Consider the following 57,671-nt stretch of genomic DNA (forward strand, 5'->3'; position numbering starts at 1 on the left):
GGTTTGGCACCTCGATGTCGGCTCATCGCATCCTGGGGCTGTAGTAGGTCCCAAGGGTTTGGCTGTTCGCCCATTAAAGCGGTACGTGAGCTGGGTTCAGAACGTCGTGAGACAGTTCGGTCCCTATCCGTCGCAGGCGCAGGAAATTTGAGAGGATCTGTCCCTAGTACGAGAGGACCGGGATGGACGAATCACTGGTGTACCAGTTGTCTCGCCAGAGGCACAGCTGGGTGGCTATATTCGGATCGGATAAGCGCTGAAAGCATCTAAGCGCGAAACCGGCCTCAAGATGAGATTTCCCACGAGTGAAAGCTCGGTAAGACCCCTGAAGGAAGATCAGGTTGATAGGCCGGATGTGGAAGCACCGTGAGGTGTGGAGCTGACCGGTACTAATCGGTCGAGGGCTTGACCTAAAAAGATACAAAGCAAAGGGAACGTGGCTCAAATGGTTCCGAGAAGACGAAGCTAGAAAAAGACTCTATGTAGTTTTGAGAGAACAGAGTTCGAAAAGGACAACTGAATCTCAGAGATCTGGTGATCATGCCGGAGGGGTTCCACCCGTTTCCATACCGAACACGGAAGTTAAGACCTCCAGGGCCGATAATACTTGGGGCGCAGGCTCCTGGGAAAGTAGGTCATCGCCAGGTAAAACAAGCAACAGACTGCCATAATGGTAGTCTGTTTGTGTTTCATGAAAGAAGTGAAAGATATTGGGTCCCACACTGCAGGAGAAGGCGTCACTGGATGCAGTGTGGCGAAAAGCTCGTACTTCGCCACGAAGTGAATCTCTAGGGTTGGTGGCTCGGCGAAACCCTCCACCGGAGGCTTTCGTGCTTTTTGTATACACTGAGAGAAAACCAAAAAACTCTATAATATGAAAGGCGATGATTAGACAGATTATGATGGGCAAAACGCATATCGCCATTGGTTTGGCAGCTGCAACATTCACAGCGCCTATGCTAAGATGGCCAGGGCTTGATAACGGTTTACTAACTTTTGCCGTATCTGCTGGAGCAGTGGTGTTAGGAAGTCTCGCGCCGGACCTCGATCAACCAGGAAGTACTGCGACCAAAGAAATTGCAGGCCCCTTTGGAAAGAGTCGAATTGCGGCAATGCTGGGAGGTGCGGCCGCAATCTATATCAGCGATAAAATCAATCTTAAGTTCAACGGCTATGATTTTCGTCTAGCCATCATGGTAATCGGGATTATTCTATTGATCATGGCTTTTATAAAACATCGTGGCATAACCCATTCACTGATTGGAATAATTGCCGCTTGGTATGCATTTAACACATTGCAAGGGCTAACCATTTACAAGCACTATATAGGCATACCCATAGTTGAGCCTTTTATGGTTGGATACATAGTCCATATTGCAGCAGATTTCTTTTCCGGCGGAATAGCACCTTTGTATCCCTTCGTTAAAAAAAGAATCAAGTTCCCAGTCTCCATTAAAACCGGTGGAATTTTAGACAAGTTGCTGATCCGATATCTGGCGCTTTTCCTGGCGATTGTCAGGATGTTGAATATGTCCAATAAGCTTATGGCTTTCGTTGTTAGAAAGGGGTGATCTGTGGGTCCTTCGTTAACTTCAGGTGGTAGAGTCATCCTTCGCCGCTAAGTATTCCTATTGGGAAAGGCGGCTCGGCAATAATGTCCACTGGACATTATTGTATCTGAAGCCCCGATGTTTAGTTTTAGCTGAAACGAGTTCACTTTAAAAAGCCTTTGTTTCCGAGAAAAAATATGAGATGATATAGACCGAAGGTGGGTGATTTAATGGAAGACATTGAGGGCATTGGGGAACCGGATAAAACTGTCTCCGATCGTTTGGCTATCGACAGTTATTTTGTTACTGTAAATGAGTCTGGAAGGTTAAAAAAGATATGGACGTGGATTGCTATAACTTCCTTTTTGATAGGTACGAGTATGTCAATTATAAGCTTTCTTCAGAAGATAAGATAACTATTAAATAATAGTTTTTGCGATGAGCATAAATATAAAACAGCAGCCTTAAAGAACTGTTCCCAAGGGGAGCGTGTCTTAGAGGCTGCTGTTTTATTGTTCTTAGTAGACAATTTTATTTAAAAAACGAAATAAAAGTAATGTTTTGCCCTACAAAATGAGCCAAATATTTCCAGTTGTTTGGTATATAGTAATACATAGGATGGATATCGCATAAAGATTAAATTGTGTTGATATTTAACAGAGATTTAAATCTTTTATCCTTTAAAAAATACAAATGTTAAGGAAGTCATAAATCATGGTTATAATTGAAAACCCCAAAGGCAGTCGAATTGGTCGAATTATTAAGTATTGCTTATTTGCTCTGTTAACTTTGACCATCATAGTATCAAGTGTTCTTGGAGTCCTATATGTGGTATATAAACCTGCTATAGATTTAGCCAAGGAACAGGCAATTATTAAAGTAAGAAATATAGACCAGCTAACCTTTAAGAGAGCTGGCAGCACCTTAATATTGGATAAGGACAATAAGCCAATTGCCAAGTTAGGCTTAAGCGGTTATAACTATGTAGACCTAACCGATGTATCTAATTATGTACCTCAAGGGTATATCGCGGTTGAAGATAAGAATTTCTTTACGGAAGGAGCTTTAGATTATAAAGAAACGATAAAGGCCGGTATATTGTACTTGCTGAACAGAGGTAAAGCAACAGTAGGTGGTTCGACGATCACTCAGCAAGTTGCCAAAAATGTGTTGCTTACACAAGAAAGAACGGTTTCGCGCAAGTTAACTGAAATATTCATAGCGTTCGACTTGACAAAACGATATACGAAAGAGCAAATCATGGAGTTCTATATTAACAATTGTTACTATGGTGAAGGGTGCTATGGAATAGAAAGTGCTGCTCGGTACTTTTTCTCAAAACCCGCTTCTAAGCTAACTTTGGCAGAAGCAGCAACTCTTTGTGGAATGTCTAATAATCCTTCGCTGTTTAACCCTGTTACTAATCCGAAAAAGGCGACACAACGAAGAAATATAGTCCTCAATGTCATGCTGGAACAAGGAAAAATATCACAAGCTGAGTATGATGAAGCAAAGGATAGTAAGTTAACTCTCACAATTCACAAACCCGTAGCAACACCTGAAAATTATATGACAAGCTACGCTATTGATTGTACAGTGAGGGCGTTGATGGAACAAGATGGCTTCCAATTTAATTATTCATTTAAGACAGACGATGAAAGAAATAATTATGAGTCTGAATATAAAGAAATTTACTCCCGGTATGATAAACGAGTCCGCAGCGGTGGGTACACAATTCACACCTCGCTTGATCCTGCCAAACAATCCCTATTGCAATCATCTCTGGATAATGGCCTGCAGGATTTTACGGATATCAATCCTGCAAATAATAAATTCAGTATGCAAGGGGCAGCGGTTTCAATTGATAATAAAACGGGTTATGTAGCAGCAATTGTAGGAGGGAGAGGCGATCAGGATGTGTATAATCGGGCCTTTCTGAGTTATCGGCAACCGGGTTCATCAATTAAACCGTTACTGGATTATGCTCCTGCCTTCGAATTAGGTTATCATCCTCTGTCTCGGATAACTGATCAATATATTCCTAATGGTCCGTGCAACGAAGAAAACCGATACTATGGGCCTGTAAGTATTCGATTGGCAACGGAAATGTCTCTTAATACCGTTGCTTACCAGGTATTGGCAAAAATAAAACCTCAAACGGGGTTGGCCTATTTAGAGGCGATGAGGTATGCGGGGCTTCTATACTTTAGCGAACGGCGGAAGGTATGTTCAGCCTAGTTGTGTCACAAAGATTGACAATCTGGGGCAAACGATTTATAAAAACAGCCGAGAAGTGAAAACGATTTATTCACCGGAATCTGCCTATATGATGACAGATATTCTTAAAGGAGTTATCAGTTCGAACTATGGCACTGGGCACAATTTAAAAATTGATGGCCAAATAGTTGCCGGGAAAACTGGTACTACGGAAAACAGTAAAGATGGATGGTTCTGCGGTTATTCATCATACTATACAACCGTTGTATGGTGCGGGTATGATATCCCCAAGGAAGTTGACAATTTGTTCGGCTCTACCTATCCTGGACACATTTGGTTGAACTATATGACCAAGATACATGAAGGTCTCCCCAAAGCAGATTTTCTCCAACCACAGGGAATTGTTTTTAAAACTATTGATTGGCGGGGTAATCCTACCGACTTTGACACAGGAACTCAAGATATGTTTTCTAAAACTTGTTTAGAGAAGGGTTTAGGGGGGCAGATCGGCGTGAACGCGTCGCAGTCTGCAAAAGACGGTTCAAATATAACCAATCGAGTAATAACTCCCAAAGAGAATCAAATTCCCCAACCAATGGACCAGGAGACAAAAGCTGAACAAGATGCCGACGCTGCTCTAGCAGTCCTGGAATCATTAACACCTCAAAGCTCAGCAGAGAATAGGGATGCTGTTTTTTTAGATGCTCAAAATAAGATAGGAAAAATAAAGGATAAGGATAGACGTTCTTCCTATCTAGATAGAATAAGTGGTGTGCAGAGAGTATTGGGTATTGAGGGTTCATATTAACCAAAGAGTTGATAATTTACCGCTTAATGTCTTAAAAAGTTTTTTGGTATGACGCTGGATAAGCGTCTTTCTCATTCTCCAAGAGAATATTAACATGATTAGAGTCAGTAATTTGTGCATTTTGCATAAATTTTCGTGCCATAAGGCACTATTTAAAGGTTTTATATCCGAGTATTATATACTTATTTAAGAAGTAAGCAGACCATGCCAATTGTAATTGCTTTTCGGAACTATAATCAACCTAATCCTTTTGCTCAAATTCGGATGTTAAGGAGATTCGTTGCTTATGAGGAGAAGATAGTAAAGACTATGGAAAATTGGAAATTTTCGAGCTTAAGTAAAATTAATGAGGTGATTAGTATGGCAATCGGTTTTAAAATTGACTTTCTGTCCTATCAGGCCAAACATCGCGATTTGTTCCATTCATTTTGCTCTACCATTAGCTACTATCTTGAACCTAGAGGTTGGGGAACAGAATTTCCATATTTACTAATCCACTTCTATAATGGAAAGCTTGATTGGGTTGACGTACCGAAGCTGATAGGTGAGCTTAAAGATATACGTGAAAGATTGAAGTACATAGAAACAACAGATATTATTTTAGATATTGAAGATTTAAGTGAAAGAGGATCGCTGAGGAAAAGAGAATGCAGTAATTACTCCAATTTAGCGAATTGTTTTCTTGTAAATGATGGCCGGAATTTATTTGATGTTTTGTTAAAGACTCTGGAAAATTCATTAATTGAAACTGATAAAGAGATTGCTTAAGAAACCCCTCCTTTGTTATCCAAACTTAAGACCCCCACTTCTTCAAGTGGGGGTGGTTCTCATTTGTTCAATGAAAACAGGAGAATTTTGTTAACGTTTAACCCATAAATCTCTACTTTAGATAAAAAATTGTTTTCGGCTAACATTTTCCGAGAAATGTTTTCAGCTAGTTGTTTGCCTTCTGTATCAGGGTAGATATATGTCAGAATTGTAACAGTTTCTCCGTCGACTTGGATATCTTTAATTAAGGGATACCAAGAAGCTGAGGAATATGTATGTTTAATAGTTTCTTTGGCAGTGGCAGAAGATATCCTACTAGATGACCCTCTTGTGAGAATGGTGTGCGTAGAAAGTAGGCCTAAAAGCAAAATGCCTATTATAAATAGTATTAAAACTACCTTCTGGATACCTATGGGCTTAGAATACCAGGTTTCTATACTCTTCATAAGATCTTACCCCAATTTCTGCCATTTAAAACAAAAAGCTGCTTTATCCTTAGAATAATTGCTTTTTTGTTAGACGACGGTCCGGAAGCTTGGCGACCATCAGCATTACCTGGAAGGTCCATAGCTTTGCGCCCTTAATTTTCACTAAGTTTGCTTTTGTCACAATATAAGGGGCTGAATAGATTTCGAATAATCTCGAAATAAAGCATTTGAAAGAAAATAATGGCGATACTTTTACAATAAGTATAGACAATATACGGGTTAAGTCCTAATGGTAATTGTGATCAATTATAGACGGTATAGGTCATTTAGCCAAATCAATGGGCCTATAGTCCCATTTGCAGATTCTAGCTCAATTTTGTTCGAAATTTGGATGTAATTTTGAGTAATGCTCACCGAAATGGGAAAAGCATAAACGGTGGGGTGGTATTGGAAAGGGGCGTAGACCAAAATGGTTTCTACGCCCTTTCAAATGGTGAAGCACGGGCAAAGACAATGATGAATTGTGAATAGTAATTTCTAATACATTACATATAATATTTATATTTTTGAGCTTCTCAGAATTTGTTAAGCTAAAAAGGATTGATTTGGAATCGCCTAAAACCAAAGTGTAAAATATGAGAAGGCTGAAAGGACAATTGATGCAATAAGCATGGCCAAAACCGGCCGCAAGGCCCGGCTGCGTAAATTGGATAAATGAACATTGAGGCCCAGGCCTACCATGGCGGCAGCTAATAAAAACGGACCAATGTCGTTTGAAATTACGGATAAAATATGTTTAGGGATAGGAAAATAGGTACCGATAATACTTGTAATGAGAAATCCAAGTAAAAACCAGGGAAATGGCGCTTTTTTGGCAGTCTCCTGACCATTTTTACGTGTCCAAAGGGAAAGAATAAGACTTAGAGGAATGAGTAAGAAAACTCGACCCAGCTTGGCTAATAAGCCAATCGTTAAGGCTGTTGGTCCTGCCGTTGCCGCAGCCGCAGCAACATGACCAATCTCGTGTAAACTAATTCCGCTCCAAATGCCAAATTGAACTGCTGTAATTGGGAGTATGGGGCGAATCAAAGTGTAGCCAATCGCGAACAGAGTGCCTACTAAGGCGATAATACCTGCTCCGAGGGCTGTATCCTCATCATCGGCGTTAACAATCGGAGAAACGGCAGCAATAGCAGCAGCACCACATACACCTGTACCGATGCCTAAAAGAAGGGAGAGCATCTTTTCTCCTTTAAAAAGTTTGGCAAAAAGCAATGTCACACTGATTGCAACAATGATGCTTAAGGTGTCATGAATTAGCAGCAGGCCTCCTTGGTTTAAAACAATATCAATGTTGAGCTTAAAACCATAAAGAATAATTGCAAAACGAAGGATCTTATGGGCAGAAAATTGTATTCCGGTGCGGATATCTTCCGGATAACCGAAAACGTTGCGATACAAAACTGCAATCAAGATTGAGGTGAGCATAGCTCCTATCTTGTCAAATAATGGTAAATCAGAGGCGATTGTGCCGATCCCTGCAATAACAAAGGTAAACAAAATACCCCCGTACAATTTGAAAAAATTAGATTTTTGTAAAGTGACCGCTGGAATTTCGATGTTATGAGACATTTTTTCAACCCTTCCATGACATACAAAATTTCCTGAAAGCTTTTTAACCCATTGTTCCGGAACAGGTTCATTGTTAAAGACCTTGATTTCAGGTTTCTGAACTTAAATATAAAGGCTGTATTTAAGACTTACAATCTAGATGTCTAATGTTAAGCATATGGTTATTTAATAGTTAAGGAGGTTAAGAGTCTTGATTACGGAATCTCTAAAAGTATTTGTGACAGTTATCGAGCAAAATAGTTTTTCTCGCGCTGCTGAAGAGCTGTTTTTATCCCAGCCAAGCGTCAGTCTCCACATCCGCAACTTGGAAAATGAGTTCGGTGCCAAACTTCTGCATCGCTCTTCAAGGCGTTTAAGTCTTACTCCGGCCGGAGAAGCCTTATTCCGGCATGCCCGAGAGATTCTCAGTCATTATGATCAGGCAAAAAGTGAAATTAATGATCTTCGCCATGTCGTCACAGGAGCTTTGAAAATTGGCGCAAGTTTTACAATCGGTGAATATGTCTTGCCCCGTTTTTTAGCTGAAGTTTCGGAAAATTACCCAAACGTTGAGGTATCAGTAACAATTGCTAATACAGAGGAAATTGCTCAGTTGCTCCACCAAAACCAACTGGACATTGGGATTGTTGAAGGTCAAGTGAGCCTTCCCGGCATTGAAGAGGAACCATTTATGCATGATGATATGCTTTTGATTGTTCCTAACGGGCATCCTTTAAGCAAGCTTAGCAAAGTTACCCCTGAAGATCTTCAAGATCAGGTTTGGATTTTAAGAGAGTCTGGTTCAGGAACGCGTTCTTTCAGCGATGATCTTTTAAAGTCCTTAGGAGTTAAAATAAATCGTTCTTTTGTCTTCAGCAGCAATGAGGGAGTTAAAGAAGCGGTGATTAATGGTCTTGGGATCACGATTGTATCTCGTCTTGTTGTTCACAAAGAAATAGCGGCTAAGGTAATTAAGACAGTACCGATTAAGACAAAAGAAAAGCTCCAGTTTTCTCGCAAATTAAGCATTTTGCATAGCCAAGAACCGGCAAGTTCTAAAGCAGTTGGGGAATTTCTGGAGAAATTAAGATTATTTGAATTGTAGTTATACCTTATATTATTTGTTTCTTTATATAAATGGCGCTAAAATATTTAGGTATAATAACTTAAACATCTGAAAGGAACAACTAACAACTTATGACGATGTGGAAACGTAACTTAATTATCTGTTGGTTCGGCTCCTTCGCCACGATGGCTGGCATGAACCTTGTAATTCCTTTTCTTCCCGTTTACATCCAACAATTGGGTGTACATAATATTGCCAGCGTTGAACAGTGGTCCGGTGTTGCTTTTGGGGCAACAGCTCTATCCGCCGCTATTGTCTCACCGCTTTGGGGAAAACTGGCCGATATACATGGCCGCAAGATGATGTTGTTAAGAGCAAGTCTGGGGATGGCTGTAATTATGGTTTTAATCGGATTTGTTCATAATGTTTATGAACTTGTGGGCCTTCGCCTTTTAATGGGTGCCATATCTGGTTATGTACCGGCAGCGATAACCCTTGTTTCTTCTCAAACTCCCAAAGAACGTGCTGGTTGGGCCTTGGGTACTCTTACTTCCGGCTCGGTCGGAGGCTCCTTGATCGGTCCTCTTGTCGGTGGTACTTTATCTGAACTCATCGGTTTGCGTCATGTTTTTTATGTCACCGGGGGATTTTTGTTTTTGGCCTTTCTAATCGCTCTGCTGTTTATTCAAGAAGACTTTGTACCGAACAATTCGGCTCGGTTGTCCGGTCAAGAATTTTGGAGGACTATTGACAAGCCTAAAGTACTGATAGCAATGTTTATAACCTCGTTTATGCTTCAATTAGCCAGTATGTCAATTGAACCTATTGTTACCATTTACGTCAAGCTTCTAATGAATAACGCTAATCATATAGCAATTATTTCTGGAGCAGTCGTTTCTGCTGTGGGATTGGCTAATGTGCTGATTGCTCCCCTCCTGGGCAAGTTATCGGACAGGGTAGGGCCATATTCAGTGTTATTTGTCTGCCTCCTTGGGGCAGCTGTAATTATAATTCCTCAAGCATACGTCCGAAATGCCTGGCAGCTTATTATTTTACGTTTCATGATGGGAGTGGCAACCGCTGGTTTTTTGCCATCAATTAATTCACTTCTGAAAAGTAACATTCCGGAGACAATTTCAGGCAGAATATTTGGGTATAATAATGCAGCTCAAAATTTAGGTAACGTAGTTGGCCCTGTATTAGGGGGGCAGATGGCAGCCTTCTGGGGTTTCCATTATGTGTTCTTTTCCACAAGTATATTACTTCTCATCAATGCTTTTTGGGTTTACAGAACGAGTAAAGGGCAATATGAAGCATCTCCGAATTGCTCGGGCTAACAGTATTTCGTTCACAGGAACCTTAGAAAGGAAGGCTTCAAATGTCAGAGAACGTAAAGCTTAATGCCGACAGATTTTTGGGATTTGCTGATATTTATAGCAACTCTCGTCCCAAAAGTCCTGAAAAAGTAAAAGAAATTTTATTAAACTATTTAGGACGCAATCCATTGTTGGTTATTGATTTGGGATGCGGTACAGGTCTCTCTACAGCAATCTGGAGCGATGTAAGTCGCCGGGTCATAGGAATAGAGCCTAGCATGGATATGCAAAGGATAGCTAAAGAGAAACTTGCTGATCTTGGCAATGTTAAATTCATTTCTGCTTTTTCCAACGATACAGGATTGGATAATAATTGTGCAGATATCATTACTTGTTCTCAGTCATTTCACTGGATGAACCCTCAACAAACATTGAAGGAAGTATCGAGGCTGCTGACGAAAGGCGGCGTTTTTGCAGTTTATGATTATGATTGGCCGCCGGTCTGTAACTGGGAAGCTGAGTTGGCATACAGCCTACTCCTTGAAAAGGTCACGGAAATTGAGTCTAACCATCCAAACATTAAAGATAGTTTTGTGAGGTGGAACAAAGACAAACATCTTACAAACATAAAAAATAGTCAAGAATTTCGTTATGTAAGAGAGATCGTATTTTCAAATTACGAAAACTGTAATGCTCATAGATTAATTGAGCTTGCCTTAAGCCAAGGAGGGTTACAAGCTATTCTGAAGAGAGATAAAGATGAGATTAACTCATACTTAATACGGTTTCAGGAGAAAATATTAGAGATCTACGGTAATACTGAGTTTAACATTGACTTCTGTTACCGCTTGCGCATAGGCATCAAATAACAAGACTCATTATTTTAAATCTAAGACCGGTTTGGGAGCTTGAATGATATCCAAAACAATTAAATTCTAATTCGAGGAAGTTATTTAAACTCAAACTATGCTTATCAGTAATTCGTTGAGATGAACACATAACAGAAAATATAAAAGGCACGGTGTATTAATCTGATTTATTAATACGCCGTGCCTTTTATACAAAAACTTTTTCTAGCACAAGATACAAATTGTGACAAATTATACAGTATATCTATGTTATACTACACATAAAGAATTTTTTAATGCAATTATTACGTTTTTAATAATTAAATAGATAATTGGGAAGTTTTGAAGCATGTATTGTATAATTTGGGCGCTTTATACATGTGGAACGAGTAGCGCAACCGGCCTGGTTTTTAAGTAAACCAGGTTTTTTATTTGGGGAGGAATGATTTTGAAAAAAGTCAAGAAACAGGTTAATAGATATATTATTTTGAACTATCTCCACCAAAGCACGGTATGGGAACCACCCCCATTTGAAGAAGTTGGAGTCTTACGATTGGATAAAAATCGAGTCCTTTGATATTGAGGGAGTAATGATGAAAGAAAGAAAATATGTGTTTATAGGATTAAGCATTGGATTCATTCTATTTTTGTTTGATCGATGGCTGGATTCCCATAATCACTCTTTGAGAATTTCTTGGTTATGGATAATATTAGGCTGGATTAGCGGCAGCCTTTTTATACGGATACATAATGAGCGCAGGAAAAAAGAAGAGACTATAAAAGAGGATCATCAACGTATGCTTGATTTGTTAAACAGTCTCCCAGGAATAGTAATTGTTGTGGGAGAAAATTATGAAGTACACTTTGTCAATCGCAATTATCTTTTGGAATTTGGTGATAAAAGAGGCAAGTTTTGCTACGCCATGCTTAAAAGGAATAGCCCATGTGAGAATTGCAGAATAAACGAAGCGTTCTGTACTGGGCGGCCCATAAAGGATGAAGAGATTTTTTATAATAATAAAATTTATGAAGTTAAAATTCAACCGTTTGTTGATGTGAACGGAACACGGCTTGTTATTAAAACTCTTTATGATATAACGGAGCGAAAAAAGGCTGAGCAGGAATTGACACGCTTGCATTTAGAAATGGTCAATCTGGAACGTTTTAATTTAGTTGGTCAAATGGCAGCAGGGATAACCCATGAAATCAGAAATCCAATTACTACGGTACGGGGTTTTCTCCAGCTGCTCGGCTCCAAGCCAGAGTTTCAATTACAAGGAGATACCTTTATGCTCATGATTAATGAACTGGACCGTGCGAACAAAATTATTTCGGATTTCCTATCCCTTTCACGTAATTCTCCCAAAGAACAAGATTACCTAAATATCAATGAGATTTTAAGACGCTTGTATCCTTTACTTGAAGCAGATTCTCTTACTCAGGATAAACAAATAAAGTTCCTAGTCGGGGATACACCTAAGATCTTGCTTAATCCGGATGAAATGTCGCAGCTAGTGCTTAATTTGTGTCGTAACGGGTTAGAGGCTATGCAAGCGGGGGGAACTTTGTGTATTTCTACCTATGTCGAGAATAGTCAGGTGGTATTATGTATAGTGGATGAAGGGGGCGGCATTCCAATAGAATACTTAGACAATATTGGAACACCGTTTTTTACTACTAAACAGAATGGAACGGGATTAGGATTGAGTATTTGTTACGATATTGCCAGTCGTCATAGTGCGACAATCAACTTCAAGAGTAATCCTGGAGGAACAGCGTTTTATGTTCGTTTTCCAATATATAGTGCAAAAATGACTAGTTAAAATAAGGAAAAATTTGCGTAAAGTATAGACTTATACATAACAAAAGTCCAAACATTGTATTGGTTTGAGCTGTATAGCGAACTGCGGGCATCATTTGGGAGGGCCGATTTTTGTCGATAAAACCTTTCGTTGCTTGTACGGCTTTGGGAATGCTTAAGAAGACAATCAGAAGCCAAGGGTTGACCAACCCTCTAATAACTAATCCCATGACCCAAAGATAAGCAGCGGCGAACATAGCTCCGAGTACGAAAACGGCATGCTCATGCCCAAGTAAAATAGCCATTGTTTTTCGTCCTGAATCCTTATCCCCATCAAGATCGCGAATATTGTTGGCCATATTAATTGCACCGACTAAAATACCGGTCGGTATGGAAACGAGGATACTTTTCTCGTTGACATATCCTGTTTGGATGAAGAACGATATAAGAATAAAGAAACTTCCCATTAGTAGGCCGGCAAAAATTTCGCCTAGGGGAGTATAGGCTATAGGTAACGGCCCTCCGGTATATAAATAGCCAATCAGCATTCCCACAAGTCCGATTAAGGCTAACCACCAACTGCTGTGAACACAAATGTAAATGCCAAATAATATTGAAACGCCGTAGCATCCCAAGGCGAGCCGCAGAACAGTTTGGGGGCGGAATCCTTCCCGGACAATTGCTCCGCCGATGCCGATAGAATCTATCGTATCCAGGCCGCGTTTAAAATCATAATATTCATTAAACAAGTTTGTGGCTATTTGGATGAGCAGGCAGCTTATGAGCATGGCCCCAAAAAGGAGTTTATGCCAAGGGGTATAACCTAGGGATAAGGACGTGCCGATAAATACGGGAATAAAGGATGCAGTTAAAGTGTGAGGACGAGTAATTTTCCATAAAACTTTTAGTTTTCCCGGCTTTTCGGGGGTTGAATATGGCATAGTATTAGGCAGAGTATTCATATCTTTTCCTTTCATGTGAAACTTCTGAGATCGTTTCTAAATAATCTTAGTTTAGCGGATGGCGTGGTGATTCCACGAGTTCACTCAATATGATTATAGCACTGGAAAACTAGTTATGAGATATTTAACGGGCAGCATGCTTTGAATTTTTGTTTCTGCGTTCTTATTGACATATGTTCAAAATGAAGTATAATTGACAAAAAAGGCATATGTCAATAACAGGAAGGAGGTAATACGAATACCGGTTAAAAATGCCTCACCTGATAGGCGTGAGTCCATCATTTGGTATGGCCGGCAACTCTATGTATTTGCTGCATACAGACCAGGTTCATGGCTTCCACTACTTCTTGCCTTAGGCCATCCGTAGATACTTTGGCTCTTCTACATATACTTCTTGGAACTCCCCATATTTGTAGTTGCTCAAGATGTTCTTTGCTCCGTGAATATCACGCGTTCTCGATATTCACAAGTACAAATGTAATTACTAGCGGAGGTTTAATAATCTAGGGGCGGCGATTTATCTCACCGCAATAAGATCAATTAGCATTACATTGATTTGGAAGCGAGTCTTGTATTTGGCAAATAAGGGGGAATTCTTAAGTGAAAATTGCAGTTGCCAGTGATAATGGTATGGTTGCTGAGCATTTTGGCCATTGTCATAGTTTCAGTATTTTTTCTGTGGAAAATAATCAAATTGTTAACATCGAATCATTAATAAGCCCTGGACATAAGCCCAGCTTTTTACCCAACTTTTTAAATGACTTAGGGGTAGAAGTTATTGTTTCGGGCGGTATGGGCGGCGGCGCAATAGAAATATTTAATGAAAAGGGAATTCGAGTAATAACAGGCGCCATGGGACATGCCAAAGTCGTTGCTGAACAGTATCTGCAAGGTACTCTCAAAACTAACGGTGCTGTTTGTAATGAACATCTGCTTCATAACGAATGTGGTCATTAAGATTTGAAAAAAAGCGCCAATTCTAATATAGTACTAATTAGTAAATGTTTTTTTCTACTCAAGAGAAAAATTAAGGAGGTTATAGTATGATCGTTGAAGTAAATCAAGAGGACTGTATGGGTTGTGAATCCTGTCCTGCCTTTTGCCCAGAGGTATTTAGGATGACGAATGACGGATTAGCAGAAGTTTATGCAACTCCAGTCCCTAGCGAATGTGAGGAAGCTGCTAGAGAAGCCGTTCAGGGTTGTCCTGCCCACTGTATTTCCATTGAAGAGTAGTATATATGAGTATCTAAGTATATAGGGAAAAAGGAAAGCTGTAGAGAGGGTGTGAATCATCCATCAATACAGCTTTCCTTTTTATTTAGTTTTCAAGACTCCGACTTCTATAAGTGGGAGTGGTTCCTATACCTTGTTTCAGGGGGGTATAGATTTTTGTCCAGAAACAAGTAAAAATTTGGTGAGATCCATAGCGATATTTGTTGTGAAATGTCATATTGAATAGTTTTATAGTATTGACAAGGGAAATAATGAAGAATATTATGTAAATCATAAAAGAGGTAAGAGAGTGATCACTTACCATGATAAATTAACTCTTAGGAGTTAATTCTACTTCGATTATGCACATTCATGAGCGGGATTGCGGGCCGATAATAAGTTCTCTTATGTAAAATACAAGTGATACAGGGAGGTGAATTTAGTGACCAATGAGCGGATTAATGAACCTATGTTAGAATTGTTTATATTTGAGACAACACAATTAGTTGAACAACTTGAACAAATATTAATAACCACAGAGAAAAACGCAAGCTTTACAACTGAACAAATCAATGAGATCTTCCGGATAATGCATACGATTAAAGGCTCGTCTGCCATGATGCTTTTTAATAACATCGCAGCCTTGGCACATGCTCTGGAAGATCTGTTTTTTTTCCTTAGAGAAGAAAAACCTCAAGGGGTAAATTTCTCGGAAATTATTGATCTGGTTTTCAATGGTTTAGACTTTATTAATGTAGAACTTTTGAAGCTTACGAATGGGGATGAGGTGGATGGTGAGGCCTCGCGTCTTATCGAACAACTGCATGGATACTTACTTTCATTAAAAGGCGATCAGCTGGTTCAAGAAAATCTCCAGTCAGAATCGGATTCCTTTATACCTCAACAATTCTATATAAGTAAAAGTAAACAATCTGGAATTGAAGGTCAGTTTGAAAATGCTTTTCAAGCCACGATTTATTTCGAAGAAAACTGTGGCATGGAGAATCTTAGAGCTTTTGGTGTTGTTAATGAGTTAGAGGGACAACTCGAAGAGTTCTATCATTTACCGCAAAACATTGAAGATGATGAATCAATTCCGGAAATTCTAACAGAGGGCTTCAGGCTTTTTATTAAAACAAATCATTCTGATGAGGAAGTCCGAGATTTACTCCAGCAAACTATGTTCCTAAAAGAACTAACTCTCAAAGGAATTGATGATCTGGAAACAGCTTTTTGCCCCTTCAGAAATGAGCTTACACCGACTGAACTTCGGGGGGGGAATTCTTTGAACTCCCTGATGACATTAGACCAAGCGGAGAGAGACCCTACTAAAGGAAAACCAGCAGCAAGTGCTCAAAATCATCAATCCATCATTAATGTAAGTGTAGCAAAATTGGATAAACTCATGGACCTTGTTGGCGAGATGGTTATTGCCGAGGCCATGGTAACCCAAAATCCGGATCTTAAGGGACTTGATTTACAAAACTTCCAAAAGGCCGCGCGACAATTGAACAAAATTACAACTGAGCTTCAGGATATTGTGATGTCTGTTCGCATGGTTCCCCTAGCCGGCACTTTTCAAAAGATGAATCGTACTGTTCGGGATATGTGCAAGAAATTGAATAAGGAAGTCTCTCTTAAATTGATTGGGGAAGAAACCGAGGTTGATAAAAATATTATTGAGCATATTGCTGATCCATTAATGCACCTGATAAGGAATTCCATCGACCATGGTATTGAAGAACCACATATTCGTGAGGCAAAAGGAAAATCGCGGTCGGGAACTATAGTATTGGAAGCTAAAAATGCCGGCAGTGACGTTCTCGTGTCAATACGGGATGATGGACAAGGATTTAATAAAGAAAAGATTCTCGCCAAAGCTTTTAAACATAACTTGTTGCCCCCAAATTTCGAGGAGTTATCAAATAAAGAGATTTATCAATTGATCTTTCTGCCTGGTTTCTCAACCAATGAATCTGTAACAGAATTTTCCGGGCGTGGTGTCGGTATGGATGTTGTTTCCAGCAATATTTCCGCAGTGGGAGGATCGGTTACCGCAGACAGTATCCCTGAAGAGGGCGCGACGATAACTTTGAAAATTCCCCTTACTTTAGCGATTATTGATGGGATGACCGTCAAAGTAGGTAATGCCCGTTATACCATACCCACTATTTCTGTTAAAGAATCTTTCAAGCCTAAGTTATCAGATATCATAGTTGACCCCGACCAGCGAGAGATGCTTATGGTACGCGGCCATTGTTACCCCGTACTCAGGCTCCATCAGTTTTATCGTGTAAAGACGGAGATAATAGAGCTAATAAAAGGCATGATCGTTATGGTGGAGCAGGAAGGAAAGACCTTGTGCCTTTTTGTAGATGAACTTGTAGGTCAACAGCAAGTTGTTGTTAAAGCTTTACCAACCTATATCAAGACCTTGAAGGAGATTCCGGGGCTTGCGGGATGTACATTGTTAGGCGATGGCAGTATCAGTTTAATTTTAGATATTCCGGGACTTATTTCCTATTAAATAAAGGGGGGAAATTACATAAATCAAAGAAACAGAAAGGAGCGTCTATGGTGGCCGAAATAGATCAAGAGTTTCTTGAGGAAGAAGACACCCAAAAGGGGAAATTTCTAACCTTTTTGTTGGGAAACGAATTTTACGGCATTGAAATCAAATTTGTCACTGAAATCATCGGTTTTCAACCGATCACGGAAGTCCCAGACCTTCCGGATTATATCAAAGGTATTATAAATTTAAGGGGTAAGATTATTCCAGTCATGGATGTTCGCTTGCGTTTTAGGAAACCTTTTCGTGAGTATAATGATCGGACCTGTGTTATTGTGGTGGATGTTCTGGAAGTTTCTGTTGGTCTTATTGTCGATAGTGTTTCCGAAGTGATATCAATCTCCAAAGGAGAAATAGTTGATCCTCCTAATCTTGGCAAAGGCGGGAGCGGATACATTAAAGGTATTGGTAAAGTGGGCAGTGAGGTCAAGCTCCTCTTGGATTGTGATAAACTGCTCAATGAGAAAGATCTTGAGAGTTTAGAAAATATGTGACCTTGAGGAGGGACTGTCCCATGAAGTGGTTCTTGAATATGAAGATAAGTGTCAAGCTTCTAGTTTCTTTTATTATAGTTGCCCTGCTATCCGGCGTTGTTGGTCTTGTCGGCATTATCAATTTGAAAAAATCGGATACTCAATATTCCAGTCTCTATACGAATTATGGTGTATCTTTGAGCTATTTATCCAATATTGCAGAGGGTTTTCAACGTATGAGAGTCAATTTGCGAGATCTTATGGTCGATACAAATCAAGGCAATAAGCAAAACTATATTAATAGTATTAAAACTTTAGAAAAAAACGTTCAGGATAATATGAACATTTATGAAAAAAACATTAGTACCTCAGAGGACCGGGCTCTTTTCAGTCAACTTCAGGAGGCCTGGAATAAGTTATTACCGGTTGTTGATAAAGAAATAGCCTTAGCTTCATCTCAACAAGAGCAACAAGCTTATATTATTTCAACCAGTGAGGGGACTCAAGTTACCCAATTGGTTGATGATGCCATAAACAAAGTGATTAATCAAAATATTACAACCGGAAATCGATTATCTAACCAATATGGACAAAACGCTGAAAGCACAATCAATCTTATGATCGGTATTATTGTTTTCTGTATGTTCATGGCTGTAGTTCTTGGAATTGTTCTTTCCCGTATTATTAGTAAGCCTATAAGAAGACTTGCTGAAGGAGCTGAGAAGATTGCTCTTGGGGAGATAGACCTGAAATTTGAAGCGAAGACTAGGGATGAACTTGGGATACTTGAAAAGTCTTTTGGGAAAATGATCGATAGTATCCGCACCCAGGCCGAGACGGCCGATAAAATCGCGGCGGGTGATCTTAATGTACAGGTTCCAGTTCGTTCTGATAAGGATGTGCTCTCGAAAAGTTTAGAGCAAGTTGTGCATACTCTGCGAAACTTTCTTGATGAGATGGGTCATATGTCCAAAGAACATGATCTTGGCGACATTGATATCTTTGTCCCCGCGGAAAACTTTCAAGGTGCCTATAGAACTATGGCACAGGGCGTTAACGATATGGTTAAGGGACATCTTAGCGTCAAGAAGAAAGCAATGGCCTGTATTTCAGAGTTTGCTAAAGGCAACTTTAACGCAGAACTTGAAAAGTTCCCCGGAAAGAAAGCATTCATTAACGAAAACATCGAAGCCCTTCGCCATAATCTAAAGGAAGTTAGTTCGGAAATTGGCATATTAATTGGGGCTTCTAAGGAAGGACGTTTAGCTGAACGGGCAAATGCTAAGCTATTCAAGGGGGATTGGGCTGATCTGGTCCAAGGCCTGAATGGCCTAATCGATGCTATTCTTGAACCGATCCAAGAAGCTGCTGGCGTACTTGATGAAATGGCCAAAGGAAATTTGCGGGTCAACGTTAAAGGAAATTATCAGGGGGATCATGCAAAAATCAAACAGGCCCTGAATGAAACTATAAGTACCTTGGACTCTTATGTTAGTGAGATATCAGATGCTCTTACACAGATGGCTAATGGTAATCTCGATGTGGAAATCAGTAAGGACTACAGGGGAGACTTTTCTGAAATCAAAAAGTCCTTAAATAACATTATTCAATCCCTCAACGACGTTTTTAGTGATATTAATAATGCTTCAACTCAAGTTGCAGCAGGTTCCAGCCAGGTTTCCGACTCTGCTCAATCTCTTTCTCAGGGTTCAACAGAGCAAGCCAGTGCCATTGAAGAATTGACTGCTTCTCTCGAGGAAATTGCCTCGCAGACGAAACTTAATGCTTCAAATGCCGATAAGGCTAACGGACTAGCCTTCGCTGCCAAAGACGATGCAATTGAAGGCAATAATCAGATGAAGGAAATGCTTAAAGCAATGGATGTTATCAATGAAGCTTCCGGCAATATTTCCAAGATTATTAAAGTAATTGATGAAATTGCCTTCCAGACCAATACCTTAGCCCTTAATGCCGCAGTTGAAGCTGCGCGGGCCGGACAGCATGGCAAAGGTTTCGCGGTAGTAGCAGAGGAAGTTCGCAATCTTGCCACTCGCAGCGCAAATGCCGCTAAAGAAACGACACTTCTAATTGAAGGTTCAATTAAGAAGGTTGAAGGCGGAACGAAGATTGCTAATGACACTGCTGCAGCCTTAAGTAAGATTGTAGACGGTGTTGCTGAAGCTGCTGAGCTTGTCGGGGAAATTGCAAATGCATCTAACGAGCAAGCCTTAGGAATTAATCAGATTAACCAGGGAATTCAACAAGTTTCAGCTGTAGTTCAAACGAACTCTGCTACTTCTGAGGAAAGCGCGGCTGCCAGCGAGGAATTGTCGAGTCAAGCAGAGCTTTTGAGAGAACAAGTAAGCCGCTTTAAGCTCAAAAAGACTCGATATGCTTCTATGATCAAAAGTTTTGATGAGCTCAATCCCGAAGTTATTAAGATGCTCGAGAGCATGAAGCAAAGAAAAAGAGGAACTGAGAATTCAATGGATCAAGGCTATGGTGAAGCTGCCGCTGCGAGACATAATCCTAAAATTACTTTAAGCGATAGTGAGTTTGGCAAGTATTAATCAACTAACTTAAATGAGAGAGCCTTCGGGCTCTTCTCAAGTCTTTTGCCCAAACCAGACAGGGGGCTGCATCAGCCGAAGCTTGATCATGAAAGTGGATAATGGAGAAATTAATGTTGTTTCACAGTCCATTATGATTTAATCTTGAGATCGGAATGAGGTATTATTATAATAAGTCATTTTCATGAAGGAGGAAAATTAATTTATGAATATACTTATCGCTGAGGACGATATGCCTAGCCGTAAATTTCTGTCAAAGTTTCTTTCCCAGTACGGCGACGTTGATATGGTTGTGGATGGCTTAGAAGCGTTAGATGCCTACCTAATTTCAATTAAAGAGAATAATTCTTATGATCTTATCTGCCTGGATATCATGATGCCCAAAGTCGATGGGGTAAGGGTACTTAAGGCAATCAGAGATTATGAGGCCAAACGGGGTGTCCCTCAAGATAAAAGGGTTAAGGTAATAATGACAACAGCCTTGGAAGGAACTGATTTCGTTAAAAATTCCTTTGAGCTCGGATGCGAGGCATACGCAGCGAAGCCCATTGATACTCAAAAACTTTTGGAAGTCCTTGAAAAGCTCGGCCTGCTTGAATTCCCTTCGCAATGAGTGTCAATTAATAATATTAATCATAAAGATAGCGATTGGCTATAGACTTTGGGCTTTGAGAATGTTATTCGTTACACAAGATCAAGGGCAGTAAGGTGTTAATAAAGGATAAGTTAGCTAATTAGGGTTAGGAATGTGAATGTAATAACTATCTCATAAGTAATAATTCAATAGGCCGCACTAATCTCCTAGCTATTTAAAAGTTATCTTTAGAGAATTGGTATTTCAAGATCTTGAATTAAAGTTATAAAGGAGGCGTTTTATATGTTCGCTTGGATTTCGATGATAATGTTAGCTATTTTTCTTGGGGCCTGCGCTGTAGTAATTGCTGCTTCTTGTTATCACCTTTCGAAACTGATTCACAAGCGTTTCAGTAAGCGCGATTATTTGATTAAGCCTCATCAATTAAAGCCTAGTCATGGATAAGAACCCTGGGGGAATTTATAAAAGTTAAGTCAAAAGGGACTACCACTATCAAAAGTGGTGGTCCCTTTTAAAATAACCTAAAATCTTCAATTGGTATTTCCTTCGTAAAAGTTTCTGTTGGCGGATCAATTCTATTAACTCCCGATATCATAGCTTTAATGGTTGGAGAGCATTCCTTAATAAAGTTATCTAATCTTGAACTGCTCATTCCATCTTCATAATTCAGTTTGCTATTTAAATCATTGTTCAAATTATATTCTTTGCTTGAAAAGTATTCATCAAATCTCGCTTCGATTTGCGGCGGCCCAAATTTAGCTGCTTCTCGGCAAACATATAAACGGCATAGTGGTGTCGCGGCGTCTTTGGGTAACATACAGCCTGTATTACTTGCAAAGGGACAATGATTAAAACCGGATTTCATTTCGACCATTATTCCGTTATAACCTTCGATTATTTGTCCTTTACTTAAGATTAGGGTATAGATATCAGGATAATTTAGATATAAAAACACTAAATCGAAAAGACAAAATTCTGGTTCATAAGAACAACAACCTAATTTTTTCGGATCATTGGCAGCATTTCGGCAGCAAACTGAACAGAGATTGGTACAGATACTTGGGCGTAAAGGATCATTAATAATTTTAAATTCTGCTAACATTCTAAATCCCTCTCTCAAATCCTTTATTGTTGAGTTCTTAATAACTTGATTAAAACAGATCAATTATACTTTTAACGTGACAGGGCATCTTAATGGTACTATGATTATATAAAAATGGAGTATTTTCTAATATCAAGTCTAAAAAGTGTGACTAGTTTAACAAAATGATTAAGGCTTGTAAAGCAGGAAAATGATAATACTAACATGATAATACGAAATTGTTAGATAGCCAACGTGAGTTAATTTAAGGAAATCGTGCAAAGAAAAGAGGATGGGCAAGTGCATTTTGAAACGAGATATTTTTCTAAATCGGATGAAGATTTGGCAGCTCATTGGTTATTATTTCGGGAGAACAAAATTGTTACCCTTAATGACAAGCTGCAATTTACACCGTCAGAAATTAAGACCTATAAATTTGAAGAAAATTTAATTCGCTGCCAACAAATTGAAGGATTAAATGGGCATTTGCTTAATGTTGCGGAGCTGAGTCAGGAGACAATTGTACCGGGGGAGATGACATGTGTAAATCTAAGGCAGTTACTGGGTAAAGTCCCGGATGAATTATTTTTTTTGGCGGGAAAAGCTTCCCAACTATTGTTCTGGGACAGTACCCATCAATTCTGCAGCCGGTGCGGAGGTCAAACAGAGAATAAGTACGATGAAAGGGCTAAAATTTGTCCTGCATGTGGTCTTGTCAATTATCCACGGATTTCCCCCGCAATTATTGTAGCGATTATCAAAGGGCATGACATTTTACTGGCCAAGGGGAGCCGTTTTCAAGGCGGTTTCTATAGTGTTTTGGCAGGGTTTGTGGAGCCGGGGGAAACCTTTGAGGAGTGTGTGCAACGGGAAGTCGGGGAAGAAGTCGGCATTAAGGTCAAAAATATCAAGTATTTTGGCAGTCAGCCTTGGCCCTTCCCCGATTCATTAATGGTGGGTTTTACTGCTGAATATGCGAGTGGGGATATAAACATTGATAATAAAGAAATCATCGATGCCGGCTGGTTTACTTCGGAAAGCCTGCCTCTAATACCAAAGGCGGGAAGCATAGCCCGGCGATTAATTGATTGGTTTGTTGAAAGTCAAGATAAACTGGAAAAACCAATTGGCGATATTAAAGAACATCTGTAGTTTGGGGGATGACGATGACGGCAAATATAATCCTGATGATAGCAGCTATAGTTATTGGCGTACTTATAGTTGTTAAATTTATACGTTTTATCGTTAGAGGAATAGTATTGCTGGCAGTATTAGCTTCGATCATATTTTTGCTTCTGAATATGACCCAGGGAACGCCAGCGAAAAACCTTACAACAACCAAATTACAAACCACAGTGCAGAGCGGACTGGGTAACATTACTCAAAAACTTAAAACGATTAACTACAAGCAAGCTCAAACAAATTTCCAAAATGCTCTAACTCAAAGCATAGATTATGGCAAACAAGCATTGGCAAAAATTAGTCACTGAGTTATTCACCCTCCTATCGCAAAGAGAAGCAAAGGCAAAATTGCTCAATCACCATCTTTCTGCGTCATTATAAAGCAGGGTCTAGTTCGCATCTGCTGAAAGAATAGGTGAAAAAGAAAAGGCCTAGGCGCTTTGCACCTAGGCCGAACCGCCTAAAAATGGAAAGGTTGGGGTGGAACATGAGGTCTTAATAGTTTGCGTAACACCCATAGTTCCCAGATGATTATTGACAACAGGACAATTATAATAATCAATGCCGTTATAATCATACGGTTCACTCCTTTATTTTGTGCTAATCTTAAGTGCGAGAGGATTCCTAATACATGCTATTCAGCATGTCCAGCAGATGTTCATAACTTTGAAAATTTGCATAAAAAAGCTCGAGAAATTCTGTAAAATTCTTGATGATTTGCGGTTGACAAATACTAACAAAATGAGTATGATACATAGTAATTAAATAACTCACCCTAAACCGTTGAAGTGGAGATAAAAACAAATCGTGCACTTCCAGAGAGCCGGAGTTGCTGTGAACCGGCAGAACGCAGATTGTTAAATGGACCACGGAGGGCGCGACGAAAGGCATTGCCGAGTATTTCGCGACGTGGAGGCATACGTCAGTTGCCAGGAATATGATGGTATTCTGTTAAGCGTGCGGAATTTTTTTCCGTGAAGCAAGGTGGCACCGCGGGTATTGTATTGAATTCAACCCGTCCTTGACTATATAGTCATTGGACGGGTTTTTTGACGTTTAAAGACAAGGTCCTCCCGTCCATGAACGAAGCGCGCATGTTCAAAGGAGGTAATTATGTACAGACCAAGCTTAGATGAAGCCAGAGAAATTGCAGCAGATTACAACCTGATTCCCATTAGCCGTGAAATATACTCGGATCTCAGGACTCCCATCGAAGTGCTGAAAATCCTGAAAGGCGTCAGCAGTCACTGCTTTTTGCTGGAAAGTCTTCAGAGTGCCGAAACGTGGGGACGTTACACCTTTTTAGGTTTTGATCCCAAACTGGAAGTAACTTGTACGAACGGAACGATCACTACCAAATCATTATCGAAAAACAGTTCTCAGACCACGAAACACCCTCGAGACTATATTCAACAGATCCTTGACGACAATAAAAGCCCTCGGTTTGAGTACCTGCCGCCTTTTACCGGCGGCTTGGTAGGGTATTTTTCTTATGATTATATCAAATACAATGAACCTTCTCTCAAACTGGATGCGGAAGATCAGGAAGGCTTTAAAGACGTAGATTTAATGCTCTTTGACAAGGTTATTGCTTTTGATAACTTGAAACAAAAAATTATTCTTATCGCCAATGTAAGAACTGATGAACTTTCTTCCAATTATAGTAAGGCAGTCAAGGAAATTGAAACTATGGCGGATCTCATTAAACACGGGGTTTATCGAGAAACTCAACCCGGTAAAGTCACTTCCGAATTTCGCCCGTTGTTTAAGGAAAACGAATATTGCCAAATGGTAAACAAAGGCAAGCATTATATCCATGAAGGGGATATCTTTCAAGTCGTGCTCTCAAACCGTTTTGAAGCAGATTTTGCAGGCAGTCTTCTTAATGCCTATCGTGTGCTGAGAACCTTAAACCCATCTCCTTATATGTTTTATATCTCCAGCAATGATCTGGAAATCGCCGGCGCTTCTCCGGAAACCTTAGTTAAACTTCAAAATAGGACACTCTTCACGTTTCCTTTGGCAGGAACTAAACCAAGAGGGAAAAACGGCGAGGAGGACTTTCAGAACGAAAGGGATTTGCTCTCCGATCCTAAAGAATTGGCCGAGCATAATATGCTGGTAGATTTGGGCAGAAATGACTTGGGTAGAATCAGCAAATTTGGCACCGTTAGGGTTGAAAAATACCTGTCGATTGAGCGCTTCTCACATGTTATGCACCTCGGATCGACGGTAAAAGGGGAAATAAGAGCGGATAAAAAGGCTTTAGACGCAGTTGATGCCGTACTGCCGGCTGGTACGCTTTCCGGGGCCCCTAAAATAAGAGCTTGTGAGATTATCAATGAACTTGAAAATAACAAGCGCGGCATTTACGGGGGAGCCATTGGCTATATCGATTTTACCGGCAACTTAGATACTTGTATTGCCATTCGTATTGTCTTTAAAAAGAACGGCAAGATCTTTGTCCGTTCTGGAGCAGGTATTGTTGCCGACAGTGTGCCGGAAAAGGAATATCAAGAATGCCTCAACAAAGCTCAAGCTGTCATGAAAGCTCTGAAAATGTCTGAGGAGGTTATCGACTGATGATTCTCTTAATCGATAATTATGATAGTTTTTCCTATAACCTCTATCAACTTATTGGCTCCATCAATCCTGATATTAAAGTCATTCGCAACGATGAACTAAGCGTATCGGAAATCGAGGCTTTGGAACCGGAAGCAATTATTCTCTCTCCTGGGCCGGGTAAACCGGCGGATGCCGGAGTATGTGTTGAGAGTTCCAGATATTTCGCAGGCAAAATCCCTGTCTTTGGGGTTTGCCTGGGCCATCAGTCGATTTGTGAAGCCTTCGGGGCCACAGTGTCCTATGCGCGCGAGCTAATGCACGGCAAACAATCGACAATAAAAATAGATACAGATTGTTCGCTTTTCCAAGGCTTGCCGGAAACGATCGCAGGAGCGCGCTATCATTCGCTAGCCGCTCTGGAAGAAACCATTCCCAAGGAACTAAAGGTTATTGCCCGAACGGATGACGGGGAAATAATGGCCGTTAAACACAAGGATTACAAGGTCTATGGCGTTCAGTTTCATCCGGAATCGATCCTGACACCACAGGGGAAAACCATTATGGAAAATTTTTTGAGGGGGAGTAAGCATGATAACCGAAGCAATATACAAAGTCATTAAAGGTCAAGACCTGGACTTTGAGACGGCCAAGACGGTTATGGGGGAAATGATGGATGGGAGCGCTACCCATGCCCAGATGGGCGCTTTCCTTGCCGCCCTGAGGATGAAGGGCGAAAGTATTGATGAAATTACCGCCAGTGCCCAGGCCATGCGTGAAAAAGCCCTGCACCTTGATCAGGTTCACGATGTTATGGATATTGTAGGCACAGGCGGCGATGAGGTGGGGACCTTTAATATTTCGACAACGACATCCTTTGTTGTGGCTGCTGCGGGAGTCCCTGTAGCTAAACATGGCAACCGCAGTGTGTCCAGTAAAAGCGGAGCAGCCGATGTCTTAGAAAAGTTGGGTATTAATATCGCTATTTCCGCCGAGCAGAGCCGCAAAATTTTAGAAACTATTAATTTGTGTTTTATGTTTGCTCAAACCTACCATAGCTCAATGAAACACTGTGCTCCTGTACGGCGTGAGATGGGTGTCCGCACAATCTTCAATATCCTTGGCCCACTTGCCAACCCTGCCGGGGCAAAGCGGCAGTTAATGGGTGTCTATGACGAGAAACTTATAGAACCATTAGCAAGGGTACTTTCCAATCTCGGGGTTAAGCGCGGCATGGTGGTTCATGGTTGTGATGGTTTGGATGAAGCAACGCTTACAACGAGGACAAAGGTCTGTGAAATAGAAGATGGGGATCTTAAAAGTTATTATCTGGACCCTACGGAATTAGGATTTAATTATTGTAATTTGGAGGAGCTTATTGGGGGGGATGCTGAAGAGAATGCTAAGATAACCCTCAGTATCTTAGACGGTTCCGAGCGGGGAGCCAAACGTGATGTTGTCGTTCTCAATGCCGCTCTTTGTTTGTACTTGGCTGACAAGGCAGCGACGATTCCGGAGGCTGTTCCTCTTGCCCAAGACCTTATCGACAGCGGCGCAGCTCTCAGTAAGCTTAAAGAATTTGCCAGACTTTCCAACGAGGTGCTGGGACATTGATTTTAGAAAAAATAGCGCAGCGAACCGTTGAGCGAGTCGCTGAACTGAAACGAGTAAAAGCGGCAGCACAGGTTGTTTCTGAAGCTAAGGCTCTAGATCCCAATACAGGCTTTCCCTTTGAAGAGGCTCTCAGAGCTGAGGGGCTATCCTTTATCTGTGAGGTAAAAAGGGCATCACCGTCTAAGGGGATTATTGCTCAAGATTTTCCTTATCTACAAATAGCTAAGGACTATGAGTCGGCAGGCGCCGCAGCGATTTCTGTACTCACGGAGCCCGATTGGTTTCAAGGCCAAGACCGCTACCTCACGGAGATCCGCCAAGAAGTAAAGCTTCCCCTTCTGCGCAAGGATTTTATTGTGGACAGCTATCAAATATACGAAGCGAAGATCATTGGGGCCTCTGCTATCCTGCTCATTTGCGCCTTGTTGGCTACGGATACTCTCAAAAACTATCTGGAAATTGCTCATAGTTTGGGTTTAAGTGCCCTTGTAGAAGCCCATACCGCAGAGGAGGTCAGCTCGGCTTTAAAGGCTGGGGCCAGAGTGATCGGAGTCAATAACCGTAACCTGAAAACCTTTGAGGTTGATCTTACTACCAGCATCAGACTGCGCGCCTTAGTCCCCAAGAACATCCTCTTTGTCTCGGAAAGCGGCATTAAATCGCCGGAGGATGTGGCTGTCTTAAAGGCCAATAAGACCGACGCTGTTCTGATCGGAGAAACCTTGATGCGCAGCCGGCATAAAAGAGAAGAGCTTGCCTTGCTGCGGGGGGATAATTAAGCTATGAAAATTAAAATCTGCGGACTCTTTCAAAATTGTGACATTGACTTTGTCAATGAGGCTAAGCCTGATTTTATCGGTTTTGTTTTTGCCAAGAGCCGCCGCCAGGTATCTATGGAATGGGCAAAGGCCATGCGGTCGAACTTAAGTCCGGAAATCACGCCTGTGGGTGTCTTTGTTAACGAATCGTTAACCAAGATCGCTAATCTTTTGAATGATAATATTATTGAAATGGCTCAGCTCCATGGGAACGAAGGTGAAACCTATATCCGAGAACTAAAAACTTTGACTGCTAAACCGATAATTAAGGCGGTTCAGGTGAAAGTACACGCCGATATTGAGGCGATGCAGGACAGCGAGGCCGACTTTTTACTCCTTGATCAGGGAGCGGGCGGGACCGGTCAGACCTTTGATTGGAGTTTGGTCGGAGAAGTGAAAAAACCCTTTTTTCTGGCCGGGGGCCTGAAGGCAGATAATATTGAGCAGGCAATTAGGGCAGCAAAGCCCTTTGCCGTTGATCTCAGCAGCGGAGTGGAGACAGATGGGAAGAAAGACAAGGCCAAAATTCTAGAAATAGTTAGGAGAATGCGATATGAGTAAAGGCAGATACGGCATTCACGGGGGGCAATACATCCCGGAAATTCTGATGAATGAAATCATCAACCTGGAAAAAGCTTACGAACACTTTAAGAATGACCCCGAGTTTAAAGCAGAGCTTAAAAAGCTTCTGAATGAGTATGCGGGAAGACCTTCGCTGCTCTATTATGCCGAGAAGATGAGCAAAGACTTAGGGGGCGCCAAGATCTATTTAAAGCGTGAAGACTTAAATCATACCGGTTCTCATAAAATCAACAACGTTTTAGGGCAGGCTTTGATGGCTCAGAAAATGGGCAAGACACGCGTTATTGCCGAAACAGGGGCCGGACAGCACGGTGTTGCCACTGCTACGGCGGCAGCCCTGCTTGGCTTAGAGTGTGAGATTTTTATGGGTAAGGAAGATACGGACAGGCAAGCGCTTAACGTTTACCGGATGGAGCTGTTGGGAGCTAAGGTTCATGCGGTAACCAGCGGTACTATGACGCTAAAGGACGCCGTAAACGAAACAATGCGTGAGTGGACCGCCCGTGTTCATGATACTCATTATGTTTTAGGGTCTGTGATGGGTCCTCATCCCTTCCCCATGATCGTTCGTGATTTTCAAAGCGTGATCAGTGAGGAAGCCAGAGAGCAGATTCTGGAACTTGAAGGCAAACTTCCCGATGTGGTGCTTGCTTGTGTCGGCGGCGGCAGTAATGCGATGGGGATGTTCTACAATTTCATCGCTGACACAGGTGTTAAATTGATCGGCTGTGAAGCGGCAGGACACGGAATTGATACTGAGAAGCATGCTGCTACCATTGCCAAAGGAAAATTAGGGGTTTTCCACGGCATGAAGTCTTACTTCTGTCAGGATAAATATGGGCAAATTGCCCCGGTCTATTCGATTTCCGCCGGCCTCGATTATCCTGGGATAGGGCCGGAACATGCCAATCTTCATGATTCAGGCAGGGCAGAATATGTCCCTATTACTGATGACGAGGCCGTAGAAGCTTTTGAGTATCTGGCCAGAACAGAAGGAATTATTTGCGCGATTGAAAGTGCCCATGCCGTGGCTCAGGCTAAGAAAATTGCCGGCAATCTAAGTAAGGATCAAATCATCATCATCTGTTTGTCAGGGCGAGGAGATAAAGATGTTGCCGCGATAGCGCGCTACAAGGGGGTAAGTATCTATGAGTAATATTGCTGAGGCCTTTAAAAACGGGAAAGCCTTCATCGGATTTGTCACTGGCGGAGATCCTACTTTAGAGAAGAGTGAAGAGTTTATTTTGGCAATGGTTCAGGGCGGTGCTGATTTAGTGGAAATCGGTATTCCTTTTTCTGATCCCATTGCTGAGGGACCGGTTATTCAAGAAGCGAACATCCGGGCTCTTGCAGCTGGAGCAACCGTGGACAAAATTTTTGACCTGGTGGTTTCTGTCCGTCAAAAGACTGAGGTGCCTCTCGTTTTTCTAACGTATTTAAACCCTGTCTTTAACTATGGTTACTCTCGCTTTTTTCAACGCTGTGCTGAGGCAGGGGTTGACGGCATCATTATCCCTGATCTGCCTTATGAAGAAAAAGGTGAGCTGACTGAAACTGCCGCCGGCTTTGGAGTTGACGTAATTTCCTTGATTGCCCCCACGTCGGAACAACGCATTAAACAGATTGCCGCGGAGGCGACAGGTTTTATTTATGTGGTCTCTTCCATGGGTGTCACGGGCATGAGAAGTGAAATTAAAACAGACTTGCGCTCAATTATTGGGGTCATCAGGGAAGCAAGCTCTGTTCCCACGGCGGTTGGTTTTGGCATCAATACGCCGAAACAGGCCGAAGAACTTGCCGAAATTACAGATGGCGTGATTGTGGGCAGTGCGATTGTCAAAATTGTTGAGAAGTACGGGGAAGAGGCCGGCCCTTATATTTATGACTATGTTCAGAGTATGAAAAACGCTGTGAGAGATATCGTTTAATTGAGATATATTTGTTCTGGTAACCAAAATAACGGCAAAAAAATGAAAACAGCTCGAAAGGGCTGTTTTTTCTAGTCATGTACGAAAGTATTACGTTCGGTTGTATACGTTCCTCTGGCATCAGTGCAAACTAGCCTGACGCCTTCGCCAGAGGCTAGCAAATTGTTCTTATAAAATATAATAATCCCTGTTTAAATTGGTAGGAGTTTTCAGAAGTTTGTTGAAACTCTATTTATTAGGCACCAATTTGAAGCTGATTTTACGTATCTGTCAGAGCATAATTTCGTTGCTGGTTTGCATTAATATTTTTCGCTGGAGCTGCATAATGCTTCATAGTTAAAAATATTCGGGGGGATTATGTATGGAAGAAAATCAATCAATTGTAAAGCTGACTATGGTTATCGTCATGATAACCTCCTTTATCACCCCATTTATGAGTAATGCGATAAATCTTGGTATTCCCCAGATTGCTTTGGAATATGGAGTTGATCAATCTTGGCTGAACTGGGTAGTAACCAGCTACTTGTTGGCCACGGCAGCCTTTTTATTACCCTTTGGCCGTTTAGCTGATATTGTCGGCCGCAAAAAGATTTTTATCCTGGGAATGATTGCTTTTGCTGTAACATCGTTGGGCTGCGGATTGGCTTTTTCCTTTCCAGTTTTAATTATATTTAGGGTTTTCCAAGGAATTGCCAGTGCTATGATTTTTGGTACTTCAATGGCCATCCTAACATCTGTCGTCCCGGCAAAAGATCGGGGAAAGGCAATGGGGTTAAGTGCGGCAGCCACCTATATCGGCCTCTCCTTAGGTCCCGTCTTGGGAGGATTCATCTGCAGCACCATCAGCTGGCGCGGGATATTTCTTTTAAATTTTGTGATTTCTCTAGTAATTCTTAGTTTGACTTTGGCCAGACTATCAGGGGAATGGATTGGAGCAGATCAGGAAAACTTGGATAAATGGGGGAGTATTCTGTGGATACTTGGCATCTTGCTTTTCCTTTACGGATTATCTGATATTACCGCGGGATACAATTATATGATTGCCTTTGCCTGCGGGCTTCTGCTTTTGGCTGCCTTTGTAATCTATGAAAATAAACTATCATATCCTCTTCTGCCTATGAGCTTGTTTCTCAGCAATCGTTCCTTTACCTTTTCCAACCTTGCGGCCCTTATTAACTATAGCGCGACGTTTGCTTTGGTTTACTTAATGTCAATATATCTGCAAAATGTCCAAAATATTGAAATCTCACAGTCAGGTTTAATTCTTTTGTCGCAGCCTATTATTATGGCTCTTCTTTCTCCTTTGGCTGGTCGTTTATCGGATAAAATCAATTCTCAGATCCTCGCTTCTTTAGGTATGGGTATAACAACCTTAGGCTTGTTTTTATTTGTTTTTTTGCTTAAGAATACGTCTGTTTTGCTTATTGTTCTTAATCTGGCCTTCATTGGACTCGGATTTGCCTTCTTTTCCTCTCCTAATACTAATGCGGTCATGAGCTCGGTTGAACGGCCCCTTTATGGAGTGGCCTCCTCAGCTCTGGGAACTATGAGATTGCTGGGGCAAACATTAAGTATGACCATAGTGGCCTTAATTACTTCCTTAGACATGAAGGATATGACTCTTGATTCCCCGTATTACGTGACAAGCTTTCTGAAAAGCTCAAAAACTAGCTTCATTGTCTTTAGCTTTCTTTGTTTGATCGGAACCTTTGCCTCCTTAGCAAGAGGAAAAAGGATAAACTCCCCTTGAGTAATTCTTAATGTCTAGGAATAAGGCAAGCTGAAGTTACATATTAGTAGGTAAGAACTCCGCCAGGGGGGCATGTTATGAAGAAAAGGGGATTATGGTTTCTCATTGGTATCAGTATCGTGTTGTTGGGGGGTATCATAGGATGGCTTAATTGGCCGCCAGACCCTACTAAGCTGGTAACACACGGCTTGGAAAAGTTAAATGCAGCGACCTCTTTTCGCTACAGTTTGACCCAGCATCAATGGGTTGAAGGAAAAGATCGGGTTCTTGCCCGAGTGCAGGGGGAAAAAACCGGAGGAAACACCAGGATTTTAGGAGAATTGACGGGAAGCGAAGTTGAGCTGATCAAAATCGGAAACTCAACGTTCAGCAAAGATCCCATTAGCAAAAAGTGGATTAAATTTGCTGATGGGCAGGCTGCAGAAGAAGTCTTTCTGGCGGAGCTCGACCCCCTATCTTCATTACAAATGAAAGAACTTGGTGAGGTGGTGCTTAGCGGTCAAGGGAAGGTCAACGAACAAAAAGTTTGGGTTTGCCAGTTAAAGCCCAGTGTGCAAAATAAAATGATGGAGGAATTTTGGACCGATTTCCAGTACACACTTTATATTCGAAAGTCGGATAAAACGTTGGTAAAAGCGACAATCGAAGCCAAAAATAAAGCCAAATCTGACCCGATGACAATGACACTTGAGTTTTGGGATATTGGAAAGAAGATAACGATACAGGCCCCTACTATATAAAGAACGATAAAAATAAGGTTTAGAAAGAGTCGACGACATAAGCCAGGAACACTAAAGGTTGTTCCTGGCTTATTATTTTATTTGCAGAAATGACAAGCCTCTGGTATAGTTTTTAAATAAGTTTTAATTGATTTTTTGTATGGAGGGGTCCATTGTGGAAGAATATATCGCAAAGGTATTGATTTCCAAGGAGGGATTAGCAAAACGCGTTGCCGAATTGGGAGCACAGATTACTCGGGATTATGAAGGCAAAAATCTTTTAGTGTTAGGAATCTTGAAAGGAGCCGTCCCTTTTATGGCGGATCTTATTCGTGAGATCAAGCTGCCATTGGCTTATGACTTTATGGCCTTGTCGAGCTACGGTGTGTCAACAAAATCTTCAGGAGTCGTCAGGATTCTTAAAGATTTGGAACGTAGTGTGGATGACGTTCATATTTTGGTGGTCGAAGATATTGTCGATACCGGATTAACCCTGAAGTACTTGAAGGAAAATCTTAAAGCTCGTAACCCTTTGAGTGTTAAGGTAGTTACCCTGCTTGATAAGGCTGCCCGCCGGCAGGTGGAAGTAGTTCCTGATTATAACGGGTTTGCTATTCCAGATGAATTTGTTGTAGGCTACGGTTTGGATTTTAATGAAGAATATCGGAATTTGCCCTACGTTGGAGTTCTGAAACAAGAAGCTTACGAAGTTAATTAACAAGGAAATGGTGATGAAATAACGTGACAAAGGAAGTCGTATTAGTTCTGGATTTTGGAGGACAATACAATCAGCTCATTGCAAGGCGAGTACGTGAAGCTCATGTTTATTCTGAGATGATTTCTTATAAAACGTCTATCGAGGACATAAAGGCCCGGCAGCCTAAAGGTATTATCTTTTCTGGAGGGCCTGCCAGTGTTAATCAGCCGAATGCTCCAAAAGTGAACCCTGAAATTTATAACTTGGGAATTCCTATCCTGGGGATTTGCTACGGGATGCAGCTTATGGCCCTGCAATTGGGGGGGACTGTCGAACGTCCTGTAGCCAGTGAGTACGGTAAAGCCATGCTTACTGTGGACAAAGCAAACGAGTTATGGGCCGGTTTAGGCGGAGAGCGTCCTTGCTGGATGAGCCATGGCGATTCTATTAAGTCATTGCCTGAAGGTTTTGAGATTGCTGCCCATACTGGCCATACACCGATCGCAGCAATGATGGATTCTGCACGCCATTTTTATGGCGTTCAATTTCATCCCGAAGTTAAACACACTCCTGACGGTCAGAAAATGCTTGAGCAATTTTTGTTTGATGTCTGTCACTGTGCCGGGGATTGGACAATGGAGTCATTCATTGAACTGCAAGTGGCTGAGATCAGGGCAAAGGTCGGGAAAGGGCGTGTCCTTTGCGCCTTGAGCGGCGGTGTTGATTCTTCAGTAGCGGCTGCTTTAGTTCATAAAGCTGTAGGTGACCAATTGACCTGCGTTTTTGTCGATCATGGTTTTATGCGTAAGAACGAAGCGGAACAAGTTCGAAAAGTTTTTACGGAGCAGTTTCAGCTTAATTTAGTATTTGTGGATGCTCGCGAGCGATTTATGGCCAAGCTTGAAGGAGTATCTGAGCCCGAGGTTAAACGTAAAACGATCGGCAACGAGTTCATAAGAGTATTTGAAGTAGAAGCTGCGAAACTCGGTCAAGTCGACTTTTTGGTTCAGGGGACGCTCTATCCGGACATTGTCGAGAGCGGCACGGAGACAGCGGAAACTATCAAGAGTCATCATAATGTCGGCGGTCTGCCGGAGGACATGCAGTTTAAGCTGGTTGAACCGCTGCGCATGTTATTTAAAGACGAAGTGCGCGAATTAGGGACAGAATTGGGCATGAGTGAAGAAATCGTTTGGCGCCAGCCTTTCCCGGGACCTGGTCTGGCAATCCGTATTCTCGGTGAGGTAACCCGCGAGAAATTGGATATTCTGCGAGAAGCGGATGCCATTATTATCGAGGAAATTCGTCGTTCAGGCTTATATCGGGATTTGTGGCAAAGCTTCGCAGTCCTTCCCTCCATCAAAAGCGTTGGCGTAATGGGAGATGGCCGAACTTATGAATATCCAATTATCCTGAGAGCAGTGACGAGTGAAGACGCCATGACCGCTGATTGGGCCAGACTGCCCTATGACCTTCTCCACAACATCTCCTCACGGGTTGTTAATGAAGTCCGCGGGGTAAATCGCGTCGTTTATGATATTACCTCGAAGCCGCCTGGTACCATTGAGTGGGAATAATGCTCGTGGATTTACAGTCGCAATTATAGAAATAGGCACTCGGCCGTTTATTGCTGGGTGCTTATTTTTCTGTGTTGACGTTTAATAAATTCCACAGTTTGGTTTCATTCACTTCATAGCACTGACTGGGATTCTGAAATAAATGATAATGCTCACTCCGATTACTGTTGCAAGTCCCCATGCCCAAGGCGGATGTTTATAATGAACCCACATTAAAGGGAACATACAAGAATTGAAAATAATAGACCAGGCGATGTTCCAGCCATGACTATATTTAAAGTAACCGAAAAAGCCTAAAATTAATTCAAGTACAGAAAAATATAGAATCCAAAAGATAATGTAACAAACTCGTTTTAAATAGATTTCCCTTTCGGGATAATTGGCTAAATATATTAATCCTGAGAGAGGAAGGACAAAAAGGCAAAAAATTAGTTCATTAAAAGTAATCTTTTCTCCGGGAGACGTTAATTCCCAAAGAGGATAATTATAGGTTATAAATAAAGCAATTAAATTACCTATCAACCAAAACTCAATTGTGGAGTAGTAATTTTTCCAATCTTTGAAATTGTTAAATTTATAGGCCGCCAAAATATAAATTATACCTATAAATAAACGTAATAGCATTAAGACCTCCAAAGAGAGTAATAATTTTCCGAATATTATTTGCAAATACTCCGCATTTATTCTCCCTTGGCTTAATGAACTTGGTTAAAGTCATTTATGAAATGATTCGAAAGAACAAAAAGAAAGACGCCCGTCAAGGCGTCTTTTAGCTTGTATAATGATTGATGAAAAAAAGAGATTTAGTAATCTCTGAAAATATTATAGGGAAATTCGGAGTTATCGTGTCCGCTTACTGGATTTTGAGAACCACAAGAAGGACATTCCCAACCTCCGCCATTGAAACTAAAATTTGTTGACTTCTTGCACTTTCTGCAATAGGCAGCTACTGTGCGAGTCATTTTAAAGCCCCCTCTACATAGAACAATGCTAAACGTTACTCTATCCATAAAATCTAATCTTAAACATTTTTTCATCTTCATAAAATCTTTAACTCTTCGTCACAATCTCCTTAGAAGTTCGATGTATGCTATATCAAGGTTGATAGGACCGGACAGAATTTTGTAAAACATAAACCACGCTGAAAAGAAAAACTTGATTGAATAGGGGGATATTAAGTTTATGCAGAAACGATTCCTAGTCCAAAAAGCTTGGAAAAAACCATCACTATTAATTGGGGCCTTACTTTTGGCCACTCTGATTGGAGTGAGCGGCTGCGGTTCAACTACTGCAAGTTCGTCAAATTCTGATCAGTCAACGACGCAGTCCCAATCAACTCAAGGCCAAACAAGTCAAGGTCAAGCTACTCAAACGAAGAGAACGATTAATCCTGCTCAACAGGCCGCTATGGAAATTCGCCGTTTAGAAAATAGCCAACAGAACCCATTAACGAGTGACCAGAAGACTAAACTTAAACCCATTCTGCAAGAATTGATTAAGACTACGAGTCCAAGTCAAGATTTTTTACAGCAGCAAGCTGATGCTATCAATGCTGTATTTACAGATCAACAAAAAACCGAACTAAAATCGGCTCCGCAAAGACCTTCTAAAGGGAGCAATCAAAACACAAATAGTCAAAGCCAAACTCAAAATAACCAAAGCGGTAATACTAATGGATCGAATTCCCAACGCAGAGCCGGCGGGCAGCGAGGTACATTTAATCCACAGCAATTTTATCAACAAGTTTTAGATTCTTTGAATAAGTAGTAATTTAATAACCTTCTCGCTGAAATATGCTCCTTTATAGCAGGTAACCATTCCTACTGCAAAGGAGCATTGGTTTTGTACTAAACATGTAACCATTAGTTGGCAAGTAACAGATTAAGCTATTCGTTCGACAGGAATTTACCTAATATTGGATAATTTATTCTTGCCATTTCAGCAAATTAACAATACAATTCTTATTGAAAAGACTTTTCGGGAGGAATCCGAGTGGAAAAGAAACTTTTGAAAAGAATTGAGGTTTTACGCAGAAGGCTCAACAAATTTGGTCTCAATCGGGAATTAATCGATAACGAAGTTGTCGAGGTTAGTCAACAATTAGATAGATTGTTGAACCAATACCAAAGGATTACTTCTGTGGAACAGCTTAGTTTTTGGTAAATACATAGTTATAGTCATAATTATAGTCGAATATTAGTCTAAATATAGTATTATAGTTTAAAGTTGAGCCGTCATTTTTTGATGGCTTTTTGTTTTGACCTAATTTTTATGGCCATTGATCCAGTTTTTAAGACCCGATGTTCAGCTTCAGCTGAACGAGTTCACTTGCGATCTATGGTACTTGGTTCGCAGAATAAGATTTAACTTTTGCAGATTTGGAAAGATTACATGAGTGCGTTTATGGCAAGGAGGGATTATAATAGAGTTATAGTGCAGGAGGGGCGTATGAATTACATTGTTTTTGATTTGGAATTTAATATGTTTTTTCGCTTTAAAGAGGGAGATTTAGCAAACCCTGCTTTAAAAAATGAAATTATACAGATTGGTGCCCTAAAATTGAACGATCAATTAGAGAAAATTGATGAGTTTAACTTATTAATCAAGCCCTTTGTTTATAAACGATTAAATCCTTATGTCAAGAGAAAAACAAACATAAACACAAGCAAAATTATTCCCAGAAAGCTCTTTATGGAAGCCATGGAAAGTTTTGAAGTCTGGGTCGGAACTGAAGCCGTCTTATGCTCTTGGGGGCAGGATGATATCTTGGGATTACGAGAAAATTGCTCCTTTTTTGGTTTCGATGCAAAATTTTTTAATAAGTATATAGACATACAAAAAGTCTATATGAAGTTTGAAGGTTTGCACCAACAGCCGAGTCTGGAGAGGGCTGTGGACGACTTGGAAATCGAAAAGACATTGCCTTTTCATGATGCATTTAGTGATGCTGCCTACACAGTGGATATTTTCAGAAAGGTTTATGATTTTTCTCAAGATGCTATTATTAATTGGGAAAAGGTACAGCAGGAAAATGAAGCAAAGGTTAATGAATTAAAAGGCTTACTAAGTCAAACAGTCATTTACTGTCCTGAATGTGGAAATATCGTGGAAAAAATCAAAGAATCCAGTAAATCTAAAAAGTATTTTGCTCATGGCTTTTGTCATCAATGCAAAATTCCCATAAAACATGTTGCCAGGATTATAAATAGTGATGGAGAATTTAAAATAAGTTGTAAAGATAGTGTTTATACAAGAGATAGTTAATAAGGGTATAAACCTTAAGATTAGATGCGGCTGTAACTGACTTTTAAAGTCGTCACAGCCTTTTTGCTTTCATATTGAAGTCTAGTTTGCGATTCACGCTTATAATTCGAACGTTATAAACAAATAGTTAAATAATGTTCGAAATTGTTATTGACCTTTATACTTCCTTCTTGTACAATGAACGTAACAAATTCATACGAGTTCATATAATAGCGGAGATATGGTCCGCGAGTTTCTACCAGACTGCCGTAAATGGTCTGACTATGAGCGAAAGTGTACCTAGGGCAAGATTGTCCGAGTGGTACAGATTTGATTGCCGGATCAAATTACACCGAAGGGATAAAAGCCCAGGCGGGTAGGTTTCACTCTTTCTTTTTAAGAGGAAATTTACTCGTCTGGGCTTTGATTTTTATGGAAGTGAGGGATTTCTTTGAATCTGATCGGAGTCATTATGGGAAGTGATTCAGACTACAAGGTAATGGAAGATGCGCTTAAAATCCTAAGGCAATTTGAGGTGGGCTTTGAAGTGAAGATTTCTTCGGCTCATAGAACATTAGAACGAACCCTTGATTGGGTCAAAGCTTTTGAGAATCAAGGAGGGAAACTCATTATTGCGGGTGCTGGGTTGGCGGCTCATTTACCTGGAGTGATTGCCGGTTCAACCACTTTACCCGTGATTGGAGTCCCTATGAACAGCGGACCCTTGAATGGTGTCGACGCTCTCTACGCCATTGTTCAGATGCCTCCCGGAATACCGGTTGCCACTGTTGGAATTGGTGCTGCCCGAAACGCGGCTTTGCTCGCAGTTCAAATATTAGCAACAGAAAATAGTGTGTTACGAACAAAGATTAAGGACTACCGGGCGAAGATGGCAGCGGATATTGCCGCCAAGGATGAGGCTTTGCAAAAGAAATTAAGCGAAGGTTGAAGTAGAGAAATAGAAAGGAGATTCCACTTTGATTGACCGATATACACTTCCTGAAATGGGAGAAATTTGGACAGACGAACACCGACTTTCTCTGTGGTTAAAAATCGAAATTGCCGCCTGTGAGGGTTGGGCAAAGCTTGGTAAGATCCCTAATGAAGCCGTTGGGGTAATTCGAGCAAAGGCATCCTTCTCTTGGGAACGGGTTCAAGCGTTGGAAGAAGTGACCCAACATGATGTTTTGGCGTTTTTAACCAATGTGGCTGAGAACGTAGGCGATGAAGCCAAGTACATTCATCTGGGTTTAACCTCATCCGATATTCTCGATACGGCTTTATCCCTGCAGATGGTTGAAGCCACGGACTTGCTGCTATCTAAGATGGAGGCCTTGGAGACAGTTCTCCGCCGCAGAGCAATCGAACACCGGGACACTCTGATGATGGGACGAACACATGGAATTCATGCTGAGCCCATTACCTTAGGCTTGAAGTTTGCACTTTGGTATGATGAAATCCGGCGTCAAAAAAACCGCTTGAATATCGCTCGTGAAGAAGTTCGCGTTGGGAAAATTTCGGGTGCTGTTGGGACCTTTGCCAATGTGGATCCACAAGTTGAAGCCCATGTCTGCGAAACGCTCAATTTAAAACCTGCCTTGATTTCCACACAGATTCTTCAGCGTGACCGCCATGCTTTCTACATGACGACTCTGGCGGGGATTGCCAGTTCCCTTGACAAGATGGCTACCGAGATTCGTAACTTACAGAGAACGGACGTTCATGAGGTTGAGGAAGCCTTCGGCAAGGGCCAAAAAGGATCGTCAGCCATGCCGCATAAAAAGAACCCCATTACTCCGGAACGGATCTGTGGGATGGCCAGAGTTGTGCGGGCAAATGCTCAAGTGGCCCTGGAAAATGTCGCCTTGTGGCATGAACGGGATATTTCCCATTCTTCAGCAGAACGAATGATTTTGCCGGACAGTACACTAGCCCTTTATTACATGCTTCATAAAATGGTTCAGTTAATCGATCGTTTGCAAGTCTTTCCTGAGCAGATGAAAATCAATATTGATAAAGGATTGGGATTGATTTTTTCTCAAAGGGTTATGCTGGCCTTAGTAGAAAAAGGAGTTAGCCGTGAAAATGCCTACGCAATGGTTCAGCGCAATGCTCTTGAAGCTTGGAACACGAAGGAACAATTTGAGAATTTAGTCAACAGAGACATAAGCATCAGGGAATATTTGCGTGAGGAAGAGATTAACAACTTATTTGACTATGATTATCATACTAAGCATGTTAGTGATATTTTTGCACGCTTAGGGCTTGTTTAGAAAGAGAAATAAATTTGGATCTTGATTAAAGAAATTACAGTCAGAGATAGTATCAGTTAGAGTTGACTTATGGTCAGCTAAAAAATTGAAATGAGGTAACAACAATGGAAAAGTTAGCACTGAAATATGAGGGAAAAGCTAAGAAAGTCTATGAAACGGATGAAAAGGATTATTTTTGGGTGGCGTATAAAGATGATGCCACAGCGTTCAATGGTGAAAAAAAGGGACAGATTGCGGATAAAGGAGAGGTTAACAACCAGCTCTCAGCTCTTTTCTTTGCGGAAATTGAAAAAGCAGGAATTCCCACTCACTTCGTTCGCCTGCTTGGGCAGCGGGATATGCTCGTACGACGTTTGGAAATGGTTCCCCTCGAAGTTGTTGTCCGCAATATTGTAGCGGGAAGTTTGTCAAAACGTCTCGGAGTGGAAGAGGGATTTGTCCTCTCTCAACCTGTTGTCGAATTATATTATAAAGATGACGCTTTGGGGGATCCGATGGTCAATGAATCTCATGTTGCGGCTATGGGATGGGCAAAGCTGGAGGTTGCCAGGGAGATTCAGACCTGGGGGCTGAAGATCAACGAAATATTGCGTAATATTCTCGTTAAAGCAGGCATTGATCTGATTGATTTTAAATTGGAATTTGGTATAAGCAACGGGCAGCTCTTTTTAGGCGATGAGATATCTCCGGATACCTGTCGATATTGGGACATCAAAACTCGAGAAAAGCTGGATAAGGATCGTTTCCGTCGCGACCTTGGGCAAGTTGAAGAGGCCTACCAAGAAGTCTTCCGCAGGGTTAAAGAGGTCCTGGCATCCGTTTAAGAGAAATTTTCAAAGCCTAAAAGGTTACGACAAAGGTATTCTGCTTGTTGAGGAGGGCGGCGAAGAGCCTGTTAATCCAGTTAACCTATAGTTAACGAGTTTGAGGCTTTTCGTCTTGTCTCACTAATTAAAGGGGGGACAGAATTGTTTGACTTTAGCCTAGACAAACCGCATGAGGAATGCGGGGTCTTTGGAATTTATGCGCCCAATCAAGAAGTGGCTCGTTTAACTTATTATGGACTTTATGCTTTGCAGCATCGCGGGCAGGAAAGCGCCGGTATTGCCGTCTCCGATGGGCGTGCAATCGAAGTTCATAAAGGAATGGGCCTTGTCTCGGAAGTGTTTTCTAACCATATTATTAAGAATTTGCACGGAAAGATGGCCATTGGACATGTTCGCTACTCAACTACAGGCTCCAGTTTGCTGGCCAATGCCCAGCCCCTCGTCGTTCATTATCAAAAGGGCATGATGGCTTTAGCTCACAATGGAAATTTAACGAATGCCACGGAATTGCGGGAAGAATTAGGCCTGAATGGAGCCGTCTTTCAGACAACGACAGATAGTGAAGTCATTATCAACCTGATTACGCGCTATCGCCGGGAATCTCTGGAGGATGCTCTTGTCAAAACTATGATGGATTTGCGGGGGGCTTATGCGGTAGTCATTTTAGCAGAGGATAAACTTTTTGGTTTAAGAGATCCTCATGGAGTCCGGCCTCTTTGTATTGGGAAGAAAGGTGAACGATATTGCCTGGCGTCAGAAAGTTGTGCTCTTGATACCGTCGGCGCCGAATTTGTTCGGGATTTAGAACCCGGTGAAATTGTTGTTATTGATGAAAATGGGCTGCACTCCCGCCCGGGATTAAGGAAAAACAGAAGTTCTTCTTGTGCCTTTGAATATATCTATTTTGCACGTCCGGACAGTACCATCGATCAGATTAATGTCTCGGAAAGCCGCTTGAAAATGGGAATTGAATTAGCTCATGAATGTCCAATAGATGCAGACCTTGTCATTGCTGTCCCGGATTCAGGAACAGCTTCAGCTCTGGGATATGCCACAACTTTAGGCTTACCCTTTGGTGAAGGCTTGATAAAAAACCGTTATGTCGGAAGAACTTTTATTCAACCGACTCAGGAAATGAGAGAAGTGGGCGTTCGCTTGAAGCTGAACGCAAATGCGAGCGTCCTTAAAGATAAACGAATTGTTATGATTGATGATTCCATTGTCCGTGGTACTACAAGTTCAAAATTAGTGGCGATGGTGAGAAAAGCAGGGGCTAAAGAAGTTCACTTTCTGATAAGTTCGCCTCCTGTGGCCTATCCGTGTTATTATGGAATAGACACAGCTGAACGGGAAAAGCTGATCGCCAATCGTCTGGATATGGAAGGAATTCGCAAGTTTGTTGGAGCTGATTCGCTGCATTATATTTCAGAAGAAGGTTTGTTGCGGGCCCTCGGTACAGAAAATGTTTGCCTGGCCTGTTTTAATGGTTCTTACCCTATTCCTGTTTCAGACTTGAACCGCGGAAAGAATTCCTGCGGCTAACATTTTGGGCGAAAAGTTAGGAGGAATTAATGTGGGATACTCTTACCGTGACGCTGGTGTTGATATACAAGCCGGTAATGATGCAGTTGAACGAATTAAACCGGCAGTAGCCCGAACGCTCCGTCCGGAAGTATTAGGCGGACTTGGAGGATTTGGGGGACTCTTTAAATTAGATCTAAAGAAGTATCCGGATCCGGTTTTGGTTTCCGGAACGGATGGCGTTGGGACAAAGCTCCGACTTGCCTTCCAGATGAACCGGCATGATACTATTGGGCAAGACGCTGTGGCTATGTGTGTTAATGATATTTTGGTTCAAGGTGCGGAGCCGTTGTTCTTTCTCGATTATCTTGCCGTTGGCAAAGTTAATCCGGAAAGAGTCGCTGAAATTGTCGGTGGTGTTGCCCGGGGTTGCGAAATGGCCGGTTGTGCCTTAATCGGAGGAGAAACGGCAGAAATGCCAGGTTTCTATGCTGAGAATGAGTATGATATTGCCGGATTCTCCGTCGGGGTAGTCAACCGTGATCAACTGATTGATGGGTCGAGCATTGAAGCAGGGGATGTTCTTATTGGTCTGCCTTCCACTGGATTGCACAGCAATGGGTATTCCTTAGCTCGTAAATTGTTTGAGAACTATTCTTTAGAGGAGGTTCTGCCGGAATTAGGAGAACCTTTGGGAGAAACTCTGCTGAAACCCACTCGAATTTACGTTAAGACTATTCTGCCGCTCCTTGCAAAACAGAAAATTAAGGGTATGGTTCATATTACAGGGGGAGGACTTACGGAGAATATCCCCCGTATCTTGCCTTCAGGACTGGGGGTTCAGATTGATCCGACATCTTGGAAACGGCCGGCTGTTTTTGATTTACTTCAACGTTTAGGGGATGTTGCTTGGCCCGAGATGTATCGGACGTTTAACATGGGTATAGGATTTGTCATTATTGTCAGTGCGGAAGATGAAGAATCAATACGTCAGCAGCTCAAGGAGATGGGTGAATTGCATCATGTCATAGGACGTGTTGCCGATGGAGTAGGTGTCACCTATTGAGAACTGCAGTGTTAGCTTCTGGAAGAGGAAGCAACTTTAAAGCGTTGCTTGAGGCCTCGAAAAAAGAAGGCTTACCGATTGAAATAGTTGCTGTTGGTTCCGATCAGCCGAGAGCTGCTGTCCTTGGCTTGGCTAAGGAATTTGGGATTCCAACTCAGGTCTTTTCGATCAAGGACTATCCCCATCGTCAAGCCCAAGAAGAGGAGCTCTTGATTTGGATGAGGAAACATCGAGTTGAACTTCTTCTTTTAGCAGGCTATATGCGGGTTTTGGGATCAGAGTTTATTCAACAGGCCAATTTTCCAATTCTGAATATTCATCCATCTCTCCTTCCGTCGTTCCCTGGGCTTCATGCCCAGCGTCAAGCTGTGGAATATGGCGTCAAAGTGAGCGGCTGTACGGTTCATTTTGTCGATGAAGGTTTAGATAGCGGACCAATTATTTTACAGGAGGCCGTGCCTGTCTTAGCGGCAGATACAGAGGATAGTTTATCTCAGAGAATTTTAGAAGCAGAACATCGTCTTTACCCTAAAGCCGTACGGCTCTTAGTTTCTGGAAGTGTTAAACGGGTGGGACGTCGAGTTCAAATATTGCAACAGGAGGGTTTAGGATGAAGCGAAGAGCCATTATCAGCGTTTCAGACAAGACGGGAATTGTCACTTTTGCTCAAGGACTTGTTGAGCTGGGATTTGAACTTATATCGACAGGGGGAACTTTCAAAGTTCTTGATGAAGCCAATATTCCCGTGAAATATGTCAGTGAGGTCACAGGATTTCCGGAAGTATTAGGCGGACGGGTTAAAACTCTCCATCCGCTGATTCATGGTGGAATTCTGGCTCGGGATATTGTGGAACACCGCCAGCAGATGGAGCAAAATGGTATAGGGTTTATTGATTTGGTGGTCGTGAATTTATATCCGTTTCGGGAGACAATCTCCAAGCCGGGAGTGAGCTTTGAGGAAGCTATCGAAAACATTGATGTGGGAGGACCGACCATGGTTCGGGCCGCTGCTAAAAATCATGGCAGGGTTACAGTACTGGTCAATCCTAAATCCTATGAAGAAGTCTTAAATGTCCTGCGTGAAACGGGGACCGTTTCCGCCGGTATGCGCAAACGATTAGCAGCGGAGGCTTTCGCCCATACAGCAGAATATGATCGTTTAATTGCGGGTTATTTAGAACGACAGCTTGAACCAGTCGGCGGTTTTCCCAGGACGCTGCGTCTAACTGCCCAAAAGGTTCAAGAACTAAGATATGGTGAAAATCCTCAGCAAAAGGCCGCTTTTTATATTAATTCTGAGGCCGCCTTAGGCAGTTTGGCAAGAGGGAAACAACTTCAGGGAAAAGAACTTTCCTATAACAATTGGGTAGATATGGAGGCTGCGTGGAAACTTGCACGTGAGTTTGATTCGTGTGCTGCAGCCATCATTAAGCACACCAATCCCTGCGGAGCGGCTTTAGGAAATACGCCCCTGGAAGCTTACAAAAGCGCTTTGGCTTCAGATCCCGTTTCGGCCTACGGCGGGATTATTGCTTTAAACCGAGTAGTTGACGGCCCTACTGCTGAGGCAATTAAGGAGTGTTTCTATGAGGTGGTTGTGGCGCCGGATTTTAGTCCGGAGTCTCAGGACATTTTAAGTTCCAAGAAAAATCTTCGGCTCTTTGCAGTTGGCAGAGGCGAGAATGACCGAGTGACTCCTCGCTTGATGCTGAAAAGCGTTGACGGCGGCTATCTCGTTCAAGAGGTTGACCGAGGAACTACTCCCATTGATGAATGGGAATTTATCACTGAGCAGAAACCAACTGAAAACGATTTAAAGGCCCTTGATTTTGCTTGGCGTGTTGTTAAACATGTTAAATCAAACGCCATCGTTGTAACTGATCATCGCCAAACATTAGGTGTTGGTGCCGGCCAAATGAATCGTGTTGGATCAGTAAAGATTGCCGTTGAACAAGCCGGTGAAAAAACTAAAGGAGCATATTTGGCTTCTGATGCCTTTTTCCCTTTTCCTGATTCGATTGAATCTGCCGCTCAAGCAGGAATTCGAGCAATTATTCAGCCGGGTGGATCTATCCATGATCCCGAAGTGATTGAGGCTGCTAATCGTTTAAACATTATCATGGTCTTTACGCATCGCAGACATTTTCAACATTAATTTTCAGGAAGGGAACTTTTGAGAGCGGGTGAAAATATGAATAAACTTCGAGTATTAGTCATAGGCAGCGGTGGGCGGGAACATGCCCTTGCCTGGAAACTCTTGCAAAGCCCGGTGTTGGAACGTCTCTATGTTGCACCCGGAAATGCCGGAACTGAACCTTGGAATATCCCTATTTCGGCCCAAGATATTTCAGGTCTGGTGGAGTTCGCTTTAAAAGAAGATATTGATCTGACTCTGGTTGGCCCTGAAGATCCGCTGAGCTTAGGAATCGTAGATGCTTTCCAAGAGGCCGGACTGCGAATTTTTGGGCCTGCCAAGGCCGCCGCTCGATTAGAGGGAAGTAAATCCTTCGCGAAAATGATTATGGAACGCGCTGAAATTCCAACGGCTAAGTGGGAAGTCTTTGAAAAGGCAGATCAGGCCAAAGCCTACATTAAGGACCTTGGAGCCCCTTGTGTTCTCAAAGCGGACGGTTTAGCGGCAGGAAAAGGTGTCATCGTGGCGCTGGATTTAGATACTGCGCTTCAGGCTGTTGATGAAATCATGGACGGCAATTTTGGAGCAGCAGGGAAAAAACTTTTAGTTGAAGAGTTTCTTGAAGGGCAAGAAGTTAGCCTGCTCTGTTTTACGGACGGAACTACAGCCCGCTCGATGGTTCCCGTACAGGATCATAAGCGTGCTTTAGATGGTGACGAAGGCCTTAATACCGGAGGTATGGGAACATACAGTCCTCCTCCAATTTGGACACCCGAGCTTGAAAGATCGGTAATGCGGGATCTCGTCAATCCGACGCTGAAGGTTATGGCTGAATTAGGAACTCCGTTTCAAGGAGTCCTTTTCCTGGGACTAATGCTTACGAAACAAGGGCCAAAGCTTCTGGAATATAATGTTCGTTTCGGTGATCCGGAAACCCAGGTGGTAATGAAGCGCTTGAAGAGCGATCTTTTACCGATATTATGGGCTTGCACTGAAGGCAGGTTGCCGGAAGCCGATTTGGAGTGGAAAAACGAAGCTGCAGTTTGTGTTGTGATGGCTGCGCCCGGTTATCCTGCAAAGTATCCGAAAGGAATCCCGATTCACCTGCCGGAGACAAGGGACGAGGATTCAGTAATTTTTCATGCCGGTACCAAAATGAAAGATGGACTGCTTGAAAGCAGCGGCGGTCGGGTGTTAGGCGTTACTGCCTCAGGGAAAACTCTGCAGGAGGCTCGCGATAAGGCTTACGCCCTTGTGAAAAACGTTGATTTTCCTAAGGCGCATTATCGGCGGGATATTGGTGTCAAAGGTCTGAATTGAGCTGGAGATTTGAGTGACCACTAAGAGTCTCCCCCCATATAATAATGGCAAGGTTCGATAAAAAGGGGGGGATGAAGGTGTTTCATTATCGAAAGCATTTGTTTTATCCGGTACATGTTGAACGGTCAGATCCCGGGTTTGCTAGACTCTTGCTGGAACATTATGCCGGACGAAATAGTGAACTCACATCATCGATTCAGTATTTAAATCAGCGTTCGAACATGCCAAATAGGTATGTTCGAGATTTACTGGGATTAATAGCAGCGGAAGAATTAGGACATATGGAATTGATTGCTGCAGCCATTAGCAAGTTAGGAGGGGCGCCGCTTACTTGTGTGAATTCTCAAGGTGCTCCCTGGGTTTTAAATTATATTGATCAAAATGCTGACTATATTACTATGCTGCAGGTAGATATTCAGTCAGAAACGAGGGCTGCCCTTCTTTATCAACAACATCTGGAATCAACGACAGATCCTAATATGAAAAAAATGATCAACTTTTTAATTACTCGCGAAGGAGTACATAAACGTTTGCTCCAAAAAGCACTGCTGTTAATCCGAGAAAACGGGTCTTCGGAAGAACAAAATGAATTGATTTATGATTACAAGATGAGCTTGCAGGTTTTAGAATAATGAGATACCGGTAAAAAGAGTCATAGAGACTTCGTGGATGAAGTCTCTATGACTCTTTTAGTCTATATTAGTCTATATTGGTTTATATTAGTCTCTATTAGTCCCTAAACCCATATTAGACAGTTTTCCCCTTACTTTGCGGGAAAGTTATGAGATGATTGGGTTAAGCCTTTCCTGACATGGGGTCCCATGTCAGGCCAATCCTTGGGTAATATCTCACTAATTTCTTAAGAATAATCTCTTTAATGCAAGAACAAATAAAATAAAACGGAAAGGAGATAATTTACATTTCTAAAATTGTGTCTTGATAAAGGGATTTCGTGATATAGGTCTTTTGTGATATGGGCATTTTAGCCATGTACTGTAAAATAATAACAATATAGGAGAAATATAGTGAGATTTTCCAGAGTACAAATAAGGAGGGAAGGAAATGATAGATAATTTTGCTGCGGTAGGATTGTTGCTTGCGTTTGCAATAGGTTTGCCTATCGTTGTCATGGCTGTTGTTCATCTCTTGGCACCCCATAAGCCGCATAAGGAAAAGTTAACAACCTATGAATGCGGCAATGAGCCAATTGGCAGGGCGTGGATTGGATTCAAGAGCAACTACTTTCTTTATGCTATTGTCTTTACCGCCTTCGATGTAGAAACGATTTTTTTGTATCCTTGGGCATTGACGTTCCGTAAATTAGGAACCTTTGCTTTTGTTGAAATGTTTATCTTTATGATCATTCTCATAGTCGGTTTTTGGTACGCTTGGAAAGAAGGTGCATTGGAGTGGATGTAAGGAGAGAGAAAGAACTGCGTGATGCTGAGGCTGCGGCTGAGAAGAATATTCTGCTTACCAGTGTCGAGAAGTTTTTGAACTGGGGTCGAGTTCATTCCTTCTGGCCTTGCTCTTTCGGTCTGGCTTGTTGTGCTATTGAGATGGCATCATCGGGAGATCCTCGTTATGACTTATCACGTTTCGGCTATGAGGTGTTTCAGGCGTCACCGAGACAAGCAGATTTAATGATTGTGGCAGGAACTTTGACACGGAAAATGGCCCCTATTGCTCGTCGTATCTATGATCAAATGCCGGAGCCCAAATGGGTCATTGCCATGGGCAATTGTGCCTGCTCAGGGGGGCCGTTTGCAGATTCTTACGCTGTGGTGCCGGGGGCGGATAGTATTGTTCCGATCGATGTCTATATTCCTGGCTGCCCACCAAGACCGGAATCCTTGATGTTTGGGATGCTGCATCTTAAACAGAAAATACAAAATCCTGCTAAGGCGAGGTTAATTAAGCATGTTAAATGAAATTTTGCGAGTGCGAGTATCCGAATTGGCAGATAAGGTTACTGGACAAGTTGAAGAGAGCCTTGGCGTACTCGAATTAACTATTAATTATCCATATGTGCTGGAAGTTTTGACGTGTGTTAAGAATTTCCCGGATGTCCCGTGTGATTTTTTGCATGATCTAGCCGGAATGGATCTGGAGGATCACTTTGAGGTTGTCTACCAATTATCCAGCCTGCGCGGTCCACAGCGTTTACGTATTATAGCTACAGTTGAACGGGAAAATCCCGTGATTGACTCGGCTACTCCCCTTTGGAAGGGGGCAGACTTTTTAGAGCGTGAAGCCTTTGATATGTTCGGCATTCAATTCAGAGGGCATCCTAATTTGAAACGTATCTATATGTGGGACGATTTTGAAGGATATCCATTGCGCAAAGATTATGTTATAGACAGTCATGAACGACGTGCGATGATGCGAGTAAGAAAAGAAGGGGAATAGGTGGGGGAACAATGATAATTGATGGAACTCAAGAGTATTCTGTGAACATGGGCCCCCAACACCCAAGTACGCATGGTGTGTTTCGAATGGTGGTCCATTTGGATGGAGAAGTTGTTACTAATGTAGAACCTAAAATTGGATATCTCCATCGTGGCTTGGAAAAAATGGCGGAAAGTCGTACTTATAATCAGTTTGTTCCCTACACTGACCGTCTGGATTATCTGGCAGGTCCGCATAATAGTTTGGGTTACGTCCAAGCCGTTGAAAAATTGATGGGTATAGAAGTCCCCGAACGTGCAGAATATCTCCGCGTTATATTTGCGGAATTGGGGAGGGTTGCCAGTCACTTGTTTATGATTGCAAGTGGGTCTTTGGATATTTGTGGCTGGACTCCTTGGAGTTATTGTACCCGTGATCGCGAGCGTATTCTCGATTTATTTGAAATGACTGCGGGTAATCGTATGACTCTAAATTATTTCCGAATTGGTGGAGTCAGCCATGATGTTCCGGACGAATTTATGCCTGCACTTAAGAGCTTTCTCGATGACATGCCTGAAATGATTGAGGAGTATTATGGTATCTTTTTCGGTAATGAAATTGCGCAGTCACGCATGAAAAGTGTGGGTATTCTCCCGAAAGAATTGGCAGAAAATCTACTCATCACGGGAGCGAATCTACGAGCTTCCGGAGTACAGTATGATGTACGTAAAGCCGAACCTTATGGCATATACAATAGGTTTAATTTCAATGTCCCAGTGTTGTATGGCTGCGATACCTATGATCGACACTTTATTCGACTTCTCGAGATTCAAGAGAGCAGGAAAATTCTTCAACAGGCCCTGAGAGACATCCCGGAAGGGCCTGTTGTGGCAAAGGTACCAAAGGTGATTAAACCACAAGTCGGCAAAGTTTATCATCGAGTTGAGAATCCAAAGGGAGAGATGGGTTGGTATATAGTCAGTAATGGGACGACGAAGCCAGCCCGGGTACGTATACGGACCGGAGCATTTGTTAACGTTCAAATGCTCCCAGCTATAGTGACCGGCTGGAAGATTCAAGACCTTGTGACTATTTTCGCTTCCATGGATCTTGTGTTAGGAGAAGTGGATAAATAGATATTTGCAATGAAGGGAGAAGAAGATGGACGCTTTAAACAATGTGTTTGTGAATATAGCGGCCTACATCCGTGGACTATTTGCGGATTCTCATTCTTTAAGTGCTGATTTAACGATTAATATTATAGTATTTCTCATGCTCTTTTTGATTATGGTAGTCGCTGCTTTATTTCTCAGTCTTGTTGAACGCAAATTTGCCCACTGGGTATCACAAAGATCAGGTCCCAATCGTCTCGGGCCACACGGATGGTTTCAATTTATTGCCGATGCGGTGAAAATGTTGGGTAAGGAAGATATTTACCCAGCAAATGTAGATCTTTTTCTTTTTAAGATTGCTCCAATGATGCTCGTAGGGATTACGTTAATGGCATTCGGTGTTATTCCCTTCGGTAAGGGAATGGTGGCCATTAATCTTGACTTAGGTATATTCTACTTTTTGGCAGTTTCCTCAATTTCAACGTTGGCACTTTTGATGGCCGGGTGGGCATCAAATAATAAATTTTCTCTACTCGGCGGGTTCCGAGCTGTAGCTCAAATGATAAGTTATGAAATACCTTTGCTCTTTTCTTTGCTCGGTGTCATCATGATTACTCAGACCTTCAACCTTTCTTCGATTATTGAGGCTCAGAAAACCATTCCCTTCATATTCCTGCAGCCGTTGGCCTTCTTGATTTATTTAATAGCCGGTATAGCTGAAACTAACAGGGCTCCGTTTGATCAAGTTCAAGGGGAGCAGGAGATTGTAGCCGGACCTTTTACGGAGTATTCCGGACTTAGGTGGGGGCTGTTTATGCTTGCTGAATACGGCAACGTGGTCGCAACATCTGCCATTGCAGTTTCGATGTTTTTGGGTGGTTGGTACGGCCCGGGATTTCTGCCTGGATGGTTGTGGTTTATTCTTAAGATCTGGCTCGTAATTTTCATAATGATGTGGGTCCGTTGGACCTTTGTCCGGATGAGAGTCGATCATCTTATGCATTTTGCATGGAAGATCTTGCTTCCTTTATCGCTGGCAAACATCTTTTTAACAGGTCTGGGTATTTATATTTACCAGCTATTCATTCCGCGGATAGGAGGGTGAAGAAGTGTTTGGTAATGGTTTAATAAAGGGCTTGCGCATTACGCTTAAACGTTTCTATGGACCTAATCTTACAGAGTATTATCCTGAAGTAAAGCCTAACCTTCCTCCCCGTACACGGAGTTCCATGGCTCTAGAACCTGAGAAGTGTATTTCTTGTGGGCTTTGCGTAAATATTTGTCCGAATCAAGTCATCAATCTAACGAGCGAAAAGGATGGAAACAATAAGAGAGTATTAAAGACTTACCATATGAACATTGGTCGCTGCCTTCTTTGTGGGTTATGTACGCAAAGCTGCCCGACTGGTGCTCTTAGACTCTCCCAAGAGTTTGAAAATGCGGTCTACCATCGTGAAGAATTACTATGGGACATGATTGCGCGGTCCAAGCGATCGAACAAGCCAAGTGGAGAGGAGGGGTAAACGTGGGCACTATCGTTTTCTTTATCTTTGCTATCTTGGCAATAGCTGCAGCTTCGGGGGTTGTCACTTCCAGGAATATCGTTCATAGCGCATTCTATCTGGCACTTTCCTTTTCGGGAGTAGCCGTGCTTTATGTCCTGATGAACGCAGATTTTCTCGCAGCTGTTCAATTGCTCGTTTATACCGGTGCCGTATCGATTATGGTCGTTTTTGCAGTGATGCTGACTCTGCGCGGAGAGGTCAGTGACAGTAATCCGGAGAACCGCAAATGGGGATGGGGAGCCTTTATTTCTGTACTGCTCTTCGCGGTGATCGCCCTAGTGGTTCTTACGAATTCGGACTGGCGTGTATTACCGTCGGCTTGGACCAGCGGCGGTTCAGCCGAGGATATGTCACTCCTGCTGCTTTCACAGTTTATGATTCCCTTTGAGGCTGCTGCGGTATTGCTGACTGTGGCTTTAGCCGGAGCTGTAATTTTGGCGAAGGGAGTGAAGGAAAACCAATGAATTTAGGTAATTTAAGTGTTGGACTTTCAACCTATCTTTTAGTAGGAGCGATGTTGTTTTGCCTTGGACTTTACGGCGTCTTTGCTAAGAGGAACATTATCGCCATACTCATGTCCCTTGAGCTGATGCTCAATGCAGTTAACATCAATTTTGTGGCCTTTAACCGGTTTCTATGGAATCAAAAAATTGATATTCACTACATCTTAACAGGAAATGTAGCTGCACTTTTCGTCATTGTGGTGGCTGCAGCAGAAATTGCAGTGGGCCTGGCCCTCGTGATTACAATTTATCGTAATCGTCAGTCAACAAATGTTGATGAATTTAATTGGTTGAAGTGGTAAGAGAGACTATGGAGAAGGTAGGTGTTCAAGGAAATGCATGATCTCTTTCAGTGGGCATGGTTAATTCCCGCTTTGCCCTTCCTGTCGTTTCTACTCATCGCCTTTGTCACGAAACGATCCAAAGGACTGTCTTCCACGGTGTCAATCCTTGCGATCCTAACTGCATTGGGTTTAGCTATCGCAATTGGTTTAGGCATTATTCAGTCTGGGGCTGAACTAGTGGAACATCCGGTGATTGTCAGCGCGAACTGGCTAAATATTTGGGGGTTGAAGATCGATATTGGTACGGTTGTTGATCCTTTGAGTGGGATGATGTTGTTTGTCGTTGCCTTAGTGGCTTCTATGGTGCAGATCTATTCCTTAGGATACATGCAAGGAGATAAGGGTTGGTCACGTTACTATGCGTATCAGTCACTGTTCGCGTTCTCGATGCTGGGCATGGTACTAGCGACAAACTTGTTGCAGCTCTTCATTTTCTGGGAACTTGTTGGTCTTTGTTCCTATTTGTTGATTGGATTCTGGTATTTCAAAGTTTCGGCCCGTGAAGCTGCTAAGAAGGCCTTTATCACAACACGCGTCGGAGACTTTGGCTTGCTTCTCGGAATTTTATTCTTATATAACAAATTTGAAACTCTTGATTTTACAGCTCTGTCCGCTGCCTTGAGCACGAATCTGCAAAACGTTGCGGTGGTTGGGACTGTGGGTTATGTGACCGTTATGGCCTTTCTGATTTTTATGGGACCTATGGGAAAATCAGGACAGTTTCCCTTACACGTTTGGTTGCCTGATGCCATGGAGGGGCCGACGCCGGTCAGTGCGCTGATCCATGCGGCAACCATGGTTGTTGCTGGGGTTTATCTGGTTGCTAAGATGTATTTCTTATTTGAGGCTTCCCCCGTTGCGCTGCAATTTGTAGCCGGAATTGGTGCTTTTACAGCGATCTTTGCGGCTTCGATTGCCATTGCCCAGGATGATATTAAGAGAATCTTGGCGTATTCAACCTTAAGTCAATTAGGGTATATGGTCTTTGCTCTCGGAGTAGGCGCTTATTCAGCGTCGTTGTTCCATCTTATGACCCATGCTTTCTTCAAAGCCTTAATGTTCCTGGGTGCCGGTTCAGTCATCCATGCTCTGCATGAAAAGCAGAACATTTGGGACATGGGTGGATTGTGGAGGAAAATGCCGATTACCGGTACGACCTTCTTTATTGGTGTTTTAGCGATCTCAGGCGTTCCGCCGTTTGCTGGGTTCTGGTCAAAAGACGAGATTTTGGCGGGAGCTTTTCAAAATGGGCATCCGATTATTTATGCGGTTGGACTGTTTACCGCGTTTTTAACCGCTTTTTATATGAGCCGGCTGTTCTTTGTGGCTTTTATGGGACCGGAGAAACCGCAAAATCATCCCCATGAATCTCCTTTAAGCATGACCATCCCCCTTGTTATTCTGGCTTGTTTCAGTGCTATAGGTGGTTTGGCAGCATTGCCGGAACATAACTTTTCCTTCTTTATTCATTTTGGTGAATTTGAGCCTGAAGCTATGAACTGGGGATTGGCAGGAATTTCGGTTGTTGCCGGTCTGCTGGGAATTGGGTTTGCCTACTATATCTATGTCAAAGAAGCAATTAAGGCAGAGAGTATTGCAGCCCGCTTCCCGATCGTCTATAGAATTCTTAACAACAAATACTATATTGATGAAGTGTATCTCTGGTTGATTCATCACATCATGGATGGGCTCGGTAAAGTTCTTTATTTTATCGACATTTATATTGTTGATGGAATTATCAACGGGATCGCTTTATTGACACGTGGGAGTGCGAAGGTATTGCGCAGGACGGGCACGGGGCAGCTTCAAACGTATGCTATGGTGTTCTTTTTCGCAGTTGTTGTCATTTTCATGGTCTTCGCATTTGGGGAAGGTCAGCTTTCATCCCTTAACCCCTTAGCGATGCTAGGAGGTGTGAAATAATGTCATCTGCGCTGCCATCAGGGGGATCATTTTTACTCCCTTTCATTTTAGGTGCACCATTATTAGCTATGTTCGTTATCGTTTTCATGCCTAAAGACGAAACAAAAATGATTAAAATTATTGCTGCGATGGGTACCTTCGTGGCCATGGCACTTTCACTTTTTGCGTTCTTCGCCTATGATCGGTCGTTAGGTGGAATGCAGTTTACCCTTACGATCCCTTGGGTTCCGGACCTTGGCGTTAATTTGGCCTTTGGCGTCGATGGGTTGAGTTTACCCATGCTTCTCTTAACAAATTTAATTGGGTTCTCATCAATCTATGCTTCTTGGAATATGGAGAATCGAGCCAAGGAATTCTTTGTCTTGCTGCTTATTCTTATTACCGGTGTCATGGGAACATTTATTGCTCGTGACTTGTTCATCTTCTTCCTCTTTTACGAGATTGTGGTCATTCCAATCTATATCATGGTTATCATTTGGGGAAGTACCAAACGCGTTTCCAAGGAATACGCCGGGATGAAACTGACCATTTACCTCCTCATCGGATCAGCATTTTTACTCGTAGGGATGGTTGCTCTTTATTTAGCCGCTGCGAAACAAGGCAATCCAACCTTTATGTTTGATCAGTTGGCGGCGAGGCAAAATTTGTACAGCGCTCCATTTCAAAAGGCTGCGTTTGGGCTCATGCTTTTTGGTTTTGGATCACTGATTTCAATGTTTCCTTTCCACTCCTGGTCACCCGATGGATACGCCGGAGCTCCAACCGCTGTTAGCATGATTCACGCAGGGGTTTTAAAGAAAATCGGTGGTTACGGGTTAATTCGACTTGGTGTCTATGTCCTTCCTCTTGGCGCGAAATATTGGGCGCCTGTAATAGCGGCTCTGGCAATTGCCAACGTCCTCTATGCTGCCTTTATCGCTTTGGCTCAGAAGGATCTCAAATATGTTATTGGATATTCTTCAGTAAGCCATATGGGGTACGTACTGATCGCAATTGCTGCCTTAAATCCGACGTCGATCAATGGTGCGGTTGCTATGATGTTTGCCCATGGTGTGATGTCTGCTTTAATCTTCTCAATGATCGGGTTCATTTATGAGAAAACTCATACTCGTAATATCCCTGATTTAGGCGGATTAGCCCATCAAATGCCGCGCCTTGCTATTGGGTTTATTATTGGAGGTATGGCTTCTCTGGGATTACCAAGTACAGTTAATTTTATCTCGGAATTTACCATTTTCATGGGAAGTATAAGGGTTCTACCAGTACAAGCAATCCTGGGTATTGCTGGGATTATCTTTACGGCGGTTTATACGTTGAGAATCATTGCCAATGTTATGTTCGGACCACGCCGCCCGGAGTGGGATCAGCTTAAAGACATCCGCGGTCCTGAATTGGTTCCGTTAATTGTCTTGGGATTGGTCATTTTTGCCGCGGGGATTTTCCCGAACATTTTATTTGGCTTAGTTAATTCTGGTGTTACCTCTTCAGGCCTTCAGAAGGTTCTTGAGACGGTGAGTCAGGCGAAGATGGGGGGGCTGTTCTAATGGCAGATTTCAATATCGCTGCAGTACTCACACCCGAAGTTGCGCTTGCCGCAATGGCCTTGATTCTCTTGGCCATTGGCCTCCTGATTCCACCCAGTGCGCGAAAAGGCATGATGCCACTCACTGCTTTCTCGCTGATTGGCGTCCTCAGTTATACTCTTTACGACTTTTTCTATAACCCAAAAACCTCATTTTTAAACGGTCTTTACTGGCATGATCAATTTGCGGTTTATTTTAAAATTCTTTTCTTAGCAGCGGCGTTGTTGGTTGTACTCTCGTCTGGAGGGTATATCCAGAAAATACCCAAATACCGTGGGGAATTTTACTCACTGATTCTAACGGCGACATTGGGTATGATGCTTATGGCTGGTGCCGGTGAATTCATCGCGATGTATATCGGCCTGGAATTAATGACGATATCGTTCTATATCCTCGTAGCCTACTTGTCTGATAATCCTCGCTCGTCCGAAGCGGGTATTAAGTATCTCGTGTTGGGTGCGACATCATCAGCAATCTTGCTGTATGGTATCAGCCTGATTTACGGGCTGACCGGATCGACTCAGTTTTCCGAGGTCGCCAGCGGAATCGGCGCAACATTTTCG

General features: G+C 42.2%; 58 protein-coding genes, 2 rRNA genes and 3 riboswitches (1 of these 63 running past the window's edge). Of the genes, 54 read left to right on the top strand and 6 right to left on the bottom strand.

The window, feature by feature from the left end; genetic code table 11:
• The 7 genes from DEAC_RS12140 to DEAC_RS12165 all read left to right on the top strand — a co-directional run.
• A 23S ribosomal RNA gene (locus DEAC_RS12140) occupies nt 1-413 on the top strand; the annotation flags it as partial.
• Between the two features lie 117 nt (nt 414-530).
• Nucleotides 531-647, top strand: a 5S ribosomal RNA gene (rrf, locus tag DEAC_RS12145).
• A 237-nt stretch (nt 648-884) separates the two neighbouring features.
• Nucleotides 885-1,571, top strand: coding sequence for a metal-dependent hydrolase (locus DEAC_RS22275; RefSeq protein ID WP_053006418.1), 687 nt, complete (start codon nt 885-887; stop codon nt 1,569-1,571).
• A gap of 209 nt (nt 1,572-1,780) precedes the next feature.
• On the top strand, nt 1,781-1,966 hold the full coding sequence (locus tag DEAC_RS12155; protein WP_047810342.1) for a hypothetical protein: 186 nt from the start codon (nt 1,781-1,783) through the stop codon (nt 1,964-1,966).
• Between the two features lie 298 nt (nt 1,967-2,264).
• Nucleotides 2,265-3,788: a transglycosylase domain-containing protein gene (locus DEAC_RS12160; protein ID WP_053006419.1), complete on the top strand. Its 1,524-nt coding sequence runs from the start codon at nt 2,265-2,267 to the stop codon at nt 3,786-3,788.
• Nucleotides 3,739-4,575 carry a penicillin-binding transpeptidase domain-containing protein gene (locus tag DEAC_RS24575; RefSeq protein ID WP_053006420.1) on the top strand — a complete coding sequence of 279 codons (837 nt, stop codon included), beginning with the start codon at nt 3,739-3,741 and terminating at the stop codon, nt 4,573-4,575. Before DEAC_RS12160 ends, DEAC_RS24575 begins: the two co-directional genes overlap by 50 nt.
• A gap of 360 nt (nt 4,576-4,935) precedes the next feature.
• The gene (locus tag DEAC_RS12165; RefSeq protein ID WP_047810518.1) at nt 4,936-5,343 is read left to right on the top strand and encodes an Imm70 family immunity protein; all 408 of its coding nucleotides are present in this window, start codon (nt 4,936-4,938) and stop codon (nt 5,341-5,343) included.
• A gap of 59 nt (nt 5,344-5,402) precedes the next feature.
• Here DEAC_RS12165 and DEAC_RS12170 read toward each other — a convergent pair whose 3' ends face one another.
• Both DEAC_RS12170 and DEAC_RS12175 read right to left on the bottom strand, forming a co-directional pair.
• A complete protein-coding gene (locus tag DEAC_RS12170) occupies nt 5,403-5,789 on the bottom strand; it encodes a hypothetical protein (protein WP_047810343.1) in 387 nt (128 codons plus the stop codon).
• Between the two features lie 80 nt (nt 5,790-5,869).
• A riboswitch (cyclic di-GMP riboswitch) is annotated at nt 5,870-5,954 on the bottom strand.
• Nucleotides 5,955-6,386: 432 nt separating this feature from the next.
• The gene (locus tag DEAC_RS12175) at nt 6,387-7,403 is read right to left on the bottom strand and encodes a YeiH family protein (RefSeq protein ID WP_053006421.1); all 1,017 of its coding nucleotides are present in this window, start codon (nt 7,401-7,403) and stop codon (nt 6,387-6,389) included.
• A gap of 190 nt (nt 7,404-7,593) precedes the next feature.
• Here DEAC_RS12175 and DEAC_RS12180 point away from each other — a divergent pair, with 190 nt between their 5' ends.
• The 4 genes from DEAC_RS12180 to DEAC_RS12195 all read left to right on the top strand — a co-directional run bounded on the left by DEAC_RS12180 (nt 7,594) and on the right by DEAC_RS12195 (nt 12,435).
• A complete protein-coding gene (locus DEAC_RS12180) occupies nt 7,594-8,487 on the top strand; it encodes a LysR family transcriptional regulator (protein ID WP_047810344.1) in 894 nt (297 codons plus the stop codon).
• 98 nt (nt 8,488-8,585) lie between these two features.
• On the top strand, nt 8,586-9,785 hold the full coding sequence (locus DEAC_RS12185; protein ID WP_345788168.1) for a multidrug efflux MFS transporter: 1,200 nt from the start codon (nt 8,586-8,588) through the stop codon (nt 9,783-9,785).
• Between the two features lie 41 nt (nt 9,786-9,826).
• Nucleotides 9,827-10,633 carry a class I SAM-dependent methyltransferase gene (locus DEAC_RS12190; RefSeq protein ID WP_047810346.1) on the top strand — a complete coding sequence of 269 codons (807 nt, stop codon included), beginning with the start codon at nt 9,827-9,829 and terminating at the stop codon, nt 10,631-10,633.
• Nucleotides 10,634-10,938: 305 nt separating this feature from the next.
• Nucleotides 10,939-11,025, top strand: a riboswitch (cyclic di-GMP riboswitch).
• A gap of 180 nt (nt 11,026-11,205) precedes the next feature.
• Nucleotides 11,206-12,435 (top strand): PAS domain-containing sensor histidine kinase, encoded by a 1,230-nt coding sequence (locus tag DEAC_RS12195; RefSeq protein WP_200903131.1) that lies wholly within the window; start codon nt 11,206-11,208, stop codon nt 12,433-12,435.
• Here the strand turns inward: DEAC_RS12195 and DEAC_RS12200 are convergent.
• Nucleotides 12,428-13,354 carry a 1,4-dihydroxy-2-naphthoate polyprenyltransferase gene (locus tag DEAC_RS12200; RefSeq protein WP_047810521.1) on the bottom strand — a complete coding sequence of 309 codons (927 nt, stop codon included), beginning with the start codon at nt 13,352-13,354 and terminating at the stop codon, nt 12,428-12,430. The genes DEAC_RS12195 and DEAC_RS12200 overlap by 8 nt on opposite strands.
• 651 nt (nt 13,355-14,005) lie before the next feature.
• Between DEAC_RS12200 and DEAC_RS12205 the strand changes: the two genes are divergently transcribed.
• From DEAC_RS12205 to DEAC_RS23900, 7 genes are all read left to right on the top strand, one after another.
• Nucleotides 14,006-14,332: a NifB/NifX family molybdenum-iron cluster-binding protein gene (locus tag DEAC_RS12205; RefSeq protein ID WP_047810522.1), complete on the top strand. Its 327-nt coding sequence runs from the start codon at nt 14,006-14,008 to the stop codon at nt 14,330-14,332.
• Nucleotides 14,333-14,418: 86 nt separating this feature from the next.
• Nucleotides 14,419-14,610, top strand: coding sequence for a ferredoxin (locus DEAC_RS12210; protein ID WP_047810347.1), 192 nt, complete (start codon nt 14,419-14,421; stop codon nt 14,608-14,610).
• Nucleotides 14,611-15,031: 421 nt separating this feature from the next.
• Complete coding sequence (locus tag DEAC_RS12215; protein ID WP_047810348.1) at nt 15,032-17,116, top strand: chemotaxis protein CheA; 2,085 nt, start codon at nt 15,032-15,034, stop codon at nt 17,114-17,116.
• Between the two features lie 47 nt (nt 17,117-17,163).
• Nucleotides 17,164-17,652: a chemotaxis protein CheW gene (locus DEAC_RS12220; RefSeq protein WP_047810349.1), complete on the top strand. Its 489-nt coding sequence runs from the start codon at nt 17,164-17,166 to the stop codon at nt 17,650-17,652.
• Between the two features lie 20 nt (nt 17,653-17,672).
• A complete protein-coding gene (locus DEAC_RS22760; RefSeq protein ID WP_083996136.1) occupies nt 17,673-20,201 on the top strand; it encodes a methyl-accepting chemotaxis protein in 2,529 nt (842 codons plus the stop codon).
• A 205-nt stretch (nt 20,202-20,406) separates the two neighbouring features.
• Nucleotides 20,407-20,814: a response regulator gene (locus DEAC_RS12230; RefSeq protein ID WP_047810350.1), complete on the top strand. Its 408-nt coding sequence runs from the start codon at nt 20,407-20,409 to the stop codon at nt 20,812-20,814.
• Between the two features lie 264 nt (nt 20,815-21,078).
• Nucleotides 21,079-21,240, top strand: a complete 162-nt coding sequence (locus DEAC_RS23900; protein ID WP_172408280.1) for a hypothetical protein — start codon at nt 21,079-21,081, stop codon at nt 21,238-21,240.
• 67 nt (nt 21,241-21,307) lie between these two features.
• Here the strand turns inward: DEAC_RS23900 and DEAC_RS12235 are convergent, their stop codons facing one another.
• On the bottom strand, nt 21,308-21,898 hold the full coding sequence (locus DEAC_RS12235; protein WP_047810351.1) for a hypothetical protein: 591 nt from the start codon (nt 21,896-21,898) through the stop codon (nt 21,308-21,310).
• Between the two features lie 279 nt (nt 21,899-22,177).
• Between DEAC_RS12235 and nudC the strand changes: the two genes are divergently transcribed.
• From nudC to guaA, 13 genes are all read left to right on the top strand, one after another.
• Nucleotides 22,178-23,029, top strand: coding sequence for an NAD(+) diphosphatase (gene nudC / locus DEAC_RS12240; RefSeq protein WP_047810352.1), 852 nt, complete (start codon nt 22,178-22,180; stop codon nt 23,027-23,029).
• Nucleotides 23,030-23,043: 14 nt separating this feature from the next.
• Complete coding sequence (locus tag DEAC_RS12245; RefSeq protein WP_047810353.1) at nt 23,044-23,367, top strand: hypothetical protein; 324 nt, start codon at nt 23,044-23,046, stop codon at nt 23,365-23,367.
• Between the two features lie 805 nt (nt 23,368-24,172).
• On the top strand, nt 24,173-25,642 hold the full coding sequence (trpE, locus tag DEAC_RS12250; protein ID WP_047810354.1) for an anthranilate synthase component I: 1,470 nt from the start codon (nt 24,173-24,175) through the stop codon (nt 25,640-25,642).
• Nucleotides 25,642-26,244: an anthranilate synthase component II gene (locus DEAC_RS12255; RefSeq protein ID WP_047810355.1), complete on the top strand. Its 603-nt coding sequence runs from the start codon at nt 25,642-25,644 to the stop codon at nt 26,242-26,244. Before trpE ends, DEAC_RS12255 begins: the two co-directional genes overlap by 1 nt.
• The gene (gene trpD / locus DEAC_RS12260) at nt 26,213-27,235 is read left to right on the top strand and encodes an anthranilate phosphoribosyltransferase (protein WP_047810356.1); all 1,023 of its coding nucleotides are present in this window, start codon (nt 26,213-26,215) and stop codon (nt 27,233-27,235) included. Before DEAC_RS12255 ends, trpD begins: the two co-directional genes overlap by 32 nt.
• Nucleotides 27,232-28,014 carry an indole-3-glycerol phosphate synthase TrpC gene (trpC, locus tag DEAC_RS12265; RefSeq protein WP_047810357.1) on the top strand — a complete coding sequence of 261 codons (783 nt, stop codon included), beginning with the start codon at nt 27,232-27,234 and terminating at the stop codon, nt 28,012-28,014. Before trpD ends, trpC begins: the two co-directional genes overlap by 4 nt.
• Before the next feature lie 3 nt (nt 28,015-28,017).
• Entirely contained in the window at nt 28,018-28,614 is a 597-nt protein-coding gene (locus tag DEAC_RS12270; protein ID WP_047810358.1) for a phosphoribosylanthranilate isomerase, read from the top strand.
• Nucleotides 28,607-29,791 (top strand): tryptophan synthase subunit beta, encoded by a 1,185-nt coding sequence (gene trpB, locus DEAC_RS12275; RefSeq protein WP_047810359.1) that lies wholly within the window; start codon nt 28,607-28,609, stop codon nt 29,789-29,791. The genes DEAC_RS12270 and trpB overlap by 8 nt, the downstream gene beginning before the upstream one ends.
• Complete coding sequence (gene trpA, locus DEAC_RS12280; protein WP_047810360.1) at nt 29,784-30,563, top strand: tryptophan synthase subunit alpha; 780 nt, start codon at nt 29,784-29,786, stop codon at nt 30,561-30,563. Before trpB ends, trpA begins: the two co-directional genes overlap by 8 nt.
• Nucleotides 30,564-30,924: 361 nt before the next feature.
• Nucleotides 30,925-32,313 (top strand): MFS transporter, encoded by a 1,389-nt coding sequence (locus tag DEAC_RS12285; protein WP_047810361.1) that lies wholly within the window; start codon nt 30,925-30,927, stop codon nt 32,311-32,313.
• Nucleotides 32,314-32,390: 77 nt separating this feature from the next.
• The gene (locus tag DEAC_RS12290; protein ID WP_047810362.1) at nt 32,391-33,053 is read left to right on the top strand and encodes a LolA-like protein; all 663 of its coding nucleotides are present in this window, start codon (nt 32,391-32,393) and stop codon (nt 33,051-33,053) included.
• A 154-nt stretch (nt 33,054-33,207) separates the two neighbouring features.
• Complete coding sequence (gene hpt / locus DEAC_RS12295) at nt 33,208-33,750, top strand: hypoxanthine phosphoribosyltransferase (protein ID WP_047810363.1); 543 nt, start codon at nt 33,208-33,210, stop codon at nt 33,748-33,750.
• A 23-nt stretch (nt 33,751-33,773) separates the two neighbouring features.
• Nucleotides 33,774-35,306, top strand: a complete 1,533-nt coding sequence (gene guaA / locus DEAC_RS12300) for a glutamine-hydrolyzing GMP synthase (protein WP_047810364.1) — start codon at nt 33,774-33,776, stop codon at nt 35,304-35,306.
• A gap of 108 nt (nt 35,307-35,414) precedes the next feature.
• Here the strand turns inward: guaA and DEAC_RS12305 are convergent, their stop codons facing one another.
• Entirely contained in the window at nt 35,415-35,930 is a 516-nt protein-coding gene (locus tag DEAC_RS12305; protein WP_047810365.1) for a CBO0543 family protein, read from the bottom strand.
• Nucleotides 35,931-36,109: 179 nt separating this feature from the next.
• Nucleotides 36,110-36,268: a hypothetical protein gene (locus DEAC_RS23585; RefSeq protein ID WP_161796452.1), complete on the bottom strand. Its 159-nt coding sequence runs from the start codon at nt 36,266-36,268 to the stop codon at nt 36,110-36,112.
• 220 nt (nt 36,269-36,488) lie between these two features.
• Between DEAC_RS23585 and DEAC_RS12310 the strand changes: the two genes are divergently transcribed.
• The 23 genes from DEAC_RS12310 to DEAC_RS12420 form a co-directional block, all read left to right on the top strand.
• Nucleotides 36,489-37,073 carry a hypothetical protein gene (locus DEAC_RS12310; protein WP_047810366.1) on the top strand — a complete coding sequence of 195 codons (585 nt, stop codon included), beginning with the start codon at nt 36,489-36,491 and terminating at the stop codon, nt 37,071-37,073.
• A gap of 225 nt (nt 37,074-37,298) precedes the next feature.
• Nucleotides 37,299-37,469 carry an aspartyl-phosphate phosphatase Spo0E family protein gene (locus tag DEAC_RS12315; protein ID WP_047810367.1) on the top strand — a complete coding sequence of 57 codons (171 nt, stop codon included), beginning with the start codon at nt 37,299-37,301 and terminating at the stop codon, nt 37,467-37,469.
• 285 nt (nt 37,470-37,754) lie between these two features.
• The gene (locus DEAC_RS12320) at nt 37,755-38,570 is read left to right on the top strand and encodes a 3'-5' exonuclease (RefSeq protein ID WP_047810368.1); all 816 of its coding nucleotides are present in this window, start codon (nt 37,755-37,757) and stop codon (nt 38,568-38,570) included.
• Nucleotides 38,571-38,752: 182 nt separating this feature from the next.
• Nucleotides 38,753-38,854, top strand: a riboswitch (purine riboswitch).
• Between the two features lie 146 nt (nt 38,855-39,000).
• Nucleotides 39,001-39,498, top strand: a complete 498-nt coding sequence (gene purE, locus DEAC_RS12325; RefSeq protein ID WP_047810369.1) for a 5-(carboxyamino)imidazole ribonucleotide mutase — start codon at nt 39,001-39,003, stop codon at nt 39,496-39,498.
• 28 nt (nt 39,499-39,526) lie between these two features.
• Nucleotides 39,527-40,822, top strand: coding sequence for an adenylosuccinate lyase (purB, locus tag DEAC_RS12330; RefSeq protein WP_047810370.1), 1,296 nt, complete (start codon nt 39,527-39,529; stop codon nt 40,820-40,822).
• Between the two features lie 104 nt (nt 40,823-40,926).
• Complete coding sequence (gene purC / locus DEAC_RS12335; RefSeq protein ID WP_047810371.1) at nt 40,927-41,646, top strand: phosphoribosylaminoimidazolesuccinocarboxamide synthase; 720 nt, start codon at nt 40,927-40,929, stop codon at nt 41,644-41,646.
• Between the two features lie 144 nt (nt 41,647-41,790).
• Nucleotides 41,791-43,191, top strand: a complete 1,401-nt coding sequence (gene purF, locus DEAC_RS12340; RefSeq protein WP_083996138.1) for an amidophosphoribosyltransferase — start codon at nt 41,791-41,793, stop codon at nt 43,189-43,191.
• Between the two features lie 31 nt (nt 43,192-43,222).
• On the top strand, nt 43,223-44,236 hold the full coding sequence (purM, locus tag DEAC_RS12345; protein WP_047810373.1) for a phosphoribosylformylglycinamidine cyclo-ligase: 1,014 nt from the start codon (nt 43,223-43,225) through the stop codon (nt 44,234-44,236).
• On the top strand, nt 44,233-44,850 hold the full coding sequence (purN, locus tag DEAC_RS12350; protein WP_047810374.1) for a phosphoribosylglycinamide formyltransferase: 618 nt from the start codon (nt 44,233-44,235) through the stop codon (nt 44,848-44,850). The genes purM and purN overlap by 4 nt, the downstream gene beginning before the upstream one ends.
• Nucleotides 44,847-46,391 (top strand): bifunctional phosphoribosylaminoimidazolecarboxamide formyltransferase/IMP cyclohydrolase, encoded by a 1,545-nt coding sequence (gene purH / locus DEAC_RS12355; RefSeq protein ID WP_047810375.1) that lies wholly within the window; start codon nt 44,847-44,849, stop codon nt 46,389-46,391. Before purN ends, purH begins: the two co-directional genes overlap by 4 nt.
• A gap of 36 nt (nt 46,392-46,427) precedes the next feature.
• Nucleotides 46,428-47,690, top strand: a complete 1,263-nt coding sequence (purD, locus tag DEAC_RS12360; RefSeq protein ID WP_047810524.1) for a phosphoribosylamine--glycine ligase — start codon at nt 46,428-46,430, stop codon at nt 47,688-47,690.
• 77 nt (nt 47,691-47,767) lie between these two features.
• Entirely contained in the window at nt 47,768-48,322 is a 555-nt protein-coding gene (locus DEAC_RS12365) for a manganese catalase family protein (protein ID WP_047810376.1), read from the top strand.
• A 430-nt stretch (nt 48,323-48,752) separates the two neighbouring features.
• Entirely contained in the window at nt 48,753-49,109 is a 357-nt protein-coding gene (locus DEAC_RS12370; protein WP_047810377.1) for an NADH-quinone oxidoreductase subunit A, read from the top strand.
• A complete protein-coding gene (locus tag DEAC_RS12375) occupies nt 49,100-49,621 on the top strand; it encodes an NADH-quinone oxidoreductase subunit B (protein ID WP_047810378.1) in 522 nt (173 codons plus the stop codon). The genes DEAC_RS12370 and DEAC_RS12375 overlap by 10 nt, the downstream gene beginning before the upstream one ends.
• Entirely contained in the window at nt 49,611-50,099 is a 489-nt protein-coding gene (locus tag DEAC_RS12380; protein WP_047810379.1) for an NADH-quinone oxidoreductase subunit C, read from the top strand. Before DEAC_RS12375 ends, DEAC_RS12380 begins: the two co-directional genes overlap by 11 nt.
• 11 nt (nt 50,100-50,110) lie before the next feature.
• Nucleotides 50,111-51,214, top strand: coding sequence for an NADH-quinone oxidoreductase subunit D (locus DEAC_RS12385; protein ID WP_047810380.1), 1,104 nt, complete (start codon nt 50,111-50,113; stop codon nt 51,212-51,214).
• Between the two features lie 25 nt (nt 51,215-51,239).
• On the top strand, nt 51,240-52,295 hold the full coding sequence (gene nuoH, locus DEAC_RS12390; protein ID WP_047810381.1) for an NADH-quinone oxidoreductase subunit NuoH: 1,056 nt from the start codon (nt 51,240-51,242) through the stop codon (nt 52,293-52,295).
• A gap of 4 nt (nt 52,296-52,299) precedes the next feature.
• Nucleotides 52,300-52,713 (top strand): NuoI/complex I 23 kDa subunit family protein, encoded by a 414-nt coding sequence (locus DEAC_RS12395; RefSeq protein WP_047810525.1) that lies wholly within the window; start codon nt 52,300-52,302, stop codon nt 52,711-52,713.
• A 2-nt stretch (nt 52,714-52,715) separates the two neighbouring features.
• Nucleotides 52,716-53,219: an NADH-quinone oxidoreductase subunit J family protein gene (locus tag DEAC_RS12400; RefSeq protein ID WP_242847151.1), complete on the top strand. Its 504-nt coding sequence runs from the start codon at nt 52,716-52,718 to the stop codon at nt 53,217-53,219.
• Complete coding sequence (gene nuoK, locus DEAC_RS12405) at nt 53,216-53,560, top strand: NADH-quinone oxidoreductase subunit NuoK (protein WP_047810383.1); 345 nt, start codon at nt 53,216-53,218, stop codon at nt 53,558-53,560. The genes DEAC_RS12400 and nuoK overlap by 4 nt, the downstream gene beginning before the upstream one ends.
• A gap of 21 nt (nt 53,561-53,581) precedes the next feature.
• On the top strand, nt 53,582-55,525 hold the full coding sequence (gene nuoL / locus DEAC_RS12410) for an NADH-quinone oxidoreductase subunit L (RefSeq protein WP_047810384.1): 1,944 nt from the start codon (nt 53,582-53,584) through the stop codon (nt 55,523-55,525).
• A complete protein-coding gene (locus DEAC_RS12415) occupies nt 55,525-57,069 on the top strand; it encodes a complex I subunit 4 family protein (protein ID WP_047810385.1) in 1,545 nt (514 codons plus the stop codon). The genes nuoL and DEAC_RS12415 overlap by 1 nt, the downstream gene beginning before the upstream one ends.
• A protein-coding gene (locus DEAC_RS12420; protein WP_047810386.1) for an NADH-quinone oxidoreductase subunit N crosses the window boundary here: on the top strand, nt 57,069-57,671 show its start. Its footprint extends 843 nt past the window's final position; the window shows 603 of its 1,446 coding nt (coding positions 1-603); its start codon is at nt 57,069-57,071; the stop codon falls past the right edge of the window. Before DEAC_RS12415 ends, DEAC_RS12420 begins: the two co-directional genes overlap by 1 nt.

The sequence above is a fragment of the Desulfosporosinus acididurans genome (assembly GCF_001029285.1).
Lineage (GTDB): Bacteria > Bacillota > Desulfitobacteriia > Desulfitobacteriales > Desulfitobacteriaceae > Desulfosporosinus > Desulfosporosinus acididurans.

Coding starts and splice junctions, on each gene's coding strand:
- DEAC_RS23900 (WP_172408280.1), top strand. CDS start 21,079: ATGTTCGCTTGGATTTCGATGATAATGTTAGCTATTTTTCTTGGGGCC.
- DEAC_RS24575 (WP_053006420.1), top strand. CDS start 3,739: ATGCGGGGCTTCTATACTTTAGCGAACGGCGGAAGGTATGTTCAGCCT.
- purC (WP_047810371.1), top strand. CDS start 40,927: ATGGAAAAGTTAGCACTGAAATATGAGGGAAAAGCTAAGAAAGTCTAT.
- DEAC_RS12165 (WP_047810518.1), top strand. CDS start 4,936: ATGGCAATCGGTTTTAAAATTGACTTTCTGTCCTATCAGGCCAAACAT.
- DEAC_RS12370 (WP_047810377.1), top strand. CDS start 48,753: ATGATAGATAATTTTGCTGCGGTAGGATTGTTGCTTGCGTTTGCAATA.
- DEAC_RS12210 (WP_047810347.1), top strand. CDS start 14,419: ATGATCGTTGAAGTAAATCAAGAGGACTGTATGGGTTGTGAATCCTGT.
- trpA (WP_047810360.1), top strand. CDS start 29,784: ATGAGTAATATTGCTGAGGCCTTTAAAAACGGGAAAGCCTTCATCGGA.
- DEAC_RS12155 (WP_047810342.1), top strand. CDS start 1,781: ATGGAAGACATTGAGGGCATTGGGGAACCGGATAAAACTGTCTCCGAT.
- DEAC_RS12245 (WP_047810353.1), top strand. CDS start 23,044: ATGACGGCAAATATAATCCTGATGATAGCAGCTATAGTTATTGGCGTA.
- purD (WP_047810524.1), top strand. CDS start 46,428: ATGAATAAACTTCGAGTATTAGTCATAGGCAGCGGTGGGCGGGAACAT.
- DEAC_RS12205 (WP_047810522.1), top strand. CDS start 14,006: ATGGTTGCTGAGCATTTTGGCCATTGTCATAGTTTCAGTATTTTTTCT.
- nuoH (WP_047810381.1), top strand. CDS start 51,240: ATGGACGCTTTAAACAATGTGTTTGTGAATATAGCGGCCTACATCCGT.
- DEAC_RS12170 (WP_047810343.1), bottom strand. CDS start 5,789: ATGAAGAGTATAGAAACCTGGTATTCTAAGCCCATAGGTATCCAGAAG.
- DEAC_RS12175 (WP_053006421.1), bottom strand. CDS start 7,403: ATGTCTCATAACATCGAAATTCCAGCGGTCACTTTACAAAAATCTAAT.
- DEAC_RS12310 (WP_047810366.1), top strand. CDS start 36,489: ATGCAGAAACGATTCCTAGTCCAAAAAGCTTGGAAAAAACCATCACTA.
- DEAC_RS12220 (WP_047810349.1), top strand. CDS start 17,164: ATGGTGGCCGAAATAGATCAAGAGTTTCTTGAGGAAGAAGACACCCAA.
- DEAC_RS12235 (WP_047810351.1), bottom strand. CDS start 21,898: ATGTTAGCAGAATTTAAAATTATTAATGATCCTTTACGCCCAAGTATC.
- purH (WP_047810375.1), top strand. CDS start 44,847: ATGAAGCGAAGAGCCATTATCAGCGTTTCAGACAAGACGGGAATTGTC.
- trpE (WP_047810354.1), top strand. CDS start 24,173: ATGTACAGACCAAGCTTAGATGAAGCCAGAGAAATTGCAGCAGATTAC.
- DEAC_RS12415 (WP_047810385.1), top strand. CDS start 55,525: ATGTCATCTGCGCTGCCATCAGGGGGATCATTTTTACTCCCTTTCATT.
- DEAC_RS22760 (WP_083996136.1), top strand. CDS start 17,673: ATGAAGTGGTTCTTGAATATGAAGATAAGTGTCAAGCTTCTAGTTTCT.
- DEAC_RS12305 (WP_047810365.1), bottom strand. CDS start 35,930: ATGCTATTACGTTTATTTATAGGTATAATTTATATTTTGGCGGCCTAT.
- DEAC_RS12195 (WP_200903131.1), top strand. CDS start 11,206: ATGAAAGAAAGAAAATATGTGTTTATAGGATTAAGCATTGGATTCATT.
- trpB (WP_047810359.1), top strand. CDS start 28,607: ATGAGTAAAGGCAGATACGGCATTCACGGGGGGCAATACATCCCGGAA.
- DEAC_RS12385 (WP_047810380.1), top strand. CDS start 50,111: ATGATAATTGATGGAACTCAAGAGTATTCTGTGAACATGGGCCCCCAA.
- DEAC_RS12200 (WP_047810521.1), bottom strand. CDS start 13,354: ATGCCATATTCAACCCCCGAAAAGCCGGGAAAACTAAAAGTTTTATGG.
- DEAC_RS12290 (WP_047810362.1), top strand. CDS start 32,391: ATGAAGAAAAGGGGATTATGGTTTCTCATTGGTATCAGTATCGTGTTG.
- DEAC_RS12285 (WP_047810361.1), top strand. CDS start 30,925: ATGGAAGAAAATCAATCAATTGTAAAGCTGACTATGGTTATCGTCATG.
- DEAC_RS12270 (WP_047810358.1), top strand. CDS start 28,018: ATGAAAATTAAAATCTGCGGACTCTTTCAAAATTGTGACATTGACTTT.
- DEAC_RS12185 (WP_345788168.1), top strand. CDS start 8,586: ATGTGGAAACGTAACTTAATTATCTGTTGGTTCGGCTCCTTCGCCACG.
- DEAC_RS22275 (WP_053006418.1), top strand. CDS start 885: ATGATTAGACAGATTATGATGGGCAAAACGCATATCGCCATTGGTTTG.
- DEAC_RS23585 (WP_161796452.1), bottom strand. CDS start 36,268: ATGACTCGCACAGTAGCTGCCTATTGCAGAAAGTGCAAGAAGTCAACA.
- DEAC_RS12255 (WP_047810355.1), top strand. CDS start 25,642: ATGATTCTCTTAATCGATAATTATGATAGTTTTTCCTATAACCTCTAT.
- DEAC_RS12230 (WP_047810350.1), top strand. CDS start 20,407: ATGAATATACTTATCGCTGAGGACGATATGCCTAGCCGTAAATTTCTG.
- DEAC_RS12380 (WP_047810379.1), top strand. CDS start 49,611: ATGTTAAATGAAATTTTGCGAGTGCGAGTATCCGAATTGGCAGATAAG.
- nuoK (WP_047810383.1), top strand. CDS start 53,216: ATGAATTTAGGTAATTTAAGTGTTGGACTTTCAACCTATCTTTTAGTA.
- DEAC_RS12190 (WP_047810346.1), top strand. CDS start 9,827: ATGTCAGAGAACGTAAAGCTTAATGCCGACAGATTTTTGGGATTTGCT.
- DEAC_RS12320 (WP_047810368.1), top strand. CDS start 37,755: ATGAATTACATTGTTTTTGATTTGGAATTTAATATGTTTTTTCGCTTT.
- trpD (WP_047810356.1), top strand. CDS start 26,213: ATGATAACCGAAGCAATATACAAAGTCATTAAAGGTCAAGACCTGGAC.
- DEAC_RS12160 (WP_053006419.1), top strand. CDS start 2,265: ATGGTTATAATTGAAAACCCCAAAGGCAGTCGAATTGGTCGAATTATT.